Source organism: uncultured Albimonas sp. (assembly GCF_963977235.1).
GTDB lineage: Bacteria > Pseudomonadota > Alphaproteobacteria > Rhodobacterales > Rhodobacteraceae > Albimonas.
Genome location: NZ_CAXBOD010000039.1, coordinates 1 through 47592 on the forward strand (window position 1 = coordinate 1; position 47592 = coordinate 47592).

Below are 47592 nucleotides of genomic sequence, written 5' to 3' on the forward strand. Positions count from 1 at the left end.
CGCTCTGATCGGCATCCGCGAGAGACGGCTCCGGAGAACAGGCGCTTGCCGAGGGCCGGAGGCGTTGGCGCCGGGGCGCGGGCGTGGTCTGGTGCGCGGCAGGACACGGCTGGCGCAAGAGGCGGATGCGACGATGACCGACGACTTCTATCGCGAGGATGTCATGACGCTGGCGGCCGAGGTGCTCGAGGCCGCGAAAGCCAAAGGCGTGATGATCGTCACTGCCGAAAGCTGCACCGGCGGGTTGATATTCGGGGCGCTGACCGCCGTGGCGGGGTCGTCCTCGGTGGCCGAGCGGGCCTTCGTCACCTACTCCAACGCCGCCAAGATGGAGGTGCTGGGGGTGCCGAAAGCCGTGCTCAAGGAGCATGGCGCGGTGTCGGACGCCGCCGCCGCGGCGATGGCGGAGGGGGCGATCGCGAATTCGCGCGCGCAGCTCGCGGTGGCGGTGACCGGCGTGGCGGGGCCGGGCGCCTCGGGACCCAAGCCCGAGGGCATGGTCAGCTTCGCCATCGCCGACGCCTCGGGCGCCACGCCCCACACGATGCAGTTCGGCGCGCTCGGCCGGGGCGCGGTGCGCGCGGCCACCGTCCGCCACGCGCTCGAGATGCTGAAGGAGGCGCTCGGCTGAGCCCGGGCGCCGGCCCGCAACACCGCGCCGCGCCGGCCATGCGCCGCGCGCGCGACGCGGCGACCGGGCGGGCGCGCGACGCGGCGCCTCCCCGTCGGGAGCGGGGCTGGCGGTCGGATCAGCCCTTGGGACCGTAGAGGACCGCGGCGCGCTGCTCGAAGGCCCGCACGATCCGCTGCATCGCCTCGTTGAAGACCACGCCGATCAGTTTCTGCAGCACGAACGACTTGAACTCGAAGTCGACGAAGAAATCGACCTCGCAGGCGCCCTCGTCCACCGGCCGGAACGTCCAGTGGTTGTTGAGATAGCGGAAGGGTCCGTCGAGGTAGGCGACGTCGATCCGCTTTTCCTGCGGGTACAGCTCCACCCGGCTGCCGAAGCGCTCGCGGAACACCTTGAACGAGATCACCAGGTCGGCCTCGATCCGCTCGGCCCCCTCGCCGCCATCGGGCAGGTCCTCCCGCTTTCGGATCCGGCAGGCGGAGCACCAGGGCAGGAACTCGGGGTACGAGCGCACGTCCGCGATCAGCGCGTACATCTGATCGGCGCTGTAGGGCATCACGCGTTTTTCGGCATGCGTCGGCATGGGCCAAAGTCCTACGGGAGGACCGGGGGCGGAGAGAGGGGGACGGATCGTCGCGGCGCCTGTCCGTTTGCGCCCGGCGCCCCGCCCGCGTAGCCTGCGCGGCGCGAGCGAGGAGACACGCATGACCCAGAGCCAGACCGGCGCAGAGGCGACCGGCCAGCGGACCCAGTCCGGCCCCGACGGCAAGCCCTACGTCATCGACCAGATGATCTCGGCCAAGTCCATCGCCGCCCGCGTCGAGGCCATGGCCGACGAGATCGAGGCGCATTTCGCCAGCACCGAGAAGCTGATCGTGGTGGGCCTGCTGCGCGGCTCGTTCGTGTTCATCGCCGACCTCGCGCGGGAGCTCGACCTGCCGCTGGAGGTCGACTTCATCGAGGCCTCCTCCTACGGCGCGGCCATGACCTCCTCGCGCGAGGTGCGCATCCTCAAGGACCTGCGCGGCGAGATCGAGGGGCGCGACGTGCTGGTGGTCGAGGACATCGTCGACACCGGCTTCACCCTGCACCACGTCCTGCACCTGCTCGAGGCGCGCAAGCCGCGCCGGCTCGAGGTCTGCGCCCTGCTCGACAAGCCCTCGCGCCGGGAGACCGACGTCCAGGCCCGTTTCACCGGCTTCACCATCCCCGACGAGTTCGTGGTGGGCTACGGGATCGACTATGCGCAGATGAACCGGAACCTGAGCTTCATCGGCAAGGTGCGGTTCGTCTGAGCCACGCACCGCGCGAGGTTGCGCAATTCGTCATGATTTTCCTTGCGTAACCGGGCCCGCGTCGGCATTCGGGTTTCGTTCACCCTGACCGATGCTCCGGCCCCGCCGCGCCCTCGCGCCGCCGGCCGCCTGCGCGAGGACCGACCATGCCCGACCAGCCTGTCATTTCCGGACCGATCGCCGCCCTGGAGTCCGACCTGCCCGAGTTGGTCGTGGAGGCGGTCACCGACTACGAGTACATCCGCGGCAGCGACGACAGCGAGACCCTTCGCGGGACCCGCGCCGACGAGATCATCGACGGCTTTGGCGGCGACGACCGCATCTATGGCGGGGGCGGCGACGACGCGGTGATCTATGCCGGCGACGGGAACGATCGCGTCTGGGGCGGCAATGGCGACGACGGGCTGACCGGAGACGACGGCGCCGACCGGCTGTGGGGCGGCCGCGGCGACGACGAGCTGATGGGCGACGAGGCGGGCACGCCCGACGCCGGCAACGACAAGCTGTTCGGCGGCGCGGGGCATGACTCGCTGTTCGGCAACGTCGGGCGCGACAAGCTCGTGGGCGGCGGCGGGCGGGACGTTCTGTTCGGCGGCGAGGGGCGCGACAAGCTGTTCGGGGGCGGCGGCCACGACACGCTGCTGGGCATGCAGGGCGACGACGTGCTCAAGGGCGGCGGCGGGCGCGACCATTTCTACTTCCACCGCAACAGCGGCGACGACGTGATCAAGGACTTCAAGGTCGGCAAGGACCTGATCCTCGCGCCGGTGAAGGGCTTCGGCCAGCTCAAGATCACCGACGGGGCCGGCGGCGCCGAGGTCGGCTTCAAGAAGGCCTCGGTCACCCTCAAGGGCGTGGAGGCCGACGACCTGTCGAAGTCGGACTTCCATTTCGGGGACGACCTCTGGACCTGGGAGTGACGCGCGCCGCCGCGGGGCCCCGGCGCGCCCGCGGCGGCCCGGCCCGCGGCCGCAGGGCGTCGGGGGCGGCGAACGGCCTGCGCTGAGGCGGATTTCCGCGGCGCCGCGAGGCGGAATCGCCCCCCTTCGATTGCCCTTTCCGCCCCCTGTCGTTACAAGGTCGTGACCAAGAACAAAGCGACAGCAGGCACCCGTTGACCGACGATCAGGATCCCCCCGAGGACGCCCCCGAAACCGGTGGAGAGCCGCCTCGCCGATCGAGCTACGACGGCCCCGTGATCGCGGTCGAGGAGGAGATGAAACGCTCCTACCTCGACTACGCCATGTCGGTCATCGTCAGCCGCGCCCTGCCCGACCTGCGCGACGGGCTGAAGCCGGTCCACCGCCGCATCCTCTACGCGATGCACGAGACCGGGAACACGCACGACAAGTCCTATCGCAAGTCCGCGCGCCCGGTCTCGGACGTGATGGGCAAGTATCACCCGCATGGCGACGCGGCGATCTACGACGCGTTGGTGCGGCTGGCGCAGACCTTCTCGATGCGCATGCCGCTGTTGGACGGCCAGGGCAACTTCGGCTCCATGGACGGGGACAAGCCCGCGGCCATGCGCTACACCGAAGTGCGCATGCAGAAGATCGCGCTCGCGATCCTCGACGACATCGAGAAGGACACGGTCGATTTCGTCGCCAACTACGACGGCCAGGACCGTGAGCCGACCGTCCTGCCCGCGCGCTTCCCCAACCTGCTGGTCAACGGCGCGGGCGGCATCGCGGTGGGCATGGCCACCAACATCCCGCCCCACAACCTGGGCGAGGTCATCGACGGCACGCTGGCGCTGATCGACAACCCCGAGCTCGAGATCTCGGACCTGATCGAGTACATCCCCGGGCCCGACTTCCCCACCGGAGGCCTGATCCTGGGCCGCGGCGGCGCGCGCAAGGCCTATCACACGGGCAAGGGCTCGGTCCTGATGCGCGCCAAGACCCGGATCGAGGAGATCCGCAAGGACCGCTACGCCATCGTCGTGGACGAGATCCCCTACCAGGTGAACAAGGCCACGATGATCGAGCGGATCGCGGAGCTGGCCCGCGACAAGCGCATCGAGGGCATCTCCTCGGTCGCCGACGAGAGCGACCGCCAGGGCATCCGCGTGGTCGTCGAGCTCAAGCGCGACGCCACCCCCGACGTCGTGCTCAACCAGCTGTTCCGCTACACGCCGCTGCAGACCTCGTTCGGGTGCAACATCCTGGCGCTGAACGGCGGGCGGCCGGAGCAGCTGGACCTCAAGAAGATCCTCGCGAGCTTCATCTCCTTCCGCGAGGAAGTGGTCGCCCGGCGAACCGCGTTCGAGCTGCGCAAGGCCCGCGACCGCGCCCATATCCTGTGCGGCCTCGCGGTGGCGGTCTCGAACGTGGACGAGGTGGTGCGGATGATCCGCTCCTCCCCCGATCCCGCCACCGCCCGCGCCCGGCTGATGGAGCGGCACTGGCCCGCCCACGAGATCGCCGACTACATCCGCCTGATCGACGACCCGCTGTTCAAGGTCGCCGACGACGGCACCTACCGGCTTTCGGAAGTGCAGGCCCGCGCCATCCTCGACCTGCGCCTGCAGCGCCTGACCGCCATCGGCGTGCAGGAAGTCACCGACGAGCTCGAGGAGCTGGCCGCCAAGATCCGCGAGTACCTCGAGATCCTGGCCAGCCGCGAGATGATCCTCGACATCATCCGCGCCGAGCTGCGCGAGATCCAGACCGCCTTCCCCTCGCCCCGGCGCACCCAGTTCGTCGACTACGACGGCGACCTCGACGACGAGGACCTGATCGAGCGCGAGGACATGGTCGTCACCATCACCGCGCAGGGCTACATCAAGCGCACGCCGCTGGTGGACTACCGCTCCCAGGCGCGGGGCGGAAAAGGGCTGGCGGGCATGGCGACCAAGGACGAGGACGTGGTGACCACGCTCTTCGTCTCGAACACGCACACGCCGCTCTTGATCTTCACCACCGACGGGATGGTCTACAAGCTCAAGACCTGGCAGCTGCCCTCGGGCGGACGCTCGGCGAGGGGCAAGGCGATCGTCAACGTGCTGCCGATCTCGCCGGGCACCGGCATCGCCGCGGTGATGCCCGTCGACAAGCCCGAGGCCGAGTGGGAGAACCTGCAGATCGTCTTCGCGACCTCTGCCGGCGACGTGCGGCGCAACGCGCTCAGCGACTTCACCAACGTCATGCGCAACGGCAAGATCGCCATGCGCGTGCCCGAGGGGGTCAGCCTGGTGCGCGCCCATATCTGCGACGAGAGCCACGACGTCTTCCTGGTCACCGCCTTCGGCAAGGCGATCCGCTTCCGGGTGACCGAGGTGCGCGTCTTCAAGGGCCGCGAGTCCACCGGCGTGCGGGGCATCCGCCTCGCCTCCGGCGACCGCGTGGTCTCGATGGCGGTCCTGCGCCACTTCGAGGCGACGCCCGAGGAGCGGCAGGCCTACATCAAGTGGAAGCGCGCCACCGCCCAGGCCGACGCCGAGGAGCCGGGCGACGAGAGCGACGAGGAGGCCGTGGCCGACGTCGCCATCTCGGCCGAGCGGATCACCGCGATGTCGGCGGCCGAGGAGATCATCCTCACCATCACCGAACGCGGCCAGGGCAAGCTGAGCTCGTCGATGGACTATCCCACCCGTGGTCGCGGCGGCCAGGGCGTTGGGGCGATGGACAAGGCCCAGCGCGGCGGGCCGATCGCGGCGGCCTTCCCGGTGCAGATGGACGACCAGATCATGCTCGCCACCGACCGCGGCCAGTCGATCCGCTGCCCGGTGGCCGGCATCTCGCTGCGCTCGCGCACCGCGGGCGGCGTCCGGGTGCTGAACGCCGCGCCGGGCGAGACGGTGGTCTCGGTCGCCTGGATCGCCGAGGCCGACGACGGGGCGCCTGAGGGGCCCCAGGACGACCTGCCCGAGGGCACGCCCGAAGGCCCGGGCCCGGAGACGCCCCCGGAGGCGCCCTCGCAGGAGTGAACTGACGCGCCCGGCTCTCGCGGGCAGGCGTCGGACGCAGAAAAAGCCGCCCGGTCGCAGGACCGGGCGGCTTTCTCGCTTTCAGGCCGATATGGCCTTGCGTCAGATGTGGCCCATCAAGACCAGGATCAGGACGATCACCAGCACCAGGCCGAGCCCGCCGCTGGGCCCGTAGCCCCAGCCGGCGCTGTAGCCCCAGCGCGGCAGCGCGCCGATCAGGATAAGGATCAGCAGGATGATCAGGATCGTGCCCAGCATGGTCGCCTCTCTCGTTGTTCCGCCGGCGACGCCTCTGCGTCCGCTCGGCGCCTGCGGAGCGGGCGACGACGCGCCCGATCCGAAGGAATTTGCTCCGGCGTCGGCCGGGCCCCCGGAGCGCAGCCGCGCCATGGGGTCCGCCGACGTCAGGAAGCTAGCGCCGTTTCCGACGGACGGAAGAATTGCGGCGCAATAACCCCCGATGCCCCCGATCCGCCGGATTCCGACCGCCCTGCCCGCGATTCGGCCACCGCGCGGCCACCGCGCGACCGACTCCGCCCCGCCCGGTTCATCGCCGCGCCTCCAGCCCCGCCCACGAACGCTTTCCTGTCGGCGCAGGTCGGTGTAGACCCCGCGCCATGACCCAGACCCGCGCAATCGACCCCATCCACGTCATCGGCGGCGGCATGGCCGGCTCCGAGGCCGCCTGGCAGGCCGCCTCGATGGGCGTGCCCGTGGTGCTGCACGAGATGCGCCCCGAGCGCCCCACCGACGCCCACCACACCGACGGGCTGGCGGAGCTGGTGTGCTCGAACTCCTTCCGTTCGGACGATCACGAGACCAACGCCGTCGGCCTCCTGCACTGGGAGATGCGCGAGGCGAACGGTCTGATCATCGGCGCGGGCGACCGCAACGCCCTGCCCGCGGGCGGCGCGCTCGCCGTCGACCGCGACCGCTTTTCGGCCGAGGTCACCGCCGCGCTCGAGGCCCACCCGCTGGTCACGATCGAGCGCGGAGAGGTCCCCGGCCTGCCGCCCGAGGCGTGGGATTCGGTGATCGTGGCCACCGGGCCGCTGACCTCTCCCGCGCTCGCCGAGGCGATCCGCGGCCTGACCGGCGACGATGGCCTCGCCTTCTTCGACGCCATCGCCCCCATCGTGCACGCCGACAGCGTGGACCTGTCGAAGGCCTGGTTCCAGTCGCGCTATGACAAGGGCGAGACCGAGGAGGAGCGCACCGCCTACCTCAACTGCCCGATGTCGCGCGAGCAGTACGAGGGCTTCCTCGACGCCCTCCTCGCCGCCCCCAAGACCGAGTTCAAGGAGTGGGAGGGCACCCCCTATTTCGAGGGCTGCCTGCCCATCGAGGTGATGGCCGAGCGGGGCCGCGAGACCCTGCGCTTCGGCCCCCTCAAGCCCGTGGGCCTGACCAACCCGCACGATCCCACGGTCAAGCCCCACGCCATCGTGCAGCTGCGCAAGGAGAACGCGCTGGGCACGCTCTACAACATCGTCGGCTTCCAGACCAAGATGAAGTACGGCGCGCAAACCGATGTTTTCAGGATGATTCCGGGATTGGAGGAGGCGCGGTTCGCCCGCCTCGGCGGGATCCATCGCAACACCTTCCTGAACTCGCCCCGCCTGCTTGACGGACGGATGCGGCTGAAGGCCGACCCGCGCCTGCGCTTCGCGGGCCAGGTCACCGGCGTCGAGGGCTATGTCGAAAGCGCGGCCATGGGGCTGCTTGCAGGGCGCCTTGCTGCGGCCGAGCGGCTGGGAACCCCGCTCGAGACGCCCCCGCCGACCACCGCGATCGGCGCGCTGCTGACCCACATCACCGGCGGCGCCGAGGCCGCGACCTTCCAGCCGATGAACGTCAACTTCGGTCTGTTCCCGCCGCTCGAGGCCCCGATGAAGGGCGGCCGCCGCGGCAAGCGCGACCGCGCCCGCGCCTACTCGGAGCGCGCCAAGGAACATTGGCGCGCCTGGCTGGGCCTGCGCGAGGCGGCCTGACCCGCGTCCCCCTGATTGCAATCGAATACCGACATCATTTGACGCGAACCGCCCGCGGCCCCATCATCGGGGCCGGAGGCACACGATGACCGATCCATTCAAGACCGCTGAGTCAGAGTTCCCCAACGACGTCTACGAGCTTCAGGACTCCGCCTCGACCCAGGCCCTCTACCGCGACTGGGCCGACAGTTACGACGCCGATCTGGTGGCCAACGGCTACGCCGGGCCTGCCCGCTGCGCCGAGGCGCTGGCGCAGTTCGCGGGCGATCTCGCGGCCCCGGTGCTGGACGTGGGCTGCGGCACGGGCCTGTCGGGCGAGGCGCTCGCCACCGCCGGGTTCTCGACGCTGGACGGCACCGACTTTTCCGATGAGATGCTGCAGGTCGCCGCCCGCAAGGACGTCTACCGGGAGCTGGTGAAGGGCGATCTCGCCGAACCCCTGCCCGTCGCGCCGGGCGCCTATGCCAACATCGCGGCGGTCGGCGTGTTCAGTCCCGCCCACGCGCCGCCCGAGCTGATCGACCGCGCCGTCGGGCTGCTGCCGCGGGGCGGCTGCTTCGTGTTCACGCTCAACGACCATGCCCTGGCCGAGAAGGTCTATGAGGGGCGCTTGCGCGAGATGGTCGACGCCTGCGCCGCGGACCTGCTGTTCAAGCAGCACGGCCCCCATGTGCCCGGCCAGTCGCTGGGCTCGACCGTCTACGTCCTGCAGCGGCGCTGAGCGGCCCCCTCAGAGGCCCCCGAAGAAGACCCGGCGCAGCAGGCGGCCGCGGCGCACGAACTCGGACGGAACGGCCTGGGCGAAGACCTCGAAACCGGGACGGGCGGCGGGGCGCAGCGTCTCCTCGGCCCGCCAGCCGGCGAGCAGAGCGGGGCGGATCTCGGCCCCCGGGCGCAAGCGCCGCGCCTGCGCCAGTTTCTCGAGCCCGTCGACGGCGATGCCGCGCAGGGCCTCGCGCAGGGGCTCGGGGGTGACGCCCTCGGCAAGCGTGTTGCGGTCGAGCTCGCCCTGCGTCGGGATCGGGTCGCCGCCGCGGGCATAGAGCGCGGGCAGCGCCCGGATCAGCGCCGCCGCGCCCGAGGCCCATCCCGCCAGCCGCGCCGCCTGGTCGCCCTCGGCCCCCGGATCGCCGCCCGCGCAGATCCGCGCCGCAAGCCGCATCAGCCCCCCCGCGGTCCCGTCGACATAAGCGTCAAACAGGGCCCGGTCGCCGATCGCGGGCCCCTGCGGATCGTAGGAGCGGGCGTCGAGCAGCGCCTCGAACAGGTCCTGGGGCAGGTCTGCGGCCGCGATCGCCTCGGCGAGCGGCGCCACGACCTCGTGGCGGCGGGGGGCGGCGCCGGCGTGGATCTCGGCCAGCGCGTCGCGCCACCACTGCAGGCGGATCTCGCCCAGCATCGGCTCGGAGACGACCGAGGGGATCCGCGCCACCTCGAGGTTGAAGGCGTAGAGCGCGAACAGCCGGCCCGTGGCGGGCGGCGGCGCCAGGCGCGCAGTGGCCCAGCGGTCGCGGTCGTGATCTCGGACGAGGGATTCGCAGGCGTCGTGGCTCATGCCCCGTCCACTGGCCCAGCCGGGCGGCGGGCGCAACGGGCGACGCGCAGGGAAGCGACCCTGCCAGGCCCGCCCGCAGGGCGCCTGCAGTCCGCTTGTTGATAGGCAGGCGACACTGGCCCCCCGCGGCGCGAGGGTCAGGCCGCCGCGCCCTGCCCCCGCGCCTGGCCCTTGGCGCCGTCGCGGATCAGCTTCCACTGGATCGCGTCCAGCAGCGCCTGGAAGGACGCGTCGACGATGTTGGGCGAGACGCCCACGGTCGACCAGCGCCGCCCCTGCCCGTCGGTCGAGTCGATATGCACCCGCGTCACCGCCTCGGTGCCGCCCGAGGTGATGCGCACCTTGAAGTCGACGAGCTTGAGATCCTCGATGAAGCTCTGGTAGCGCCCCAGGTCCTTGGCCAGCGCCCGGCTCAGCGCGTTCACCGGCCCGCGGTCGTCGTCGGTCGCGAGATCCCGGGACTCGGAGACGGACATGATCCGCTCCCCGTCCACCACGCAGGAGACCACGGCCTCGGAGACGGTGATCGCGTCGCCCCGCGCGTTGATCCGCTTCTCGACCGTCACCCGGTAGCGCTCGACGTCGAAGAACCGCGGCAGCAGGCCGAGTTCGCCGCGCGCCAGCAGCTCGAAGCTGGCCTGGGCGCCGTCGTAGGCATAGCCCGCATCCTCGCGCCGCTTCACCTCGTCGAGGATCCGGCTCAGGCGCGGGTCCCCCTTCTCGACCGTCAGCCCCATGTCCAGCAGGCGCTGGCGCAGGTTCGACTGGCCGGCCTGGTTGGACATCGGCACCACCCGCTCGTTGCCCACCACCTCGGGGGGCACGTGTTCGTAGGTGCTGGGGTCCTTGAGGATCGCGCTCGCGTGCAGGCCGGCCTTGTGGGTGAAGGCGGCCTCGCCGACGTAGGGCGCGTGGCGGTTGGGCGTGCGGTTGAGGATGTCGTCGAGCATCCGGCTGACCCGGGTCAGCTTGGGCAGATCCTCGCGCTTCAGCCGCGTCTCGTAGGCCTCGGCATAAGGCTTCTTCAACAGCAGCGTGGGGATCAGCGAGGTCAGGTTGGCGTTGCCGCAGCGCTCCCCCAGCCCGTTGAGCGTGCCCTGGATCTGGCGCGCGCCGGCGTCGACCGCGGCGAGCGCCCCGGCCACCGCCATGCCGGTGTCGTCATGGGTGTGGATGCCGACGTGGGCGCCGGGGATGCGCTTGCAGACCTGGGAGACGATCTCGCCGATCTCGGCGGGCAGCGTGCCGCCGTTGGTGTCGCACAGCACCACCCAGCGCGCGCCCCCCTCCATCGCCGCCTCGAGGCAGGACATCGCGTAGTCGGGGTTGGCCTTGTAGCCGTCAAAGAAGTGCTCGGCGTCAAACAGCGGCTCGCGCGAGAGCGCGCCGAGATGGCGCACCGAGTCCCGGATCGCCTCGCGGTTCTCGTCCAGCGACACGCCCAGCGCGGTCTCGACCTGATAGTCGTGGGTCTTGCCCACCAGGCACACGGCCGGGGTGGCGGCGTTGATCACCGCGGCCAGCACGTCGTCGTTCTCGGCCGAGCGGCCCACCCGCTTGGTCATCCCGAAGGCGGTGAAGGTCGCGCGGCTCAGCCCGGGCGCGCGGGCGAAGAAGTCGGAGTCGGTGGGATTGGCGCCGGGCCACCCCCCCTCGACATAGTCGAGGCCCAGCGCGTCGAGCGCCTTCGAGATCCGGATCTTGTCCTCGACCGAGAAAGCCACGCCCGAGGTCTGCTGCCCGTCGCGCAGCGTGGTATCGAAAAGATAGAGCCGCTCGCGCGTCACTTCAGGGCCTCCAGCGCTGCAGGGTCGAAGTCGACGCCGCGCTCGGCGGTGGTGCCGCCCTTGCCGGTCTGCACCACCAGGCCGGCCTGGTTCATCAGCGCGCGCAGGGCGTCGGCGGCGGCGAAGTCCCTGGCCTGGCGCGCCGCGTCCAGCCGGGCGCAGGCGCCTGCGATCACCGCGTCATGGTCCTGCGCCTCGCCCGTCCCGTCCGCCTCGGCGAAGGAGAGGCCAAAGCCCAGGAACACGGCCGTGTCGACCACCTGCTGGAGCGCCTCGGCCTCGGAGTCGGGCGCCGAGAGCGCCTCGCCCGCGAACCGGTGCAGCGCGCGCAGGGCGCCGTGGGTGTCGAGGTCCTCGCACAGCCGCTCGACCACCTCCTCGATCACGTCGGGATCGTCCGCGTCGGGCGTGATCCCGGCCCGCCGCGCCCGGTCGGCCAGGCGGTTGAGCCGGTTGAGGATCGCGCGCGCCTGGTCGACCACCGCCTCCGTCCAGTCGAGCTCGTCGCGGTAGTGGGCGTTGAGCAGGATGGCGCGGATCACGTCGGCGGGGATCTCGGAGAGCTTGTCCTGGGCGGTGAAGAAATTGCCGAGCGACTTCGACATCTTCTTCCCGTCCACGCGGATCATGCCGTTGTGCAGCCAGACCTCGGCAAAGCCGTGGTCGGGGGCCGCGCAGCAGGACTGGGCGATCTCGTTCTCGTGGTGGGGGAACATGAGGTCCGAGCCGCCGCCGTGGATGTCGAAATCCTCGCCCAGCAGCTCCCTGGACATGGCCGAGCACTCGATGTGCCAGCCCGGGCGGCCGCGGCCCCAGGGGCTGTCCCAGCCGGGATGCGCCTCCGACGAGGGTTTCCACAGCACGAAGTCCATCGGGTTCTTCTTGTAGGGCGCGACCTCGACCCGGGCGCCCGCGATCATGTCTTCGAGCGAGCGGCCCGAGAGCTTGCCGTAGTCGGCGTAGCTGTCGACCGAGAACAGCACATGCCCCTCGGCTTCGTAGGCGTGGCCCGAGGCGACCAGCCGCGCGATCATCTCGACCATGCCGGGGATGTGGGCGGTGGCGCGCGGCTCATGGGTGGGACGCAGGACGCCGAGCGCGTCCATGTCCTCATGATACCAGGCCGTGGTTTCCTCGGTCAGCTTCGCGATCGCCTCGAGCGGCGGCATCTGCGGATAGAGCTGCGCCGCGCGGTCGTTGATCTTGTCCTCGACGTCGGTGATGTTGCGCACGTAGTCCACGCGCTCGGCCCCGTAGATGTGGCGCAGCAGGCGGAACAGCACGTCGAAGACCACCGCCGGGCGGGCGTTGCCGATGTGGGCGCGGTCGTAGACGGTGGGGCCGCAGACATACAGGCGCACCCGAGGGCTCTCGGCGCCCAGGCGCCAGTCGCGGGGAACGAAGGCGGACGTCTCGCCGGTGGCGGAGTTCCGCAGCTTCAGCGGGTGATCGGTCATGTAGGCCTCGGCGGTCGCGCGTGGATGCAGCGGGGCCCGCGGCCGGCCGTTGGTCTTTCTTGGATCGGGGAAAGAGCGAACGCCGCCGCGGACTGTCGTCAGCGGGTAATGCAGATCCCGATGCAGATCGGGGTGGTCTGGGGCGTCGCGGTCATGGGCGCGCTTATGCCGCCTGCGCGCCTTCATGGCAAGCATCCATTGCGACCGATCGGGCGGCCGGGAGCCGGCGCGAGGGGCTGGCGCGGGGGGCTGGCGCGCGCTCAGCTGGCCGCCGAGGCGGCGGTCAGATCGCCCGGCGCCCGCCGCATCAGCCGCTGCGCATCGGCCAGCGGCATCGGCCGCCCGAAATAGTAGCCCTGCGCCTGCTCGCAGCCCTGGCGACGCAGACGCTCGAGGTGGGCGGCGTCCTCGACGCCCTCGGCCATCACCGGCATGTTCAGGGCGCGCGCCTGCAGCAGGGTCGCCTCGACCATCGCGGCTGCGGCGGGGTCGCGGTCCATCGCGTCGATGAAGGCGCGGTCGATCTTCAGCCGGTCGAAGGGGAACGAGCGCAGCGCCCCCAGCGAGGCGAGCCCCGCGCCGTAGTCGTCCATCGCGACCCGAACGCCGGCGGCCTTCAGCTCGACCATCACCTCGAGCATGCGGCCGTGATCGGCGATCAGGCTCGCCTCGGTCAGCTCGATCTCGAGCCGCTCGGGCGCGAGGCCGGCGGCGATCAGCGCGTCGGACACCTGCTCGACGAAGTCGGTCTGGGTGAGCTGGGCGGGCGAGGCGTTGACCGCGACCCCGTAGGCCTGCGGCCACTGCGCGGCGGCGCGGCAGGCCTCGCGGATCACCCAGGCGCCGATGGGGCGGATCAGGCCGGTCTTCTCGGCAACCGGCACGAACTCGCCCGGCAGCACCAGCCCGTGGCCGGGACGCCGCCAGCGCAGCAGCGCCTCGAACCCGGTGATGCGGCCGTCGGCGAGCAGCGCCTGGGGCTGGAACCACAGCTCGAACTCCTCGCGGGCCAGCGCCTCGCGCAGGGCCATCGCAAGGGCCGAGCGGATGCGCCCGGCCTCGTCCATGCGCTGTTCGTAGAAGCGGGGCCGCTCGCTCGCGTCTCCCTTGGCGCGGTAGAGGGCGAGGTCTGCGCGCGACTGCAGCGCCTGGGGCGTGTCGCCGTCCTCGGGGAACAGGGCGACGCCGATGCCGCAGCCAACCGAGAGGGACAGCCCCTCCCAGTCCACCGGGACGCGGACGGCCGCGGCGAGGCGATGGGCGAACGCCTCGGCGTCCGCGCGGTCGCCCAGGCCCGTCTTGAAGGCCAGGAACTCGTCGCCGCCGGCCCGGGCCACGAATTCCCCCGGCTGCAGGGCCGCGGCGAGCGCGCTCGAGATCCCGCACAGCAGGGCGTCGCCGGCGGCATGGCCATGCACGTCGTTGACAGGCTTGAAGCGGTTGAGGTCGATCGCGGCGACGGCCATGCGCGCGGTCAGCCCGCGCGAGGCCGAGACCGCGTCGGCGAGCGCCTCGTTCAGGCAGGCGCGATTGGGAAGCTGGGTCAGAGGATCGTGCAGGGCCATGTGGCGGTAGCGGGCCCGCGCCTCGCGCACCGCCGAGCGGTCGATGACCACGAAGGCGACGCCCAGGATCAGGACGGCGGCGGTCAGCGTCACCACCAGCAGCGCCACGCCGAAGTCCTGCATCATCCCGACCGGGATCTCGACCGTGGGGTCGGGCCTGAACTCGACCTCGTGGAGGCCGATCCAGAACATACCCCCCATGCAGAGGACAAAGACCCCGGCCGCCTGCCACGGCGCGCCGGCGCGGGTCCGGTTGCGCAGGATCGCCGAGGCGGCCGCGCAGACCGGCACGGCCCAGGCGACCAGGGCCGTCATCCAGTCGGCGCGCCAGATCGTGACCCCCTCGGCCGCCACCGCGGCGATGTTGGAGATCTGGATGCCCGAGGTCAGCAGGCCGTATCCGACGCCCACAACCAGGGCCGCGCCCAGGCCGCGCCGTCCGTGGGCGTACTGCAGAAGGCTCACGCCCCCGCAGACCGCGATCATGAAGGCGAAGAGCATCACCACGGGGTCGTGGGCATGGGGCGCGCCGGAGATGTAGCCCAGGCCCAGCAGCGTCTGCGTGGCCCAGATGCCGGCGCCCGAAATGATGCCGGTCAGCATCAGCCACCAGCGCCGCCGATGCAGCGACTCGGCGCAGGCGCGCAGGTACAACCGCACCGAGAGCGCCACGCCGGCGGCCCCGACGATCAGCGCGGTGCTGATCATCGTCGGATCATGGGTGCTGGTGGCGGCGTCGAGCATCGCGGTCGGCTCCGTGAACAGGCGGTCCCTCCGCTACGCGAGGAGCATGAAGAAAACCGAAACGTCCGCCGTGAGGTGAAAGGAGCGCCAGACCTCGGGCCGGCCAGGACAGGCGCGCGACCGGACTGGCCGCGAGGATGGGACGCCGTTGCGTGGCCGGCGGCATGCGGGCTGGGCCCCGGGCGGAGGGGCCTGTCGACGTCCGGCGCGGCTGGTAGCCTCAACCGGCGGCGCGGCGAGAGGCGATTTCCGGCCGGGCGGCGTCGGCGACGGGCGGCAAGGCGGTCGCCTCGGGCAGATCCGCGGCGAGGTCCGGGTCTGCCGCCTGCGGGCCCGGAGCGGGGCCGGGCACGGCTGGTGCGGACGCCTCCATCCCCATCTTCCGGCGGACGGCGCTGGCCTCGACCGGTCGGCCGAAGAGGAAGCCCTGCCCCTCGGTGCACCCCTCCTCGCGCAGGAAGCGCAGGCCGTCCTCGCTGGCGATGCCCTCGGCCAGCACCGGGATCGACAGGGCGCGGCCCAGCAGCAGGGTCGAGCGGACGATGGCCAGCGACTGGGGATCGCGGCCCAGGCTCTCGATGAAGCCGCGGTCGATCTTGATCTTGTCGAAGGGGAAGCTGCGCAGCGCCGCGAGCGAGGCGTAGCCCGCCCCGTAGTCGTCCATCGCCACTCGCACCCCGAGCGCCTTGAGCTCGATCATCACCGCGCGCAACTGCTCGTGATCGGCGATCATCGAGGCCTCGGTCACCTCCAGCTCCAGACGCGCGGCCGGCAGGCCCGAGACCATCAGCGCGTCGCGCACCAACTCCACGAAGTCGGACTGGGCGAGCTGCATCGGGGCGACGTTCACCGCCACCCCCACCGGATCGCGCCAGGCCGCAGCCTCGCGGCAGGCCGCGTGCAGAACCCATGCGCCGATGTCCCGGATCAGGCCGGTGCTCTCGGCCACGGGAATGAAGGCGTCGGGGGCGATCAGTCCGCGCTCGGGATGGCGCCAGCGGATCAGCGCCTCGTAGGCGAGGACATGGCCGTCGGCGAGCGCGGTCTGAGGCTGGTAGTGCAGCTCGAACTCGTCGCGCGCCAGCGCCTGGCGAAGCGCCATGGCGAGCGCCGAGCGATCGCGCGAGGCCTCGTCCATGCGGCGGTCGTAGAAGACGATCTCGCCCCCCGCCTCCTTCTTGGCGCGGTAGAGGGCGAGGTCGACGCGGGTCAGCAGCGCGCCGGCATCCTCGCCGTCGCGGGGGTGAAGCGCGATCCCCAGGCTCGCTCCCACTCCGAGGCTGGAGCCCGCCCAGTCGATCGGGACCACGATGGCGTCGTGCAGGCGGCGGGCGAAGCGTTCCGCCTCGACGCGCGCGCAGGGGGCCTTGAGGGCCACGAACTCGTCCCCCCCGGTGCGCGCGAAGACCTCGCCCGGCCCCAGCACCGCCGAGACCCGGGCGGCGATGCCCTGAAGGACGGCGTCCCCGGCCGCGTGGCCCTGCACGTCGTTGACCGGCTTGAACCGGTCCAGGTCGACGCCGATCACCGCCATCGCCGCGCCGGCCTGACCGATGCCGTCGGCCTCCCGCTCCCCCCGCGCGTCTTCCAGCATCCGCGCCAGCGCCTGGGTCAGGAATGCGCGGTTGGGCAGTCCGGTCAGCGCGTCGTGCAGGGCAAGATGGCGGAACTTCTCCTCCGTCGCGCGGGCCGAGGCGAGGTCGATGCTCGAGAACAGGAAGGTGATCGCGGCGCAGAGCGCCGAGATCGCCCCCACCATGAACCCCAGCGAGACGCGGTCCACCAGCCCGTCGGGAACCTCGCGCCCGGCCTCGGGCGTGAATTCCATCGCCAGCGCCGAGAACAGGGTCATGCCCAGGATGCTGACCTGCACCATCACCGCCCCCCGCGTCAGGCGCAGCATCCGTTGCGGCCCGTGCAGCAGCAGCGAGGCGTAGCCGAACAGGCCCAACGCGAAGACGGCCGCGACGGACCGCATGCCCGGGTCGACATGGAAGCGGCCGGGGCCGTGCATCGATTCGATCGCCAGCTGGTAGACGAGAAGCCCCGCCGCCCCTGCGCCCGACCCCATCACGACCGCCTGGACGACGTTCCGCTCCCCCTCGATCCCGGCGTTGAACACCGCCACGCAGAGGCAGATCGCCAGCGCCAGCGCCAGCGCCAGCGGTCCCACGTCGTAGCCGACATCGAGCGGCGCGCCCTCCGCGTCGGTCCAGCTGTGGCCCAGGGTCACCAGCATGCCGGTCGACCAGGCCATGATGCCCACTGTCGCCCCGACCAGCGTCTGCCATCGGCGGCGGCTCTCGCGCGGCTCATGGACCATGCGGCTGAGGAACCGCGAGATCGCGAGGGCGAGGACCGCGACGAAGACCAGGGTTCCGGCCAGGAAGGCCAGGTTGAAGCTGGTCGACACGCCTGAGATTTCGCCCGTCATCGTCGTCCCCGCGCAATCCGGAACCGCCGAGGTAGAGGAAAGGCATGAACAAACCGCAAACCCTGCGCGCTCCCGCGCCAGGCGTTGACCCCTGCTTGCGGTCGCGGCTAGATGCGCCGGCGCTTCGGCCGGGCCCCTTAGCTCAACTGGATAGAGCAGCGGACTTCTAATCCGCAGGTTGCAGGTTCGAGTCCTGCAGGGGTCGCCAGCGCCGCGCGAAGGGGCGGCTCAGCCCCGCAGCGCCCGCCCCACAACCGCCGCCAGGTTGGCCAGCGCCAGCCCGGCCGAGGCCGCCAGCACCACCGAAGGCCCCGCCGGCGTGTCCCAGGTCCAGGAGGCGCCGAGGCCCCCCAGAACCGCGCCAGACCCGATCAGCGCCGCGGCCAGGGCCATGCGCTCGGGCGTGGGCGAGATCGCGCGGGCGGCGGCCGCGGGGATCACCAGCAGCGCGGTGATCAGCAGCGCCCCCACCACCTTCAGCGCCGCGGCGACCAGAAAGGCCAGCGCCAGCATCAGGATCAGCCGCTCGCGGCCGGGATCGCGCCCCTCGGCCGCGGCGAGGTCGGGCGAGAGGGTGGTCGTCAGCAGCCCCGTCCAGCGCCAGGCGAGCAGCGCCAGCGCCGCCGCGGCCCCCAGCGCGATCGTCGCCACGTCCGCGTGCGAGACGGCCAGGATGTCGCCGAACAGGTAGCCCATCAGGTCCAGCCGCGCCCCCGGCAGGAAGGCCATCGCCACCAGCCCCGCGGCGAGCGCCGTATGCGCGGCCACCCCCAGCAGCGTGTCGGCCGCGTAGGATCGCCCCGAGGCCGTCGCCACCGCGCCCGCCATCAGCCCGGCCATCGCCAGCACGCCGACAAAGACCGGGATCTCGAGCGCCAGCGCCGCCGCCACGCCCAGGATCGCGGCGTGCGCGGTGGCGTCGCCGAAATAGGCCATCCGCCGCCAGACCACGAAACAGCCCAGCGGCCCCGCCGCCAGCGCCACCGCAAGCCCCGCGATCGCGGCGCGCACCAGAAAATCGTCGAGAAGCCCCATCAGCCCGTCCCGGCGCCCTGCCCCTGCGGGCCGTGGTCGTGGCCATGGTCGTGGACATGCCCATGATCGTGATCATGCGCGTGATCGTGGTCGTGGCGGTAGAGCGCCAGCGCTCCCCCTGTGCCGTGCCCGAACAGGGCGCGATACTCGGGCGCCGCGGCGACCACGGTGGGCGTGCCCTCGCAACACACATGCCCGTTCAGACAGATCACCCGGTCGGAGGCCGACATCACCACGTGCAGGTCGTGGCTGACCATCAGCACCGCGCAGCCGAGTTCGTCGCGCAGCTCGGCCACCAGGCGGTAGAAGGCCGAGGCGCCTGGCTGATCGAGACCCGTCGTCGGCTCGTCGAGCACCAGCAGCTCCGGCCGGCGCAACAGCGCGTGGGCCAGCAGCGCCCGCTGGAACTGGCCGCCCGAGAGCTCCGAGAGCTGACGGCGGCCGAGACCCTGGGCGCCGGTGCGCGCAAGCGCCGCCTCGCGCATGGCCGGGTTCTTCTCGCCCGCCAGCGCCAGGAACCGGTCGACGGTCATCGGCAGCGTGCGGTCCAGCGCCAGGGCCTGAGGGACGTAGCCCAGCCGCAGGCCGGCGCGGCGGCGAACCCGGCCGGCTGCGGGCTTCAGCGCCCCGGCGAGCGCCCGCGCCAGGCTGGTCTTGCCCGAGCCGTTGGGGCCCACCAGGGTCACGATCTCGCCCGCGCGCAGGGTCAGGGTCACGTCGCGCAGCACCTCGACCCCGTCGTAGCGGATCGAGACGCCCCTCGCCTCGACCAGGGGCGGGGCCTCGGGCGCCGGGGCAAGACGCGCGCTCATGCCTCGGGCCGCGCGCGGCAGTCGGGGCAGACGCCCTCGATCTCGACCACCGTCCGCTCGACCTCGAAGCCGAGGTCCCGGGCGGCGTCGGCGACCGAAGCGGCGGCGGGCCCGGCCGAGGTCTCGGCCACCCTCCGGCAGGCGCGGCAGATCATGAAGGCGGGGGCGTGGGCGGTCTGCGCCCCCTCGTCGGGATGGGCGCAGGCGACGAAGGCGTTGAGCTTCTCGATCCGGTGCGCGAACCCGTTGGCCACCAGAAAGTCGAGCGCCCGGTAGGCGACGGGCGGCTGCGCCGGGTGGCCGGCGGCGCGCAGCCGCTCGAGCACGTCATAGGCGCCGAGCGCCTCGTGCGAGGCCAGCAGGATCTCCAGCACCCGGGCGCGCGCAGGCGTCAGGCGCAGGCCCCGCTCGGCGCAGGCGGACTCCACCGCCGCGCGCGCCGAGGCGACGCAGCGCCTGTGGTCGTGACGCTGGAAGGCCGCGGGCGAGGCGGCGGAATCGGGGGCGGGATCGGTCATGCGTTACAGTATAACATTTCACTTGTTATGATGTAACGCACTTGCTACCCCCTGCACGATCAAGAGGCAACCGGCGCGGCCGGAGCGGCGCTCCGGCAGGAGCGTCGAAAGCGCTAGCGCGGGGCGGGAAAGGCGAGAGCGGCATGAAGGCGATGGGCTGGGCGATGGGCTGGGGGATGATGGCGGCGGCGACGCTGGCGGGCGGGGCCGCCGCGCAGACCGCGCCGCGGGTGGTGGCCGACATTCCCCCGGTGCAGTCGCTGGCGGCGATGGCGATGGAGGGGGTGGGCGAGGTCGCGCTGATCGTGCCGCCCGGCGCCTCGCCCCACGGCTTCTCGATGCGCCCCAGCCAAGCGCGGACGCTGGAGGCGGCCGACCTTGTGATCTCGGTCGGCCCCGCGCTGGCGCCCTGGCTGTCGGAGGCCGCCGACGCGCTGGCAGGACCCGAGGCGGTGCGCCTCGACCTGCTGGACGCGCCGGGCACGCTGCTGCTCGAGGCGCGGGAAGCCGCGGTTTTCGACCATGACGAGCACGAGGGGCACGGGGGGCACGAGGGGCACGGGGGGCGCGACGACCACCAGGATCATGGGGCTCGGGACGACGACGCCCATGCGCATGAGGCGGACGCGCCGCACGACCACGACCATGGCGGGCTGGACCCTCACGCCTGGCTGAACCCGGACAACGCGGTGGTCTGGCTGGATGCGATCGCCGAAGCGCTGGCGCGCATCGACCCGGCGCGGGCCGAAACCTATGCCGCCAACGCCGCCGCGGGGCGCGCGAAGATCGAGGCGGCGGCGCAGGACGCGGCGGATCTGCTCGGGTCGGTCCAGGGCCGCCCCTACGTGGTCTTCCACGACGCCTACCGCCATTTCGAGCGGCGCTTCGACATGCCGGCAGCCGCCGCCGTCTCGCTGGGCGACGCGGCCCGCCCCGGCGCGCGCCGGGTGGCCGAGGTCGAGCGGGCTATCGAGGAGACGCACGCCCTGTGCGTCTTCGCCGAGCCGCAGATTCCCGCACGCCTGCTCGACTCGGTGGCCGGCGCGGACGTGCGGCGCGGGGTGCTCGACCCGCTGGGCGCGAGCCTGACCCCGGGGCCGGACCTCTACCCCGCCCTGATCCGCGGCATGGCCCAGAGCCTGTTCGAGTGCCTGGCCGACCGCGCCTGACCGCGTTCGATGCTTGAAGGCCCCGGGTCCGGGGCGCGCACGGCAGCGAGGGCGCAACGCAAGACGCCCCGGACCGCGGTCCGGGGCGTCTTTTCGTGTCGATCGAGGCGGGCGGGCGCCCTGCCCCGGCTCAGAAGCCGTATTCGGCGTCCCAGACGTAGTCGGCGTAGTTCTTGATCGAGCGATCCGAGCTGAACCGCCCCATGCCGGCGATGTTCACCGTTGACTTGCGCAGCCAGTCGGTGCGGTCCTTCCAGGCGTCGTCGATGCGGCGCTGCACCGTCCAGTAGCTGGAGAAATCCGCCGTCACCATGAACCAGTCGTGGTGGCGCAGGGTGTCGCCGAGGGCGCGGAACCGGCCCGGATCGTCGGGCGAGAACACCCCCCGCTCGATCTGGGTGATGACGCGGGCCAGGCGCGCGTCCGCCTCGATGGCGGGGCGCGAGTCGTAGCCCTTCTCGCGCATCGCGTTCACCTCGTCGGCGGTCTTGCCGAAGATGAAGATGTTCTCCGGCCCCACCGCCTCGCGGATCTCGACGTTGGCGCCGTCGAGCGTGCCGACCGTCAGCGCGCCGTTCATCGAGAGCTTCATGTTGCCGGTGCCCGACGCCTCCATCCCCGCGGTCGAGATCTGCTCGGAGAGGTCGGCGGCCGGGATCAGACGCTCGGCCATCGAGACGTTGTAGTTCTGCGGGAACACGATCTTGAGCTTGTCGCCGATCGCGGGGTCCTCGTTGATCTTCTTGCCGATGTCGTTGATCAGCTTGATGATCAGCTTGGCCTGCTGGTAGCCGGGCGCGGCCTTGCCCCCGAACAGTTTCACCCGCGGCGTCCAGTCCTTGCCCGGGTTGTCGCGGATCTCGTTGTAGAGGGCCGCGGCCTCGAGGATGTTCAGAAGCTGGCGCTTGTATTCGTGGATGCGCTTGATCTGCACGTCGAACATGGCGTCGGGGTCGACGCCCACGCCGGTATGCTCGAGCAGCCAGTTCGACAGCGCCGCCTTGTTGATGCGCTTGGCATCCCACAGCGCGTCCTGGAACGAGCGCTGGGTGGCGTGCCCGCGCAGCCGCTCGAGCTTGTCGAGGTCGGTGATCCAGCCCTCGCCCACCGTCTCGTTCAGAAGATCGCGCAGGCGGCCGTTGCAGGTGTTGATCCAGCGCCGCGGGGTCACGCCGTTGGTGACGTTGACGATCCGGTCGGGATGCAGCTCGTGCAGCTCCTTGAACACGGTGCGCTTCATCAGGTCGGTGTGCAGCGCCGAGACGCCGTTCACCTTGCACGAGCCGATGAAGGCGAGGTTGCCCATGCGGATCTCGCCATGGTCGATGATCCGGGTGTTCTCCGGGCGGTCGGGGAACTCCTGCTCATGCCTGCGGTTGATCTTCTCGATGATCTGGAGGTGGCGCGGCAGGACGCGGGACATCAGCTCCCACGACCAGCGCTCCAGCGCCTCGGGCATCAGGGTGTGGTTGGTGTAGTGCAGGGTCCCGCGGGTGATCTCGAAGGCTTCGTCGAACTCCATCCCGTGGCGGTCGATCAGCAGGCGCACCAGCTCGGCCACCGCGATGGCGGGGTGGGTGTCGTTGAGCTGGATGGCGACCTTGTTGGGCAGCTCCCGCAGGTCCTTGTGGTCGGAGACGAAGCGGCGCAGCAGGTCGCGGATCGAGGCGGCGGTGAAGAAGTATTCCTGCTTCAGCCGCAGCTCCTTGCCCTGCGGGGTGGTGTCGTCGGGGTAGAGCACCCGGCTGATGGTCTGCGCCAGGATCGCCGGCGCGGCGGCGCCCACGAAGTCGCCGCGGTTGAAGCGGTCAAGCTCGAACAGACGCTCGGGCTTCGCGGACCACAGCCGCAGGGTGTTGGTCCAGCGGCCGCCCCAGCCGGGGACGGGCGTGTCGTAGGCCGCCGCGATCACCACCTCGTCCGGCTCCCACTCGGCCGCGTCGCCCTCGGTCTGGCGGACCGAGCCGCCAAAGCCGATGCGGTGCTGCACCTCGCGGCGCTGGAACTCCCACGGGTGGACCTGGCGGAGCCACTCCTCGGCCTCCTCGACCTGCCAGCCTTCGTGGAAGCCCTGGCGGAACAGGCCGTGGTCGTAGCGGATGCCGTAGCCGTGGGCCGGCAGGCCGACGGTGGACATCGAATCGAGGAAGCAGGCGGCCAGGCGGCCGAGGCCGCCGTTGCCGAGCGCCGCGTCGGGCTCGTCGTCGAGCACCTCGCGCCAGTCGATGCCGTGCTTCTCCATGGCGTGGCGGGCGAGCTCGCCCAGCCCGAGGTTGTCGACCGCATCCTCGAGCAGGCGCCCGATGAGGAATTCCATCGACAGGTAGTAAACCCGCTTCCGGTCCTCCTTGTAGACCTTGCGGACGCTGTCGAACCACGGCGCCACGACCATGTCGCGGATCGCGTGGGTCAGCGCCAGGCGCCAGTCAGAAAGCGTCGCGGTGTCCGTCGTCTTCCCGATCGTGAAGGTCAGGTGATTGAGTACGGCGTCGGCGAGCTCGTCTGCGTCGGCGGGGCGCGAGACGGCGTGGCGAAAGTTCATGGCCTGGTCCCTGTGCTGCACGGGCGAGGTTACTGCACGATAGATTGCTAAAGGGCAACGAACAGAGGGGGCGTTCGTCGCAGGTTCACCGGGATCGCTCGAATTCTAGGCGCTTGGCCAGGGCCGTGAGCACCGCGGCGCCGCCGATTTCGGCAGCGCGAACAGGGTGGCGGCGCCGCCAGTTCGGCGCCTCGACCGTGGTTCCGGGCACGTTCTGAGGCTCCCGCACGCCAAAGACGTCGTCGATCTGCACCGCCATCAGCGCCGAGGCGCCGCGGGCCAGAAGCGCGTGGATCGCGTCGCGCAGGGCGGCGTCCGCCTCGGCCGGGGGGGCCTCGGGGTCGACGCCCTCGGGCAGCAGATCCTCCTCGACCAGCAGGCGGCAGATGGCGGCGCGGGCGACGGCGCGTTCTGCGCGCACCGCCTCGGCCCCCTGCGCGTCGATGTGGCCCAGCGAGAGGCGCAGGTCGGCGTCGTCGGCGGCCCACCACCCCGCCAGCGTCGGCGTGTCGTGGGTGCCGAAGGCGGCGAGGCTCGCCGGCGCGAAGTCGCCCGGATTGCGGTAGCCGCCCGGTCCGCCCTCGAACTGCAGGATGGCGCAGCCGTGCAGGTTAGACTCGGCGAGCCGGTCGCGCAGGCCGTCGGGCACGGTGCCCAGATCCTCGCCCACCACCACGCAGCCGCGCTTGGCGGCCTCGATCCGCACCAGGGCCATCAGCATCTCGGTGGGATATTTGACATAGCCGCCGGGGGTCCCGTCCTCGGGGACCCAGAAGCAGCGGTCGAGGCCGATGACATGGTCGATGCGCACCGCGCCGGCATGTTTCATCGCCGCGCGCAGCATCTCGCGGAACGGCGCGTAGCGCAGGCGGCGCAGCCCCTCGGGGTCATAGGGCGCGAGGCCCCAGGCCTGGCCCTGGCTGTTGAGCGCGTCAGGCGGCGCGCCCAGGCTGACGCCGCGGGCGAAGGCCAAGGGACTGGCCCAGGTCTCGGCCCCGCCCGGACGCACGCCGACCGCGATGTCGAGGTAGAGCCCCAGCGCCATCCCCGCCCCGGTCGCGGCCGCCTGGGCGGCGGCGAGCTGCTCCTCGGCCAGCCACTGCAGCCAGGCGTGGTATCGGATCGCGGGCGCATTGGCCTTGGCGAAGGTCGCGACCTCGGGCGAGATCGGGTCTCGCAGCGCCTCGGGCCAGGCGCGCCAGTCCTCGCCGTGCCGCTCGGACAGCGCCTCGTAGGTGGCGAAGGGCAGGCGCGGGGCGCCGGGACCGGCGAGCCAGGCCTCGAACGCGGCCGCCTCAGGGGCGCCGGGCGTGGCCCAGGTCTTCTCGAACAGCGCGCGCAGGGCGGGCTCGCGCAGGCGGCGGTGCAGCTCGGGGTCGGTCAGGGGCGCGTCGGCCCAGGCCTCGAGCGCCTGCATCGCCTGTCCGGGGAGCAGGTGAGGCGAGAAGCCGGGGACCAGCCGCGGCGCCACGCGACGCGCATCGAGCGCCACGCGGGTCGAGGGCGAATAGGGGCTGATCCCGCCATAGGCGACGCCCAGCGCGTGGATCGGGTTCACCCCCACGAAGGCCGCGCCCAGCGAGGCGGCCGAGACGGCGGCTTCGGCGAGGTCGGCGAAATCGCCCTCCGCCAGGCTCTGCGGCCCGGTCAGCGCGTAGACGGCGCCGGTCAGGCCCCAGACGCGGGCCCGCCCCGCCACGGATTCCACCGAGGGCGCGGCGCGCGGGGCGGCGGCAAGCAGCATCTCCTCCCCCCCCGCCGCGAGCACATGCAGCCCGGGGGGCAGCGGGGGAACCGGCTCGCCGACGCCGCCCGAGAGCGTCTCGCCGGATTCGAGCCGCACGGTCCAGCCCAGCAGGTCGGGCAGCGGCCAGGCCTCGCCCCCGCCCTGCCCGTCGTCGGCCGCCGTCACCGCCTCGCGCGGGAGGCGCCGGGGGGCGGCGGCGGCGCGGGCCGACAGCGCGGCCTGCGCGCCGGCCTCGTCGGTCGGCAGTTCCATGGCGCGCAGCAGGGCGGCGCGGGTCGCCTCCGAGGCGGGGCGCTCGGTCCCGTTGATCTCATGGTAGCGCTCGAAGATCCCGGCCTCGCGCGCCAGGCGGACGGGGGCGGGATCGGCCGGCACGCCTTCGAAGACCAGCGCATGGTCGCCGCCGATCTCGAGCGGGATCGTGTCGGGGGTCTCGGGGGCGCCTTGGGGATGGGCGGTGTCGAGCGCGAGACGCCAGCGCAGGCCCGGCCCTGCCTCGGGCAGCACCAGGGGCGAGGGCGTCGCGCCTGCGTTCAGGGCGACGGCCACGGGGGCGGGATCGGGGCGCCCCCCGGCCGCGCCGCGCACGGTCAGCGTCAGGCCGGGGAGCGCGTCGTTCTCCCACTCGGGCGCGCCGCCGGTCAGGGCGGTCCAGCCGGACTCGGACGTCCCGTCCGCGCGCAGGGCGCCGTGCAGGAACTGCGACTGGCTCAGCACGGGCAGGCGCGCGCGCAGGGAGGCCGCGGCCGAGGCGAAGGCGGCCAGATCCTCGTCGCCGCGCGCCCAGTCGATCCAGGTGGTCTCGTTGTCCTGGCAATAGGCGTTGTTGTTGCCGCCCTGGCTCTGGCCGACCTCGTCGCCCGCGCGCAGCATCGGCGTGCCCTGCGCGACGAACACGCTCAGCAGCAGGTTGCGCCGGCGCCGCGCGCGGGCGGCCTCCTGCCGGGGGTCGCCGGGACCCTCGGGGCCCATCGGGTCGCTGTCCTCATGGGAATGGCCGTCGCGGTTCTCCTCGCCGTTGGCCCAGTTGCGCCGCTCGGCATAGAGGGTCAGATCGGCGAGCGTGAACCCGTCATGGGCCGAGACGAAGTTGACCGAGGACCAGGCCGGCCGGTTGTCGTGGTCGAACGCCTCGGCCGAGCCCAGCAGGCCCGAGGCGAGGTCATGGATCCCCCGCGCCTCGCCCTTCCAGAAGCGCCGCGCGGCGTCGCGGAAGCCGTCGTTCCAGTCGCGCCAGCCGGCGGGAAAGCCCCCGGTCTGCCAGCCGCCGGGGCCGATGTCCCAGGGCTCGGCGATCAGGTGCAGGTCGCACAGCGCGGGGTCCGCGCGCAGGGTGGCGAGGAAGTCCGAGGTCAGGTCCACCTCGCCGTCCCGCCCCCGCGCCAGCACCGGGGCAAGGTCGAAGCGGAAGCCGTCCACGCCCATCCGCGTCGCCCACCAGCGCAGGCTTTCGAGCGTCAGCCGCTGGGCGAAGGGCTTCGACAGGTCCAGCGTGTTGCCGCACCCGGTCTCGTTCGAATAGCCGCCGGGCGCGTCGGGATGGTGGCGATACCAGCTGGCGTCGTCGAGCCCGCGGAACAGGAACGCGGGTCCGTCCTCGTCCCCCTCGGCCGAGTGGTTATAAACGACGTCGAGGATCACCTCGATCCCGGCCCCGTGCAGCGCCGCGATCGCCTCGCGCAGCCCGTCCGCCCCCTTCGGCCCCATGTAGCGGGGCGTCGGCGCGAAAAAGCCTAAGGTGTTGTAGCCCCAGTAGTTCTTCAGCCCGAGGCGGGTCAGGTGCGGCTCGTCCGCGAAGGCCTGCACCGGCAGCAGCTCCAGCGCGGTGACGCCCTGCCGGCGAAGGTGGTCGAGGATCGCGGGATGGCCGAGCGCCTCGTAGGTTCCGCGGATCTCCTCGGGGATCTCGGGGTGCAGCTCGGTCAGGCCGCGGACATGCGCCTCGTAGACCACCAGCTTTTCGGGGGCATGGCGGGGGCGCTCGGCGGGGTCGACTTCGGGGCGATCGTGAACCGCGACGCAGCGGGGCATCAGGGGCGCGCTGTCGGTGAGGTCCGGGGTCAGCGGCTCGCCGGGGGCGTGGGCGCAGAGACGCTCGTCCCAGCGCGGCTCGCCGGTGAAGGCCAGCGCCCAGGGGTCGAGCAGCAGCTTGGCGGGGTTGAAGCGATGGCCGCCCGCGGGGTCCCAGGGGCCGTGGGCGCGCAGGGCGTAGCGCTGGCCCGCCTCGATCCCCGCGACATGGGCGTGGCGCACGTCGCCGGTGCGGCCCGGCAACGGCAGGCGCGCGGTCTCGCGCCCGTCGGGGTCGAACAGGCACAGCTCGATCCGCTCGGCATGGGCCGAGAGCACGGCGATGTTGGCGCCCGCGTCGTCGAGACGAAGGCCGAGGACGGCCGGCGATCCTTCCGTGACTTTAAGGCTCATGCGGCGCCCGGCGCCAGACGACGGTAGAGGGCGGCGTAGGCCCGGGCGCTGACCTCCCAGCCCACGGGGTGGGCCATGGCTTTGCGGGTCAGCTTCGACCAGGCTTTGGCGTCGCGATGCACGAGGCAGGTCCTCCGGATGGCGTGGGCGAGGTCGGCCACGTCGTCGGGCGCGTGCAGGAAGCCGGTGGCGGCCCCCGCGCGCAGCGCCGCGGCGTTGGCGTCGACGATGGTGTCGGCCAGCCCGCCGGTGCGCGCGGCCACCGGCGCGGTCCCGTAGCGCAGGCCGATCAGCTGGGTCAGGCCGCAGGGCTCGAACCGCGAGGGGATCAGGATCGCGTCCGCCCCGGCCTGCAGCAGATGCGAGGCGGGCTCGTCATAGCCGATCTCGACCCCGACCCGCCCGGGATGGTCGGCGGCCGCGGCGAGGAACCCCCGCTCGAGATCCTCGTCCCCCGACCCGATGACCGCGAGCGCGGCCCCCTCCTCGAGCAGCGCCGGCAGCGCCTCGAGCAGCAGGTCGAGGCCCTTCTGCCGGGTCATGCGGCTGACCACGCAGAACAGCGGCGCGCCGGGCGCGGGCTCGATCCCGAAACGGGCGCAGACGGCCGCGCGGTTGGGGGCCTTCAGCCGCGGGCGGTCGTAGTTGGCGACCAGTTCGCGATCGCGGGCGGGATCCCAGACCTCGGTGTCGATGCCGTTGAGAATCCCCTCGAGGTCCGAGGCCCGGTGGCGCAGCAGCCCGTCGAGCCCCCAGCCGAACGGCGGCGTCAGCAGCTCGCGCGCATAGGTGGGCGAGACGGTGGTGATCCGCTCGGCATGGGCGAGCCCGGCCTTGAGGAAGCTGACGCGGCCGTGGAACTCGACATGCTCATGGGTGAACATCGCCTGCGGCAGGGCCAGCGCGCCCAGCGCCTCGGCGCCGAACATGCCTTGGAAGGCGACGTTGTGGATGGTGATCACGGCGCGCGGCGACTCGGGCCCGGCGAGGCGCAGGTAGGTCGGCACGAGCCCCGCCTGCCAGTCATGGGCATGCACCGCGTCGGGCCGCCAGCCCTCGAGCCCCCAGGTTGCCACCCCCGCCCCCAGCCAGGACAGCAGGCCGAAGCGCAGGTGATTGTCGGGCCAGTCGCGCCGGTCGGGCCCGGTGTAGGGGCCCCCGGCGCGGGCATAGAGGGGGGATTGCGCCAGAATCAGGTCCAGCCCCTCGGCCTCGCCCTCGAGCAGGCGGACCTCGCCGAAGGGGGTGGCCCAGTCGTGGGCGCGGACATTCGCGAGACGCTCGGCCAGGCCCGGATAGGCCGGCAGCAGGGTGCGCATGCGCACGCCCAGCGGCGCCAGCGCGCCGGGAAGCGCGCCGGCCACGTCGGCCAGCCCCCCGGTCTTCACCAGCGGGGCGCATTCCGAGACGACGGAGAGGATCTGCAAGGGGCGGCTCCGGCGAGGGGGGCGTCAGGATGGGCCGGGGTCAGGATGCACGCCCCCGGACCGGCGAGCAATGAACGGGAGGCCGCAGCGCGCCGCGCACCCCCCGCCGCTCCGGCATGAGCGCGAACAGGTTGACGAAAGGTTGACGGGCAAGGGACGTTGAAAGGGCCGCGGAAGGGGCCATGGGTCTCGCCGTCGCCCCCGCGGGCCTTCAGCCCCGCAACTCCGCCTCGCGCGGCGGCTTCTGGAACATCGAGCACACCGCCGCCCCCGCCAGCAGGATCGGCGCGCTCCACAGCCCCGCCGAGACGTCGCCGGTGGCGTCCGAGACCCAGCCCGACAGGATCGGCCCGGCCGACTGCCCCACCGCAAAGCAGATGGTCATCGCCGCCAGCGCCGCGGCGATCGAGCCCGGCGCCAGGTGCCGCTGGGCGATGATCGCGATCGAGCTCGGCCCCGCCATCACGCTCCCCCCGTAGAGGATCGCCGAGGCGTAGGCCCCCACCGGTCCGGGCCAGATCAGCGCCGGCATCGCCCCCACCAGCGTCGCGGCATAGGCGATGGCCGGCCCCCGGTTGGAGGGCAGGCGCCCCAGCGTCCGCCCCCAGACCACCGAGGAGCAGACCCCCACCGCCCCCATCACGATCCAGAAGCTCGAGACCATGGTCTCGGATCCGCCCTGGGCCTTGAGCATGGCGACCACGAAGGTGGTCCAGCCGGCGTAGCCCGCGCCGAAACAGGTGTAGGCGAGCGTTGTGGGCAGGATGTGCAGGAAGTCCTCGCGCGCCAGCCGCCCGCCGCGTTGCGGAGGGCCAGGCGGCCTCGCCGCCCGGGCGGCGGGCAGCGCCAGCGCCGTGCCGACCGCGGCCATTGCGGCCAGCGCCAGCCAGCCTGCGCGCCAGCCGCTCTCGTCGAGCCCGGCCGCCGCGGGCACGGCCAGCCCCGAGAGCACGATCCCCGCCGCCGGTCCCGCCGAGTAGATGCCCACCAGCACCCCCCGCCGCTCGGGCGACTGGCCCGGCGCCGCGCCGCCCGCCAGCGCCGCGCCCAGGATATAGGCGAAGGCGCCGAAGAACCCGCCCAGCGCGCGCAGCGCCGAGAGCGCATCCAGACTGTCGGGAAAGGCCGTGGCCAGCAGCGCCAGCGTGCTCAGCGCCACCCCCGCCGCGAAGGGCCGCCCGGGCCCCCAGCGCCGCGCCGCCCAGGCCGCGCCGAAGGCCCCGGCCAGGTAGCCCACCGCGTTGAACGTGTTCAGCGCCCCGGCCGCCACATAGCTGAGCCCGAGGTCGGCCTGCATCGCCGGCAGCAACAGGGAATAGGCGAAGCGCGAGAACCCCAGCGCGATCGCCGAGGCGGCCGCAAGCCCCAGCGCCGTCAGCAGGCTCCGCCGCCAGGCCCGGTCCTGATCGGTCATTGGCTCCCCCCTCGCCCTTCATTGGCGAAGGTCTAGCCGAGCCCGAGGGCCGAGGAAATCGAGTCGCTCTCCCCGCGCGCCCCGCCCCGCCCTGCCCGGACCCGCGACGCGACCCACGCGCGGCGGCGCCCGGCGCCCGGCCACCACCCGGTTCGACCGCCGCGCCCCGCGACCCGCCCGTCCCGGGTCCGCCCGCCACGCGCGGCGCCGCCGATCCGGCCGCGCGCGCGACACGCCGCCACGCGCGCAACCGCGACGCGCGGCCTCCCCGGCGGGCCGGGGGCGCAGCCCTCAGGCCGCCTCGGTCTTCCCCTCGCCGTCCTTGGAGACGAGGTCGAACAGCCGCTGCTGCTCGCCCGCCCAGGCCTTGATGTCGTATTTCGCGACCTTGCGGCGAAGCTGCAGCATCCGCGCCCGGCGCTCCTCCTCGGTCATGTCAAGCGCCTGGTCGATCGCCGAGTCCATCGCCTTGTGCGAGAACGGGTTGGTGATCACCGCGTCCGACAGCGCCACCGCCACGCCCGCGAACTCCGAGAGCACCAGCACCCCGTCGCCGTCGGTGCGCGCCGCGCAGAACTCCTCGGCCACCAGGTTCAGACCGTCGGCGAGCGGCGTGATCCAGCAGACGTCGGCGGCCTGGTAATAGGCGATCAGCTCTTCGAACGGGATCGCGGTGCCGATCAGCGAGACCGGCTGCCACTCGAAACTGCCGAAGCGGCCGTTGATCCGGCCCGAGATCGACTCGATCTCGTTCTGCACCGTCTCATAAGCGGTCATCGACCGGTTGGCCGTCACCGAGACATGCATCAGACGCACCTTGCCGCGCAGCTCGGGCCGTCGCTCCAGCAGCCGCTCGAAGGCCTGCAGCTGCTCGATGTTGCCCTTGGTGTAGTCGGTGCGGCTGACCGAGACGATCAGCTTGCAGTCGTCGCCCAGCCCCTCGCGGATCTGGTAGCGCGACACCGCGGTCTCGGGCGTGCGGGCGCGATCCTGGATGAACTCCACGTCCACGCCGACCGGGAAGGCGCCGATGGCGATGCGCCGGCCCTCGTGCAGCAGGAAGGTGGGGGTGATCCGCTCCTGCAGGGCCATGCCGCCGGCGGGGACGAAGTCGGGGTTCGACTTCTCCTCCTCCACCCCCTCGATGTCGAAGAGCGAGCGGGCGACGTGGATGAAGTTCTGCGCATAGCGCGGGATGTGGAAGCCGACGATGTCGCAGGCCAGCAGCGACTGCACGATCTCCGCCCGCCAGGGCAGCACGTTGAACATGTCGGCCGAGGGGAAGGGCGTGTGATGGAAGAAGGCGATCTTCACGTCGGGCCGCAGCGTGCGCAGATAGGCCGGCACCAGCCACAGGTTGTAGTCATGCACCCAGACGACGGCGCCCTGCGCGGCCTCGTTGGCCGCGGCCTCGGCAAAGGCCCAGTTCACCTCGCGGAAGGTCGGCCAGTCGACGGGGTCGTAATTGTACTTGTCCTTGAAGGAATGGAGGATCGGCCAGAAGGCCTCCTTCGAGGTGACGTGGTAGAACGAGCTGACCTGCGCCTCGCGCAGCGGCAGGCGCGAGACGTTGTAGGTGCCGAAATTGTCGGTGATCTCGACCACCGGCTCGAAGTCGGGCTCGTTGGGATCGTCGGCGAGCTTCCAGGCCACCCAGGCGCCCTTGCCCACGCGGCCGAAAAAGCTCTTCAGGGTCGGGACGATGCCGTTGGGGCTCTTGTTCGCGCGTCGCTCGACCACCCCGTCGACCACGACCTCCTCGTAGGGCTGGCGGTGGTAGACGATCACGAGATCGGAGGACATCAGCTTTTCTCCCGGTCGGTTCTGTGAGCGCCGCCCGCAGCGAGGGATCGCGGGGCGGTCGATGGATGCGCGCGCGCCGGCGGTCCGGCGGGCGCGCGGAGGGTCAGGCCGCCGTCGCGGCCGGGCGAGGCGGCGAGGGATGCAGCCCGAGCGCCGCGATCGCCTCGAGGATCCCGCCCGCGCCATGGGCCGAGGCCCGGTGCAGCGTGTCGCGGTCGCGCAGGCGCTCGCTCAGGCCGGGCTCGGAGTTGCCCACCGCCACGGCGGGCACGTCCATGTCCAGCATCGACAGATCGTTGAGCGTGTCGCCCGCGGCCAGGGTCTTGTTCTCCTGAACGCCCAGGAAGGCCAGCAGCCGCAGCAGCGAGGGGCCCTTGGAGACCCCGCGCGGCAGCACGTCGAAGAAGATGTCGGCCGAGATCAGCGGGTCGTGGCCGATCTCCTTCACGATCTCGATCGCCGAGGGGTCGAAGGTCTCGGGGTCGTAGTCGTAGGAGACGCGATAGCGGAACGGCGTCGGCTGCAGCGTCAGGCCGGGGTGGCCGTCGAGCGCGCGGCGCACCTTCGGCCCGGCGTCGTCCCAGATCGCGGCGATCTGCTCTTCCAGCGCGGCGATGGGCTTCACGCGCCCCTGCCCCGGCTCGTCGTCGGAAAACTCCATGCGCGCGATGGTGGTGCCGACGTCGCCGACCACGTAGTCGGGCCAGGGCACGGGACCGCGGCACAGCTCCTCGAGGAACTCCGGGTCGCGGCCGGTCACGAAGATCAGTCCGATCTCATCGCGGTTGGCGTCGATCCACTCGTAGAGCGCGCGGCGATCCGCGTCCGAGCCGCCGAGGAAAGTGCCGTCGAGATCCGTGGCCAGCACGAAGCGGCGCTTGGCGAAGTCGCGGTGCTCGGCCGAGGGGGAGCCCTCGGGCGGGTGCAGCGTCTTCACCTCCGGCAGCGCGGGATCGGACAGCGTGTCCTCGCCGGGCTTCATGCCGGGTTTCGGGTCGCTCGGCTTGCCGGTGCTCGCGTCTGCGCTCACGAAAGGATCTCCTCGAAATGCCAGCGGGCGCGGCGGGCGTGGGGGTGGCCGATCTCCAGCTCCACCAGCGCGCGGGGCTCGCCTTCGATCGGCTTGCCCCACAGCATTGCGAAGGCGGCGGAGACGGCGTGCCCCTCGTGCAGGATGCCGCGCACGGCCTCGCAGATCGGCAGGTGGACGCCGTGCTTGCGCGCCAGGTCGGTGACCGAGAGCGCGTTGCGGTCGCCCTCGACCACCACCGGCTTGCCCTCGAAGCACTCCTCGCGTGGGATGCCCTGCCCCAGCTGCAGGCCGAAGCTCATGTTGCGCGAGGCCTCCGAGGAGCAGGTCAGCGTCAGGTCGCCCACGCCGGCGAGGCCGGTGACGGTCTCGCGTCGGCCGCCCAGCGGCTCGGCCAGGCGCTTCATCTCGTCGAGGCCCCGGGTGATCAGGGCCGCGCGGGTGTTGGCGCCAAAGCCCGCGCCGGTGGCGATGCCGCAGGCGATGGCGATGACGTTCTTCAGCGCGCCGCCCACCTCCACGCCCGGCAGGTCGTCGGAGATGTAGGGGCGGAAGCTCTCGGTCCCCATGGCGACCGCCATGCGGGCGGCGACCGTGGTCTCGGGCGAGGTGTCGAACTTCTCGCCGCAGTCGGAGGCGATGGTGCAGGCGGTGGGGTGACCCGAGGCCGCCTCGGCCGCGAAGTTGGGCCCCGACAGCGCCCCCATCGGATTGCCGTTCAACTCCTCGGCCGCCACGTCCGACATCAGCAGGCCCGAGCCCGGCTCGATCCCCTTGGCCGCCAGGATCACCGGGGTGGTGGCGGGGATCAGCTCGGACAGCTTCTTGGCCGTCTCGCGCACCGCCGAGGACGGCACGACCATCAGGATCGCGTCCGCATCCTCGACCGCGATGGCGAGGTCGGAGGTGACGCGGATCGAGTCCGGCAGGTCCACGTCGGGCAGGTAGCGGGCGTTGCGGCCATCCTCGCGCAGGGCGCGGGCGTGATCCTCGCGCCGCGCCCAGAGGGTGACGCCGCGGCCCGCCTTGGCCGCGATGATCGCGAGCGCCGTGCCCCACGAGCCTGCGCCGATCACGGCGACGCGGCGGTAGGGGGACGGCGTAGCGGCGCGGTCTTCGGACGCGCCGATGTCGAATGCGCTCATGGGTTCACCTCGAATCGGTCCCGGGGGCCGGCCGGCCTCGTCTTTGCAATCTCGGACAGGAGATAGGCGGAAAATCGGCCGTGTCCCGCGCCGCCCGAGTCGCGTCTGACCGGGCGCGGCTCGCCCGAAGGCGGCGGCGGGTCAGCACGACGATGTTGCGGCAGCGCGGCATGTCACGGAGAAATATAGCCCGGCCAACCCCGCCGATCAACCGTGTCGTTCGGCGCCGCAGCGAATCGCCCGCAAGGCAAAACCCATGCACGAATACTTTTATTGAGACGGCCTGGCTAAATTGCGCACCGAATGTCGCCCATCTTTCGCCCCAGTCTACACGGACCTTGCGAAATCAGTTCGGGGCATCCGGTCGCATCACTTCCCGGCCCTGCATCCGCTTGGGCCGACAGGTGAAATCGGGCGTCATGATACTGAGATGAACCGGGCGCAGAATACGATCTGCGCTGCGGCGCAGCAAGAAAACCTTGAAACGCGTGAGTTTTCGCTAAACTCTGATCACCATGAGCGCACCCGTGGATCGACCGCACGCTTCAAGTGCAGCCAGCGCAAAGGGCCCCGCCGCCCTGCCGCGAAAAGCGGCGCCGCTTTGCCGTTTCCCCAGGCGCTCCCCCGCGTTCCGCCTGCGTGTCCCCCGCCTGCATGTCCCCCGACAGACAAGGAGCCTGTAATGACTTCGCGCATCCGCACCGTCGTTTTCCCCGTGGCCGGTCTTGGAACCCGCTTCCTGCCCGCCACCAAGGCGACCCCGAAGGAGCTGCTGCCGGTCATCGACAAGCCCCTGATCCAGTTCGCCATGGACGAGGCCCGCGCCGCCGGCTTCACCCGCATGGTCTTCGTCTCGCATCCCACCAAGGGCGCGATCGAGGACTACGTGCGCCACGACCACGCCCTGCACGACACGCTCTGCGCGCGGGGCAAGGACGACCTCGCCGAGATGCTGCGCGAGATGGCCGAGGGCGCGCATGAGCAGATCGACTTCGTCATGCAGCCCGAGCCGCTGGGCCTGGGCCATGCCGTTCTGATGGCCCGCGAGCACGTCGCCGAGGAGGCCTTCGCGGTCTGCCTGCCCGACGACCTGATCCTGGGCGAGCCCGGCTGCCTCAAGGAAATGGCCGACGCCCATGCCGAGACCGGCGGCCACCTCGTCGCCGCGATGGAGGTCGCCCAGGCCGAGACCAAATCCTACGGCGTGCTCGACCCGATGGAGCGCAGCGGCCGCTACACCCGCGCCCGCGGCATGGTCGAGAAACCCAACCCCGAGGACGCGCCCTCGCGTCTCGCGGTGGTGGGGCGCTATGTGCTCGACAGCTCGATCTTCGAGGACCTCGCCAGCCAGAAGCCGGGCGCGGGCGGCGAGATCCAGCTGACCGACTCGATCGCGGCCGGGCTGAAGCGCGTCGGCCTCTCGGGGTTCGAGTTCTCGGGCCGCCGCTTCGACTGCGGCTCGAAGGCCGGGATGCTGGCCGCCAAGCTGCACCTGGCCGCCTCGCACCCCGAGCTGCGCGACGTCCTGGCTGCTCACGGTCTGGCCGCCGAGACGCCGGATCGCATCGCCGCCGAGTGATTTCGAGGGAAAATCAGGGCGCCGGAGGCCGGGGGACGGGTGGTCCGCCAGCCTCCGGCGCCCTACTGTTTCCGGGACAGCTTCGCCCTGCCCCATCGCGGCCTCGCCGCGAGCAGCAATGGAAGAGATCGTCGTGACATATCGCCCGCACCGGATCGAACCCGGGGCCGGCCCGCTGATTCCGACGGAGTTGGCCGAGCGCATCGCCCAGGGCCGCCAGACCTCGCTTTTCGACGTGCTCGGCGCGCATCCGCAGGGGGACGCGTGGCGCATCGCCGCCTTCGTCCCCGGCGCCGAGCGCGTCGAAGCGATCACCCTGACCGGAGAGACCATCGCCGAGCTGAGCCCCCAGGGCTCGGATGTCTTCGCGGCCCTCCTCGACGGGCGACCCGAAGGCTGGAACTACCGCGCCTGGCGCGGCAAGACCGACTGGGAGGTGAAGGAGGTCTACCGCTTCGCCCCCCTGCTCGGCGAGATGGACGAGCACCTGTTCGCCGAGGGCACGCACGGCCGCCTGTGGGACGTGATGGGCGCTCATGTGCGCGAACATGAGGGCGTGACGGGCACGAGCTTCGCGCTCTGGGCGCCCTCGGCCAAACGCGTGTCGGTGGTGGGCGACTTCAACGACTGGGACGGGCGAAAGCACGTCCTGCGCCCCCGCGGCTCGACCGGCGTGTGGGAGATCTTCATTCCCGACGTCGGCGACGGCGCGCGCTACAAGTACGAGCTGCTGGGCCCGGACTGGGAGCTGCTGCCCCCGAAATCCGACCCCGTGGGCTTCGGCGCCGAGATGCGGCCCGACAACTGCTCGGTGGTGCGCGACCTGCGCGGGCGCAAATGGTCGGACGGCGCCTGGATGGAGAGCCGCGCCGCGCGCCAGTCGGTCAACGCCCCGATCTCGATCTACGAGGCGCACCTGCCCTCGTGGAAGAAGAAGAACGGCTGGGAGTGGCTGAGCTGGCGGGACCTCGCCGAGCAGATGGTCCCCTACGTCGCCGAGATGGGCTTCACCCACATCGAGGCGCTGCCGATCACCGAGCATCCCTTCGACGGCTCCTGGGGCTACCAGCCGGTCGGGCTCTATGCGCCGACCTCGCGGCTGGGCGGCCCGCACGAGTTCCGCGATTTCGTTGAGGCCTGCCACAAGGCCGGCCTCGGCCTGATCCTCGACTGGGTGCCGGCGCACTTCCCCGCCGACGACCACGGGCTGGCCAGGTTCGACGGCACGCACCTCTATGAACACGACGACCCCCGCCAGGGTTTTCACCCCGACTGGAACACGCTGATCTACAACCTCGGACGGCGCGAGGTGACCAACTTCCTCGCCGCCAACGGCCGCTACTGGCTGACCGAGCATCACGTGGACGGGCTGCGGGTCGATGCGGTGGCCTCGATGCTCTACCGCGACTACTCCCGCAAGCCGGGCGAGTGGATCCCCAACCAGGACGGCGGGCGCGAGAACTGGGAGTCGGTGGAGTTCCTGCGCCGTGTGAACTCCGAGGTCTACGGCGATGATCCCTCTGTGATGACCATCGCCGAGGAGTCGACCGCCTGGCCCGGCGTCTCCAAGCCCGCGCACGAGGGGGGCCTCGGCTTCGGCTTCAAGTGGAACATGGGCTGGATGCACGACTCGCTCCAGTACATCGAGCGCGATCCCCTGCACCGCAGCCACCACCACGGCGAGATCAGCTTCGGTCTGCACTACGCGTTCTCGGAGAACTTCGTGCTGCCGATCAGCCACGACGAGGTGGTGCACGGCAAGGGCTCGATGCTGGCCAAGATGCCGGGCGAGATGCCGGCGAAATTCGCAAACCTTCGAGCCTATTACGCCTTCATGTTCGGACACCCTGGCAAGAAGCTCCTGTTCATGGGGCAGGAGTTCGGCCAGGCGACCGAGTGGAACCACGAGACCTCGGTCGACTGGGATCTGCTGGCCAATCCCAAGCATGACGGCCTTCGCAAGTTGGTTCGCGATCTCAACCACTTGTATCGCGACGCTAAGGCGCTGCACGAAGGCGACTGCCGCGAGGACGGCTTCCGCTGGGTCGATGGCTCGGCCGAGGCGCAGTCGGTCTACGCCTGGCTGCGGCTGTCGGAAGGCGCCAGGCCGGTGCTGTGCGTCTACAACTTCTCGGGCGCGCAGTACGACGACTGGCGCATCGGCGTGCCGAGCGCCGGCCAGTGGAGCGTTCGGATGAACTCCGACGCGCAAGTCTATGGCGGCGAAGGGCGCGGCCCCTCCGGCACGGTGACGGCGGACGCGGCGCCGGCGCATGGCTTCGAGCACTCGGTCAAACTCTCGCTGCCGCCGTTGACCGGCATGATCTTCGAACTGGAGGGCTGAGGGCGCGCCCCGCGCCCCCGCCCCGCCCCTCGTTCCCCCGGAAAGGAGACGCCCTCCTATGATCCTTCGCGACGACGCCGCCACCGAGGCGCTTGCGGAACACTGCCGCATGGTCCACGCCTCGGCCGCCACGAACTACGAGGCGGCGCAGCTGACCGCGAAGCGCATGGGCGCCTTCCATCGCGGCGAGGTCGCCGAGTTCGGCTTCTGGGCGCCCGAGCTGCTGGAGATGCGGATCCCCGACGGGGACGTGTTCCTGGAGGTGCTGCAGCCCGACCCGCAGGTCAGCCTGACGGTCTCCCGCCAGAACGCCCGCTTCCGCCGGAGCCGGGTGCCGGTGGCGCGCACCGACGCCTGGGTGTTCTGCGCGGTGCAGGGGATGCGCGCGGGCACGCGCGACCAGATCGGCGACTTCTACTGCCTGACCTGGCGGGACGCGAACGGCTACTGGAAGCGGATTTTCGACCCGATGGCGGTGTCGGTCCCCTTCGGCGTCTTCGCCCCGGCCGAGCTTTACGACATGGAGGCGATGCAGGCCGCCCGCGCCGACCAGGATTACTTCAAGGCGCTCGAGCCCGGCCTCGACGGCGCTCCGGCCAAGCTGGGTCCGCCGGTCAACATCCTGCAGATCCACGTCTCGACCGCCACGGTGGGCCGCACGCTCGCCAGCCTCGCCCGCCAGATCGAGCATGTCGGCGACCGCGTGCGCCACGGCGGCGCGCTGGAGCCTGCCGACCGCCTGTTCCTGGGCTATGACGCCGTGCAGCTTCTGCCGGTCGAGCCGACCACGGTCTATGAGGCCGGGCCCAGTTTCTGGCACGACGACGCCGACTACGGTGACGTGGTGACCATCGATCTGCGCCGGCCCGACACCACCAACTGGGGCTACGACAACGTGCTGGCCGGGGCGGCGGGCGTGAACCCCGCGATCCTCGAGACGGGCCGCCCGGACGAGCTGGTCGACGTCGCCGCCGCCCTGCACAACTTCCCCGGCCGGCCCAAGAAGCTGATCTTCGACGTGGTCTACGGGCACTCCGACAACCAGGGGCTCGAGGTGCTCAACCGTCACTGGTTCGCCGGGCCCAACATGTACGGCCAGAACGTCAATTACCGGAACTGGAACGTGCGCGCGATGCTGCTCGAGATGCAGCGCCGCAAGGGCGACTTCGGCGCCGACGGGATCCGCGTCGACGGCGCCCAGGACTTCAAGTGGTGGGACGCCGACGCCGAGGTCATGCGCCACGACGACGACTACCTCCAGGAGATGTCGGACGTGGTCCAGGAGGTGGCGGGCGTGAGGTTCCGCCCCTGGTTCGTGTTCGAGGACGGCCGCCCCTGGCCGCAGGAGGACTGGGAGCTGTCCTCGACCTACAAGGCGGTGATCGAGAAGCAGCGCGACGACGACGTGTTCCAGTGGGGCCCGCTGACCTTCGCCCACAACACGCCGTTCCTCTACACGTTCTGGCTGTCGAAGTGGTGGCGCATCCGCGAGATCGTCGAGACCGGCTCGAACTGGATCTCGGGCTGCGCCAACCACGACACGCTGCGCCGGGGCACCCAGGTGAACCCCAAGCTCAACGTGAACACGCGGCTGGGCGACACGCGGATGGACATCCTCGACCACGCCTACGACAACCCCGCGATCTCGATGCTGACCTACGCGGCCTTCCCCGGCGTGCCGATGGATTTCCTCAACGCGGTCGCGCGCGCCTCCTGGGGCTTCATCCGCAACCAGGACGACAAGTACGGCGTGAAGATCATGGCCGAGGAGGCGGTCAGCTTCGAATGGCAGGTCGACGAGTACGCCTACTCGATGTCCTCGAGCTTTGCGCGCCTCAAGGCCCTGGGCTTCGAGACGCGCGAGGATCTGGAGCGCTACCTCAAGGTGATCCCGGCGCTGGTCGAGGTCACCGACTACGACCTCGACGTGATCTCGGCCCTGCTCAACGGGGTCGATCCGCCGCTCGCGGGCCCGACGCCGTTCACGCCTGCGGGGCTCAAGACCATCGCGCGGGCCTGGATGGACGACATGCACGACTACTGCAACGTCGCGGGCTATCTCGACCGGCTGTCGGACGCGCAGACCTCGTTCGGGCTGGCGCTGCGGGAGTTCCGGGCCGCGCGCCCCTGGCTGCGCCAGAACTTCGGGCCGCGCGACAGCTTCTCCTACGCCCAGCCGGTGGACGGGACGGTGCTGTTCACCTCCTTCCGCCATGGCCCGGACGGGGAGCAGGTGTTCATGGTGGTGCACATGGAGGGGGGCGAGACCGACGACTTCGATCCTCTCACCCTCGACCACCAGGCCTGGAGCCAGGAGGGATGGGAACTGGCGCTGCGCACCCCCTCGATCGGGCCCGACTACACGGGCGGTCCGATCACGCTGCGCGACTCGATGGGGGTTGTGTTCACCCGCCGTCCCGACTGAGGCTGATCCCCGGACGCCGGGCGCAGAAAGCTCTGGAAAGCTGCGCAACCGCGATGCGCCGCGCCCCGGGAACCCTATATGGTCCCGGAACGGGACCGAAAAAGATCGAAGGGAGGGTCGGATGAACGGCACGCACAGAGGCGCCTCGGACCCCGGCGGCCTCGCCCGGCAGTCGATGGCCTTCATTCTGGCCGGGGGCCGCGGCTCGCGCCTGCGGGAGCTGACGGACCGGCGCGCGAAACCGGCCGTCTATTTCGGCGGCAAGGCGCGGATCATCGACTTCGCGCTGTCGAACGCGGTCAACTCGGGCATCCGGCGGATCGGCATCGCCACCCAGTACAAGGCGCATTCGCTGATCCGCCACGTTCAGCGGGGCTGGTCGTTCTTCAACTCGTCCCGCGGCGAGGGGCTCGACATCCTGCCCGCCAGCCAGCGGGTGGACGAGCGCAACTGGTATCTCGGCACCGCCGACGCGGTGTTCCAGAACATCGACATCATCGAGGGCTACGAGCCCAAGTACATGGTGATCCTGGCCGGCGACCACGTCTACAAGATGGACTACAGCCGGATGATCGCCCAGCACGTCGAGAGCGGCGCGGACGTGACCGTCGGCTGCATCGAGGTCTCGAAGGCCGAGGCCAGCGCCTTCGGCGTGATGGCGGTGGGCGCGGGCGGCAAGATCACCGACTTCCTCGAGAAGCCCGCCGACCCGCCCGAGATCGAGGGCAAGCCCGGCCGCTGCCTCGCCTCCATGGGCATCTACGTGTTCGAGACGGCCAAGCTTTTCGAGATCCTCCAGGCCGACGCCGAGAACCCGCGCTCGGAGCATGACTTCGGCAAGGACGTGATCCCGGCGCTGGTCGCGGCGGGCGGGGCGCAGGCCCACAGCTTCTCCGACAGCTGCGTGATGACCGGCGACGAGACCGAGCCCTACTGGCGCGACGTGGGCACGGTGGACGCCTTTCACCAGGCCAACATCGACCTGACCCTGTTCGAGCCGAGCCTCGACATCTGGTCGAACGACTGGCCGATCTGGACCTATTCCGAGCTGACGCCCCCCGCCAAGTTCGTCCACGACATCGACGGTCGGCGCGGCTCGGCCTACAACGCGCTGATCTCGGGCGGCTGCATCGTCTCGGGCGCCCAGGTGCGCGAGAGTCTGCTGTTCACCGGCGTGAAGGCGCACTCCTATTCCGAGCTTCGCCAGGTGGTCGCCCTGCCCTATGTGACGGTCAACCGCCACGCGCGCCTGCGCAACGTGGTGATCGACTCGGGCGTCGAGATCCCGCGCGACCTGGTGGTGGGCGAGGACCGGGCCGAGGACGCCAGATGGTTCCGCGTCTCCGAAGGCGGCGTGGTCCTGATCACCGCCGACATGCTCCGCCGTCGCGCCGAGGCGCTGGGGGGCGAGCTCGCCGGCGCGGTCAGCTGACCGCCGCGACGACGCCCGGCCCCCAGACGCCCCGCGCGCGCCGGCCCGCCGCACGCGCCCCGGCGCAACGCCCCCAGCCCGGGCGCGAGCGCCTGTTCTCCGGAGCCGTCCGTCGCTGATGCCGCAAAGAGCGACTCGTCCGCGGGGGTCAGGGATCGCGAAGCGACCCCCGAAGGGGGCTTGTCCTTGACCCCCGCGGGCGAGTCGCTCAGGCATCTTCAGCGACGGGCGGGTCCGGAGAGCAGGCGCGGCCTCTGTTCTCTGGTGAGTTTCGGAAGCGCCCTTCCCGCGCCGCAGGCGCGCTCTTGGCGCCGCGCGCCGCCGGCGCGACCCCGAGCGAGCCCCGCCTCGCGAGGCTCCCTTCGACCCCCCGCGCGTCAGTCCGGGATCGCGACCACATCGTAGATCGCCTCGATCTCCGGGCTGATCTGCACGCGCCCCAGCGAGTCCCGGATCAGGTCGTAGATGACGCCGGTCTCGTAGATGCGGCTCAGTTCCCGGTCGACCGCCAGCCGCAACCGGCTTTCGCCGCGTTTCATCGCCAGGGCATAGGGCTCGCGCGACAGCGTCCGCCGCGCGATCACCGGCTGCACCGTCGGGCGCATCCGCCCCAGTTGGTAGAGCAGGATCGACTGGTCGCCGAGATAGGCCTCGACGTCGCCGCGCTGCAGCGCCTCGAGCCCCTCGACATGGCTCCTGAACAGGACCAGTTCGGCGTGCGGGGCGCGTTCGGCCAGGATCCGGCGGGCCAGCGCCTCGGTGGTGGTGCCGTTGAGCACGCCCACCGGTTCGTCGGTCAGCCGCTCGAGCGCCTCGGGTCCACCCTTGCGGAACACCACCCCGGCCCCGTCGACGTAGTAGGGGATCGAGAAATCCAGGCTTTCCCGGCGCTTGAGGGTCTGGGTGGTCGGCCCGCACAGAAGATCGATGCGGCCCTCGACCAGCGCCTCGAAGCGGGCGGCGGCGGTCACCGCGACCCATTCGACGCGCAGCGCCCCGCCCGCCGCCTCGATCATCCCCGGCGCCGCGGCCGCGCAGAGCTGAACCGCAAGGCCCGCCGGCTGGCCCGCATCGTCGACATAGGAGAATGGCGGCGCGTCCATCCGGTAGCCCAGCCGCAGCGCGCCGCGGGCCTTGGCCGCCTCCAGCACGTCCGCCCGCGCCGGCGCCGGCCCGGCCAGCGCCAGCCCGATCGCCCCCGCCGCGAGCGCCAGCGCCCACCGTTTCGCAGCCTGTCCCGCCACGCGCCCCTCCTGCCCTAGGGATCACTGTCGCGTAGCCGCCCGGGCGAGGCAAGACGCCCCCGCCCGCCTTGCGCCCCGCGCCCGCCCGCCGCGCGCCCTGCGCCCGCCCGCCCGCCCTGCCTTCCGCCATCGCGGCGGCGTCTGGAAATCCCGCCGCCTTCGCGCTATCCCCCGGGGCGAGATCCGCTGCGCGCCCCGGCGCGCGCCCGCCCCCCGCTCCCGCGCGCCGCCGCGCGCGGCGCCCCCGCAAGAGGCCCCGACGAAGCATGGAAGCGCTCGACTACCGCGAACCGCAGGCGAAGGTCCTTCATGGCGCCCAGGGCGACTGGGAGATCGTGATCGGCATGGAGGTCCACGCCCAGGTCCTCTCGAAGTCGAAGCTGTTCTCCGGGGCCTCGACCGCCTTCGGGTCGGAGCCCAACACCAACGTCTCGCTTGTCGACGCGGCGATGCCCGGCATGCTGCCGGTGATCAACGACTTCTGCGTCGAGCAGGCGGTGCGCGCGGGCCTGGGCCTGAACGCGCAGATCAACCTGCGCTCGGTCTTCGACCGCAAGAACTACTTCTACCCGGACCTGCCGCAGGGCTACCAGATCAGCCAGTTCAAGCACCCGATCGTGGGCGAGGGCGAGGTGCTGGTGGACATGGAGCCCGGCGTCGCCCGCCGCGTGCGGATCGAGCGCATCCACCTCGAGCAGGACGCGGGCAAGTCGATCCACGACATGGACCCCACCCAGTCCTTCGTCGACCTCAACCGCACCGGCGTCGCGCTGATGGAGATCGTCTCCCGCCCCGACATCCGCGGCCCCGAGGAAGCGGCGGAATACGTGCGCAAGCTGCGCCAGATCCTGCGCTATCTCGGCGCCTGCGATGGCAACATGCAGGAGGGGTCGCTGCGCGCGGACGTCAACGTCTCGGTCTGCAAGCCGGGCGATTACGAGCGCTTCCGCGAGGCCGACGACTTCTCGGTTCTGGGCACGCGCTGCGAGATCAAGAACATGAACTCGATGCGCTTCATCCAGGCCGCGATCGACTACGAGGCGCGGCGCCAGATCGCGATCCTCGAGGACGGCGGCTCGGTCGACCAGGAGACCCGGCTCTACGATCCGTCGAAGGGCGAGACCCGCTCGATGCGCTCCAAGGAGGAGGCGCACGACTACCGCTATTTCCCCGACCCCGACCTGCTGCCGCTGGAGATCGACGAGGCCTATGTGGCCCGCGTGCGCGACAGCCTGCCCGAGCTGCCCGACGCCAAGAAGCTGCGCTTCGTCACCGCCTACGCGATGACCGAATACGACGCCTCGGTCCTGACGGCCGAGCATGAGAACGCCGCCTTCTTCGAGGCGGTGGCCGAGGGGCGCGACGGCAAGCAGGCCGCCAACTGGGTGATCAACGAGCTGTTCGGCCGCCTCAACAAGGCCGGCCTGACGGTCGAAACCTCGCCGCTCAGCCCCGCCCAGGTCGGCGGCGTGATCGACCTGGTCGCGAAGGGCGAGATCTCGGGCGCCATGGCCAAGCAGCTGTTCGACCTGCTGTGGGAGCAGGGCGGCGAGCCCGCCGAGGTGGCCGCGGCCAACGGTCTCAAGCAGGTCACCGACACCGGCGAGATCGAGGCGGCGGTGGACGCGGTGATCGCCGCCAACCCCGACAAGGTCGCCCAGGCGCAGGAGAAGCCCTCGCTGGCCGGCTGGTTCGTGGGCCAGGTGATGAAATCCACCGGCGGCAAGGCCAACCCCAAGGCGGTGAACGAGATCGTCCGCGCCAAGCTGGGGGTGTGATCCCCCGTGCGGGCCGGGGGGGGGCGCCCCTCCGGACTTGGGGGCGCCGCCCATGCGGCGGCGGCGCCCCGGACTGCGTGGCGCCGCCGCCGCCTCCCGCGGCCACGCGCGCCGCGACCTCGCCGACCAGTTGGAAACCGCCCGTCGCCGGGCTAGGGTCCGCCCCGTGAGCAACCGGGAACCAGCCGCATGAGCGCATACGAGTACAAGACCGTCGCCGCCCCTCGCCGCGCGGGCCGCTACCGCGGTGTCGCCAAGGGCCCCGACAGCTTCGCCCGCACGATCGAGGAGACGCTGACCAACGAGGCGATCGACGGCTGGGAGTTCCAGCGCGCCGAGAACCTGCCCTGCGAGGAGAAGCACGGCTGGCTCTCGCGTCGGGAGACGGTGTTCCACTCGGTGCTGGTGTTCCGCCGGGCCCGGGTCGAGGCCCGCCCCGCGCCCGCCCACCCCGCTGACGACTGGGCCGAGCCCGGTTTCGCCGAGCCGGCCCCCACTTTCCAGCGTTCCTCGCCCGCCCCCGCGCCGCAGGCGCCCAGAGCCGCCCCCGCCGCCGGGCATCGCGCGGTCGCCGATCCCGACGCGGCGATGATGCGGCTCGAGCCCGAGATGCGCCAGCCCGCGGCCGAAGACGAACCCCGGCTCGGCCCCGCCGACCGCTGAGGCGCGGGGCGGTCGCGCCGCCCCCTGCCCGGCCGCTCCCCTGCCCGCCCGTCCTGACCGCCTCGGGGCTGCTCCGGCAGCCGCATCGGCCCGCGCGCCGGCAGGCCCGCCATCATGTGCGTGCGCAGCCCCGCGCCGCGGCCCTCGAGCGCGCGCCAGAAGCCCGGCGCGTCCGAGAGGATCGGCGGCGAGCCGCGCCGCAGCCGCGCCCCGGGCGATGGTCGCGGTCCAGAATTCGGAAAGGCCGAGCGCCGGACACGGCCGCATCGATCCGGCCTCGCGCGATCAATCGTCGTCGTCATCCCCGACGACCGCGCCGACGCCCGCGCCCACCACATCCGCGGTGGTCGACACCGCCGTGCCCGCCACCGAGACCGTGGTCGAGACCACGGTCCCTGCAACGCTCGCCACCGCGCAGCCCGAGGCGGCGGCGCAGAGCGCGCCCATCGCCAGCAGCAGCGCCGGCCGGCTCATGCGCCCGCCTCGCCGTCGAGCGACAGCGACAGGGCGTGAACGCGCGCCTCCATCTCGGGCTTGAGCAGGGACATGACCATGCGTTGACGTTGCACCCGGCTCTTGCCGTCAAAGGCCGCGGACCTCACATGGACGCGGAAATGGGTTTCGCCGCCTTCGCGATACCCGCCGTGTCCGCGGTGGCCCTCGGACTCGTCCACGATCGCAAGCTCGCTGGGGTTGAACTCGGCGACCAGCTTTTCCCTCATGCGGCGGGCCCAGGGCCCCTCCGCCTGCTCTCCTGCGTCGTTCCCGCGCATCATCGGCATCCTCCGGCTGTTCCTCGGGCGAGCGCGGGCTAGACTGACGGGTCCCGAGTCGACCCGCAAGCTGAAGGAAGACCCCGCGTGCCGCGCCGCTCGTTTCTCGACTACGACGTCTCCGTGTCCGCCGACAAGGCGCGCCGCGCCCGCCGCCGCGGGCATACCGGCGCGTTCGAGGGCGGGGAGCGCCAGTGCGAGTGCGAGGGCTGCGAGGCGGCCGGCCTCTACCGGGCGCCGCGCTCGCCGGACAATCTCGACGACTTCCACTGGTTCTGTCTGGAGCATGTGCGGGAGTACAATCGGGCCTGGAACTACTTCCGCGACCGCACCGAGGAGGAGGTCGAGGACTACCTGCGCCACGCCAGCGTCTGGGATCGGCCGACCTGGCGGATCGGCAAGGACGGCAAGCCCCAGGTCTCGGCCAACGGCCATGCCGAGGGCCAGGCCTGGCGGCGCTTCGGCTACAACGACCCGTTCCAGGTGCTGGGCGAGAACGCGACCATCAACCCCGGTCGGGCCCAGGACGCGGCCGCTCGCCCCAAGCGCCGCCTGCTGCCGGCCAACGAGCGTCGGGCGCTGGAGATCCTGGGGATGGAGGACCAGTCCGACCGCGCCGCGCTGCGCACCCGCTACAAGTCCCTGGTCAAGGACCTGCACCCGGACATGAACGGCGGCAGCCGCGACGCCGAGGAGCGCCTCTCGCGGGTCATCTGGGCCTGGGAGCAGATCAAGAGCAGCCGAAACTTCCCCGCCGCGTAGCGCGCCCTGCGCGGCCCCACCCTGCGAAGACGCGCCCCCGCCTGCCCTCCCGCGCCCTGGCGCGACGCAGATCCCCCACGCGAGCGCCTGTTCTCCGGAGCCGTCCGTCGCTGATGCCGATCAGAGCGACTCG

The 47592-nt window shown here is 71.6% G+C and carries 34 protein-coding genes and 1 tRNA gene; 15 read left to right on the forward strand and 20 right to left on the reverse strand.

The annotated features are described in order from the left end of the window. The first annotated feature begins 133 nt into the window (after positions 1-133). The gene (locus AAC134_RS16225) at positions 134-631 is read left to right on the forward strand and encodes a nicotinamide-nucleotide amidohydrolase family protein (RefSeq protein WP_339950161.1); all 498 of its coding nucleotides are present in this window, start codon (positions 134-136) and stop codon (positions 629-631) included. Between the two features lie 118 nt (positions 632-749). On the opposite strand, the gene AAC134_RS16230 is transcribed toward AAC134_RS16225, so the two are convergent. Next, the gene (locus AAC134_RS16230; RefSeq protein WP_339950162.1) at positions 750-1217 is read right to left on the reverse strand and encodes a type II toxin-antitoxin system RatA family toxin; all 468 of its coding nucleotides are present in this window, start codon (positions 1215-1217) and stop codon (positions 750-752) included. A gap of 205 nt (positions 1218-1422) precedes the next feature. Between AAC134_RS16230 and hpt the strand changes: the two genes are divergently transcribed. From hpt to gyrA, 3 genes are all read left to right on the forward strand, one after another. Next, positions 1423-1929 (forward strand): hypoxanthine phosphoribosyltransferase, encoded by a 507-nt coding sequence (gene hpt / locus AAC134_RS16235; protein ID WP_339950195.1) that lies wholly within the window; start codon positions 1423-1425, stop codon positions 1927-1929. A 146-nt stretch (positions 1930-2075) separates the two neighbouring features. Beyond that, complete coding sequence (locus AAC134_RS16240) at positions 2076-2849, forward strand: calcium-binding protein (protein ID WP_339950163.1); 774 nt, start codon at positions 2076-2078, stop codon at positions 2847-2849. 194 nt (positions 2850-3043) lie between these two features. After that, positions 3044-5860 (forward strand): DNA gyrase subunit A, encoded by a 2817-nt coding sequence (gene gyrA, locus AAC134_RS16245; RefSeq protein WP_339950164.1) that lies wholly within the window; start codon positions 3044-3046, stop codon positions 5858-5860. A 102-nt stretch (positions 5861-5962) separates the two neighbouring features. Here the strand turns inward: gyrA and AAC134_RS16250 are convergent, their stop codons facing one another. Next, complete coding sequence (locus AAC134_RS16250; RefSeq protein ID WP_339950165.1) at positions 5963-6118, reverse strand: DUF3309 family protein; 156 nt, start codon at positions 6116-6118, stop codon at positions 5963-5965. A 359-nt stretch (positions 6119-6477) separates the two neighbouring features. On the opposite strand from AAC134_RS16250, the gene trmFO reads away from it, so the two are divergent. Both trmFO and AAC134_RS16260 read left to right on the forward strand, forming a co-directional pair. Next, positions 6478-7851, forward strand: coding sequence for a methylenetetrahydrofolate--tRNA-(uracil(54)-C(5))-methyltransferase (FADH(2)-oxidizing) TrmFO (gene trmFO, locus AAC134_RS16255; RefSeq protein WP_339950167.1), 1374 nt, complete (start codon positions 6478-6480; stop codon positions 7849-7851). A gap of 85 nt (positions 7852-7936) precedes the next feature. Then, positions 7937-8572, forward strand: a complete 636-nt coding sequence (locus AAC134_RS16260; RefSeq protein ID WP_339950168.1) for a methyltransferase domain-containing protein — start codon at positions 7937-7939, stop codon at positions 8570-8572. A gap of 9 nt (positions 8573-8581) precedes the next feature. Here the strand turns inward: AAC134_RS16260 and AAC134_RS16265 are convergent, their stop codons facing one another. From AAC134_RS16265 to AAC134_RS16285, 5 genes are all read right to left on the reverse strand, one after another. Continuing rightward, positions 8582-9406, reverse strand: a complete 825-nt coding sequence (locus tag AAC134_RS16265) for a squalene/phytoene synthase family protein (protein WP_339950169.1) — start codon at positions 9404-9406, stop codon at positions 8582-8584. A 137-nt stretch (positions 9407-9543) separates the two neighbouring features. Beyond that, positions 9544-11193, reverse strand: a complete 1650-nt coding sequence (gene cimA, locus AAC134_RS16270) for a citramalate synthase (protein WP_339950170.1) — start codon at positions 11191-11193, stop codon at positions 9544-9546. Continuing rightward, positions 11190-12650, reverse strand: a complete 1461-nt coding sequence (cysS, locus tag AAC134_RS16275; RefSeq protein ID WP_339950171.1) for a cysteine--tRNA ligase — start codon at positions 12648-12650, stop codon at positions 11190-11192. The genes cimA and cysS overlap by 4 nt, the downstream gene beginning before the upstream one ends. Positions 12651-12910: 260 nt before the next feature. Further along, positions 12911-14959, reverse strand: a complete 2049-nt coding sequence (locus tag AAC134_RS16280) for an EAL domain-containing protein (RefSeq protein ID WP_339950172.1) — start codon at positions 14957-14959, stop codon at positions 12911-12913. Positions 14960-15179: 220 nt separating this feature from the next. After that, complete coding sequence (locus AAC134_RS16285; RefSeq protein WP_339950173.1) at positions 15180-17393, reverse strand: EAL domain-containing protein; 2214 nt, start codon at positions 17391-17393, stop codon at positions 15180-15182. A 131-nt stretch (positions 17394-17524) separates the two neighbouring features. Here AAC134_RS16285 and AAC134_RS16290 point away from each other — a divergent pair. After that, a tRNA-Arg gene (locus AAC134_RS16290) sits at positions 17525-17601 on the forward strand. A 20-nt stretch (positions 17602-17621) separates the two neighbouring features. Here the strand turns inward: AAC134_RS16290 and AAC134_RS16295 are convergent. From AAC134_RS16295 to AAC134_RS16305, 3 genes are read right to left on the reverse strand one after another with little or no spacing between them, the layout of a single operon-like run. Then, positions 17622-18428 carry an iron chelate uptake ABC transporter family permease subunit gene (locus AAC134_RS16295; RefSeq protein ID WP_339950174.1) on the reverse strand — a complete coding sequence of 269 codons (807 nt, stop codon included), beginning with the start codon at positions 18426-18428 and terminating at the stop codon, positions 17622-17624. Next, positions 18428-19240: a metal ABC transporter ATP-binding protein gene (locus AAC134_RS16300; protein ID WP_339950175.1), complete on the reverse strand. Its 813-nt coding sequence runs from the start codon at positions 19238-19240 to the stop codon at positions 18428-18430. Before AAC134_RS16300 ends, AAC134_RS16295 begins: the two co-directional genes overlap by 1 nt. Continuing rightward, entirely contained in the window at positions 19237-19758 is a 522-nt protein-coding gene (locus tag AAC134_RS16305) for a Fur family transcriptional regulator (RefSeq protein WP_339950176.1), read from the reverse strand. The genes AAC134_RS16300 and AAC134_RS16305 overlap by 4 nt, the downstream gene beginning before the upstream one ends. 143 nt (positions 19759-19901) lie before the next feature. Between AAC134_RS16305 and AAC134_RS16310 the strand changes: the two genes are divergently transcribed. After that, complete coding sequence (locus tag AAC134_RS16310; RefSeq protein ID WP_339950177.1) at positions 19902-20927, forward strand: zinc ABC transporter substrate-binding protein; 1026 nt, start codon at positions 19902-19904, stop codon at positions 20925-20927. Positions 20928-21057: 130 nt separating this feature from the next. Here AAC134_RS16310 and AAC134_RS16315 read toward each other — a convergent pair whose 3' ends face one another. The 7 genes from AAC134_RS16315 to AAC134_RS16345 all read right to left on the reverse strand — a co-directional run bounded on the left by AAC134_RS16315 (position 21058) and on the right by AAC134_RS16345 (position 34459). After that, positions 21058-23469 carry a glycogen/starch/alpha-glucan phosphorylase gene (locus AAC134_RS16315; RefSeq protein WP_339950178.1) on the reverse strand — a complete coding sequence of 804 codons (2412 nt, stop codon included), beginning with the start codon at positions 23467-23469 and terminating at the stop codon, positions 21058-21060. An 85-nt stretch (positions 23470-23554) separates the two neighbouring features. Continuing rightward, positions 23555-27640, reverse strand: a complete 4086-nt coding sequence (gene glgX / locus AAC134_RS16320; RefSeq protein WP_339950179.1) for a glycogen debranching protein GlgX — start codon at positions 27638-27640, stop codon at positions 23555-23557. After that, the gene (gene glgA / locus AAC134_RS16325) at positions 27637-29067 is read right to left on the reverse strand and encodes a glycogen synthase GlgA (RefSeq protein ID WP_339950180.1); all 1431 of its coding nucleotides are present in this window, start codon (positions 29065-29067) and stop codon (positions 27637-27639) included. Before glgA ends, glgX begins: the two co-directional genes overlap by 4 nt. Before the next feature lie 211 nt (positions 29068-29278). Continuing rightward, positions 29279-30481: a YbfB/YjiJ family MFS transporter gene (locus AAC134_RS16330; protein ID WP_339950181.1), complete on the reverse strand. Its 1203-nt coding sequence runs from the start codon at positions 30479-30481 to the stop codon at positions 29279-29281. A gap of 291 nt (positions 30482-30772) precedes the next feature. Further along, positions 30773-32284, reverse strand: a complete 1512-nt coding sequence (gene ggpS, locus AAC134_RS16335; protein WP_339950182.1) for a glucosylglycerol-phosphate synthase — start codon at positions 32282-32284, stop codon at positions 30773-30775. Positions 32285-32387: 103 nt separating this feature from the next. Continuing rightward, positions 32388-33314: an HAD family hydrolase gene (locus tag AAC134_RS16340; RefSeq protein WP_339950183.1), complete on the reverse strand. Its 927-nt coding sequence runs from the start codon at positions 33312-33314 to the stop codon at positions 32388-32390. Then, entirely contained in the window at positions 33311-34459 is a 1149-nt protein-coding gene (locus AAC134_RS16345; protein ID WP_339950184.1) for an NAD(P)H-dependent glycerol-3-phosphate dehydrogenase, read from the reverse strand. Before AAC134_RS16345 ends, AAC134_RS16340 begins: the two co-directional genes overlap by 4 nt. 682 nt (positions 34460-35141) lie before the next feature. On the opposite strand from AAC134_RS16345, the gene AAC134_RS16350 reads away from it, so the two are divergent. The 4 genes from AAC134_RS16350 to glgC all read left to right on the forward strand — a co-directional run bounded on the left by AAC134_RS16350 (position 35142) and on the right by glgC (position 42239). Further along, positions 35142-36038, forward strand: a complete 897-nt coding sequence (locus tag AAC134_RS16350) for a UTP--glucose-1-phosphate uridylyltransferase (protein ID WP_339950185.1) — start codon at positions 35142-35144, stop codon at positions 36036-36038. Between the two features lie 133 nt (positions 36039-36171). Further along, positions 36172-38382 carry a 1,4-alpha-glucan branching protein GlgB gene (gene glgB / locus AAC134_RS16355; RefSeq protein WP_339950186.1) on the forward strand — a complete coding sequence of 737 codons (2211 nt, stop codon included), beginning with the start codon at positions 36172-36174 and terminating at the stop codon, positions 38380-38382. Positions 38383-38440: 58 nt separating this feature from the next. After that, positions 38441-40807 (forward strand): glucosylglycerol hydrolase, encoded by a 2367-nt coding sequence (gene gghA, locus AAC134_RS16360; RefSeq protein WP_339950187.1) that lies wholly within the window; start codon positions 38441-38443, stop codon positions 40805-40807. A 121-nt stretch (positions 40808-40928) separates the two neighbouring features. Continuing rightward, the gene (gene glgC, locus AAC134_RS16365) at positions 40929-42239 is read left to right on the forward strand and encodes a glucose-1-phosphate adenylyltransferase (protein ID WP_339950188.1); all 1311 of its coding nucleotides are present in this window, start codon (positions 40929-40931) and stop codon (positions 42237-42239) included. Positions 42240-42616: 377 nt separating this feature from the next. Here the strand turns inward: glgC and AAC134_RS16370 are convergent, their stop codons facing one another. Continuing rightward, complete coding sequence (locus tag AAC134_RS16370; protein WP_339950189.1) at positions 42617-43483, reverse strand: amino acid ABC transporter substrate-binding protein; 867 nt, start codon at positions 43481-43483, stop codon at positions 42617-42619. Positions 43484-43749: 266 nt separating this feature from the next. Between AAC134_RS16370 and gatB the strand changes: the two genes are divergently transcribed. Further along, on the forward strand, positions 43750-45261 hold the full coding sequence (gene gatB, locus AAC134_RS16375) for an Asp-tRNA(Asn)/Glu-tRNA(Gln) amidotransferase subunit GatB (protein WP_339950190.1): 1512 nt from the start codon (positions 43750-43752) through the stop codon (positions 45259-45261). Between the two features lie 189 nt (positions 45262-45450). Further along, positions 45451-45924 carry a DUF4177 domain-containing protein gene (locus tag AAC134_RS16380; RefSeq protein ID WP_339950191.1) on the forward strand — a complete coding sequence of 158 codons (474 nt, stop codon included), beginning with the start codon at positions 45451-45453 and terminating at the stop codon, positions 45922-45924. Positions 45925-46209: 285 nt separating this feature from the next. Here AAC134_RS16380 and AAC134_RS16385 read toward each other — a convergent pair whose 3' ends face one another. Continuing rightward, positions 46210-46398: a hypothetical protein gene (locus AAC134_RS16385; protein ID WP_339950192.1), complete on the reverse strand. Its 189-nt coding sequence runs from the start codon at positions 46396-46398 to the stop codon at positions 46210-46212. Then, positions 46395-46706 (reverse strand): BolA family protein, encoded by a 312-nt coding sequence (locus AAC134_RS16390; protein WP_339950193.1) that lies wholly within the window; start codon positions 46704-46706, stop codon positions 46395-46397. Before AAC134_RS16390 ends, AAC134_RS16385 begins: the two co-directional genes overlap by 4 nt. Before the next feature lie 78 nt (positions 46707-46784). Here AAC134_RS16390 and AAC134_RS16395 point away from each other — a divergent pair, with 78 nt between their 5' ends. Then, positions 46785-47459, forward strand: coding sequence for a J domain-containing protein (locus AAC134_RS16395; RefSeq protein ID WP_339950194.1), 675 nt, complete (start codon positions 46785-46787; stop codon positions 47457-47459). Positions 47460-47592: the final 133 nt, after the last annotated feature.

Excerpts from the sequence above, each read along its gene's own strand:
- AAC134_RS16225 (WP_339950161.1), top strand. The coding sequence starts at position 134 with ATGACCGACGACTTCTATCGCGAGGATGTCATGACGCTGGCGGCCGAG.
- AAC134_RS16230 (WP_339950162.1), bottom strand. The coding sequence starts at position 1,217 with ATGCCGACGCATGCCGAAAAACGCGTGATGCCCTACAGCGCCGATCAG.
- hpt (WP_339950195.1), top strand. The coding sequence starts at position 1,423 with ATGATCTCGGCCAAGTCCATCGCCGCCCGCGTCGAGGCCATGGCCGAC.
- AAC134_RS16240 (WP_339950163.1), top strand. The coding sequence starts at position 2,076 with ATGCCCGACCAGCCTGTCATTTCCGGACCGATCGCCGCCCTGGAGTCC.
- AAC134_RS16250 (WP_339950165.1), bottom strand. The coding sequence starts at position 6,118 with ATGCTGGGCACGATCCTGATCATCCTGCTGATCCTTATCCTGATCGGC.
- trmFO (WP_339950167.1), top strand. The coding sequence starts at position 6,478 with ATGACCCAGACCCGCGCAATCGACCCCATCCACGTCATCGGCGGCGGC.
- AAC134_RS16260 (WP_339950168.1), top strand. The coding sequence starts at position 7,937 with ATGACCGATCCATTCAAGACCGCTGAGTCAGAGTTCCCCAACGACGTC.
- AAC134_RS16265 (WP_339950169.1), bottom strand. The coding sequence starts at position 9,406 with ATGAGCCACGACGCCTGCGAATCCCTCGTCCGAGATCACGACCGCGAC.
- cysS (WP_339950171.1), bottom strand. The coding sequence starts at position 12,650 with ATGACCGATCACCCGCTGAAGCTGCGGAACTCCGCCACCGGCGAGACG.
- AAC134_RS16280 (WP_339950172.1), bottom strand. The coding sequence starts at position 14,959 with ATGCTCGACGCCGCCACCAGCACCCATGATCCGACGATGATCAGCACC.
- AAC134_RS16285 (WP_339950173.1), bottom strand. The coding sequence starts at position 17,393 with ATGACGGGCGAAATCTCAGGCGTGTCGACCAGCTTCAACCTGGCCTTC.
- AAC134_RS16295 (WP_339950174.1), bottom strand. The coding sequence starts at position 18,428 with ATGGGGCTTCTCGACGATTTTCTGGTGCGCGCCGCGATCGCGGGGCTT.
- AAC134_RS16300 (WP_339950175.1), bottom strand. The coding sequence starts at position 19,240 with ATGAGCGCGCGTCTTGCCCCGGCGCCCGAGGCCCCGCCCCTGGTCGAG.
- AAC134_RS16305 (WP_339950176.1), bottom strand. The coding sequence starts at position 19,758 with ATGACCGATCCCGCCCCCGATTCCGCCGCCTCGCCCGCGGCCTTCCAG.
- AAC134_RS16310 (WP_339950177.1), top strand. The coding sequence starts at position 19,902 with ATGAAGGCGATGGGCTGGGCGATGGGCTGGGGGATGATGGCGGCGGCG.
- AAC134_RS16315 (WP_339950178.1), bottom strand. The coding sequence starts at position 23,469 with ATGAACTTTCGCCACGCCGTCTCGCGCCCCGCCGACGCAGACGAGCTC.
- glgX (WP_339950179.1), bottom strand. The coding sequence starts at position 27,640 with ATGAGCCTTAAAGTCACGGAAGGATCGCCGGCCGTCCTCGGCCTTCGT.
- AAC134_RS16330 (WP_339950181.1), bottom strand. The coding sequence starts at position 30,481 with ATGACCGATCAGGACCGGGCCTGGCGGCGGAGCCTGCTGACGGCGCTG.
- ggpS (WP_339950182.1), bottom strand. The coding sequence starts at position 32,284 with ATGTCCTCCGATCTCGTGATCGTCTACCACCGCCAGCCCTACGAGGAG.
- AAC134_RS16345 (WP_339950184.1), bottom strand. The coding sequence starts at position 34,459 with ATGAGCGCATTCGACATCGGCGCGTCCGAAGACCGCGCCGCTACGCCG.
- AAC134_RS16350 (WP_339950185.1), top strand. The coding sequence starts at position 35,142 with ATGACTTCGCGCATCCGCACCGTCGTTTTCCCCGTGGCCGGTCTTGGA.
- gghA (WP_339950187.1), top strand. The coding sequence starts at position 38,441 with ATGATCCTTCGCGACGACGCCGCCACCGAGGCGCTTGCGGAACACTGC.
- glgC (WP_339950188.1), top strand. The coding sequence starts at position 40,929 with ATGAACGGCACGCACAGAGGCGCCTCGGACCCCGGCGGCCTCGCCCGG.
- gatB (WP_339950190.1), top strand. The coding sequence starts at position 43,750 with ATGGAAGCGCTCGACTACCGCGAACCGCAGGCGAAGGTCCTTCATGGC.
- AAC134_RS16380 (WP_339950191.1), top strand. The coding sequence starts at position 45,451 with ATGAGCGCATACGAGTACAAGACCGTCGCCGCCCCTCGCCGCGCGGGC.
- AAC134_RS16385 (WP_339950192.1), bottom strand. The coding sequence starts at position 46,398 with ATGAGCCGGCCGGCGCTGCTGCTGGCGATGGGCGCGCTCTGCGCCGCC.
- AAC134_RS16390 (WP_339950193.1), bottom strand. The coding sequence starts at position 46,706 with ATGCCGATGATGCGCGGGAACGACGCAGGAGAGCAGGCGGAGGGGCCC.